Raw genomic sequence first — 57,671 nt, forward strand, 5'->3', positions numbered from 1 at the left:
TAGACCAAAGTATCGATTTTTCCATGCGGAATTGCAGGCTGAACCATGTCAAAGCCTTCTGGAGCGCTGGACACGATCTGCTGAGCAAAACCATCAAAGGCATAAGCACTTAAACTGATAAAAAGCACTGTTATTCTTACGAAGAGGGATTTATTTGTTTTTTTCATATCTGGTTAGGTTAAGGGTATGTTATTATCTGTTTTTTACCGGGCTAACACCGGTAGTGGTTTCTACAATTTTCTGTATGGTGCCATCCTCATTATAGTGCATATCATCTACACAGATAGACCTTCTATAACTGCCACCCGTAGGCAAGGAGCCATTGTGGTAAAAAAAGTAAGATTTGCCCTTAAAATCGATAACACCAGGGTGAGTAGTAAAACTGTTGGGAACATTTCCCTTAATAATACCTTTGTATACCCAAGGTCCCTGTGGCCCCTTAGCCATGCAGTATTCGATCATTTCGGGTTTGGTTCCCGCGCCCGCATAGATTAAATAATAGTTGCCTTTTCTTTTATAAACCCAAGGGCCTTCAATGTAGTTTTTGATGTCAAGCACCTGGATTTCTCCATCCATCTCGATCATATTTTTTTTCAGCTTAACACTTTTACAACTTCCGTTGCCCCAAAACAGATAAGCCTGCCCATCATCATCGATAAAAACAGTAGGATCAATATCATCCCAACCATGTTTTTTATCGGTAGTCATCTCATTGGTTACCAAAGCCTTGCCAATTGCATCTTTAAATGGCCCAACAGGACTATCAGAAACCGCTACGCCGATCGCCATCCCACCTTTACTCTCCTTATTTTTTTGGTGGCCTGTTGATACATACCAATAAAACTTTCCATCCCTGTAAATACACTGGGCGGCGTACGCATCTCCGCCGGCCCATGAAAAGGCCTTTGGCGAAAGCAGCATGCCGTGATCTTCCCAGTCGACCATATTTTTTGATGAGAACACATGCCAGTCGGGCATTTTATAATTGGTATCTTTCACTGTTGCGGTATCATGCCCAACATACAGATAAACTTTATTTTTATATACCAGTGGTGCCGGATCAGCAGTAAACATGTGTTTGATAATTGGGTTTTGCGCCTGCGATTTAAAATGCACCGCAAAAACCAGCGTTGATAACAATAGGAAGAGGGCTTTAAATTTCATTATTATTTTTATTTGGTCAGTAATCAGTTTTGTTTGACGATGATGTTTTCACGCTTCAAAGTGTACTATCTGGCTTTTATTTACCATTCCTCATATATTTGGTTTAGCGAAGCTACCGCATCTGTTGTTTTTTTATAGGAAGATTTGATTATTATAATAGAAAATATGTTCATCGGCTGTATTTTTCACCTACTTTGGGGTTAAATGCATGTTCAACTTTCTTTTACCAAACGATCCTCCACTTTTCTTTTAACGCTAATGTATTCGGAAGGCTGCATATTAAATTTTGCTTTAAATGACTTGGCAAAATAATTAGGCGTAGCAAATCCAACCATGTAAGCAATTTGCGAAACATTCAAATCACTTTTTTCCAATAAAACAGCCGCCTTATCAAGTTTAACCGACCGGATATATTCAATTGGCGAAAGCCCTGTTAATTCGAGTATTTTATGATACAGTGAACCTCTGCTCATACCTACATGTTTGCTTAGGTCTTCTACCGATAGTTTAGGGTTGTTTAAATTATCATCAATATAAACTGCCACTTTCTTGAACAAACGGTCGCTGTGTGATTCGATTGTTACCGCTGTTGCCTCCACCTTGATCTGTTTACTATAAGTGTCTTTGAGTCTTTTGTTGAGGGAAAGCAGGTTTTTAATCTTTGCATTTAAGATCTCGAAGTTGAACGGCTTGGTGAGATAATCGTTTGCACCGGTTTCCAGGCCTTTTATCTGTTCTTCTTCCCCGGTTAAGGCGGTTAGTAATATGATTGGAATGTGATTGGTCCGTTTATCTGATTTAACTTTTTTACATAGTTCTATCCCGCTCATATAAGGCATGTTGATATCACTCACAATTACCTGAGGATGGTTCGACAGCGTTTTTTGCCACCCTTCCTGTCCGTTGCCGGCCTCGTATATCCTATAGAAAGACTGCAGTCCATCTTTAAGATAGGAACGAAAATCCTCATTGTCTTCCACTAGTAAAATAGAAGGGATATCTGTATCCCGATCCGGTCCGGATATGGTGGCGTTCAACTCCGGTCTGCCCTTATCTGCAGCATCCGAAAAATCGATCATCAATTCGGCTGCAGACCGAACATTTGAGAACGGGATTTCGATGGTGAAAACACTTCCCTGACCAACCTTACTCCGTACAGCGATTTTTCCGCCATGTAGTTTCACAAATTCCTGTGCAATTGAAAGACCTATGCCACTTCCCTGATTCAAGATGGGCGCTATTCCACCTGCCTGGAAAAAGCGTTGAAAGATTCTTTCCTGATCCGTTTCTGAAATGCCTATGCCCGAATCGGTAACTGTAATAATCAGCGTTGCTGCATGTGCTGCGCCGGGCAGTGTAACCTTCTCCAGCCCAACTGAAATCTCCCCACCAACCGGGGTAAATTTGAATGCATTGGATAAAAGATTAAACAGCACCCTTTCGATCTTATCATGATCAAAAGGTGCATTAAAATAGCTTAATTGACTTTTGAACACCAACTGTATCTGCTTTCGTTCGCTCAGATCGTTGAATGATTCAAGAACCTCTTTGATGAAAGAAACGATATCTGTTTCAACAGCATTTAAGGTAAGCTCCCGGTCTTCGATTTTTCTGAAATCCAGTATCTGGTTAACCAGGTTTAATAACCGCCTTGTATTGCGCTTGATCATCAATAAGGGATTGGCAATATGCTGATCAGGCTGTTCGGCAATCAGCTTATCTACAGGACCCATAATGAGTGAAAGCGGGGTCCTGAACTCATGGCTGAGATTTGTAAGAAACTTGATTTTGAGTTTATCCAGTGCCCTTAACTGTTCGGCTTCTTTACGATGCTGCGCTAAGCGCTGCTCTGCCTTCATTTTTTCCTGAACAAGGGCAAACTTTCTTTTGAGTTTCTGGATCCCCAGATGCCGTATATAGAAAAGCGTACCGACAATGCTGAGGATATAAAAAATATAAGCATATGTGGTTTTCCAGAACGGAGGGCTAACATCAATGGCGATGGAAGTTTCTGAGGCATTCCAGATGCCATTACTGTTGTTTGCTTTAACATGAAAGACATATTCTCCTGGATCAAGATTGGTATAGGACACCGATTTTGTAGAGCCTGCCTTTATCCAATCCTTGTCAAACCCTTCTAATCTATAAAAATACTGATTATCCTCAGGGACGGTGTAATTGATGCTGACATAGCTGAGCGTGAAACTCTGTTTATACTCCAGGTGAATGCTCTTGGCAATGGATATATGCTCCTGGATCGGGCTGGCCTTGCCTGGCAGCACCGATGAGTTTGAAACCTTGAGATCAGTAAAGATCACCGAGGGAACACTTCTGTTTTTTTTAAAGAATCTCGGGTTAAAATAATTGAAGCCAGCGGCCCCTCCAAAATAGATCTCACCTCCGGCAGTTCGCATCCCTGCACCACGGATAAAATTGTTGTTCTGAACACCATTATAAACCGTGTAGTTCGTAAATACTTTTGTTCTGGGATCAAAACTGCTGATGCCTTTATTGGTACTTACCCAGATCAGCCCCTTTAAGTCTTCTACTATAGCATACACTGTAGCGTTGTTCAATCCATTTTTTTTGGAGAAGTTGATGAACCTGTTCTTATTACGATCATATAGACTTAGCCCCCCACTAAAAGTTCCGACCCATAAATTGCCTGACCGGTCCTTTAATATCGACAGCGTGAGATCATTCGGCAGGTTATTGTTTTTTTTGTTCAGAACCGAAAATTTATGGGTAAACTGATCAAGTATAGATATTCCTGACCCATAAGTGCCTATCCACATATTATTTTGATCATCTTCTTCTATAAACCTGATGAAATTATTCCCCGGGAAATCCACCTCGTTGGGCGCCTGGGGGTTCTTGCAGTATTTCAAAACGACTTTAGCATCCGGGGTCATCAGGTTTACTCCGCCTCCATTGGTTCCTACCCAGATTTTACCTGTCTTGTCTTCTTTTAAGCAAAAAACGTCATTCGAATTCAGCCCGTTGGTTTTGGTGGAGCGTTTAATCTGCAATAGCTTATCCGTTAACAGATCCATAGATACTAAACCGTTTGAATAGGTTCCCATGAGCAGTTTTTTTTCTTTGGTGATGGCCATGGCTATTATGGAAATATTGTTCATTGCACTTCCATCAGGCAATCTGGCATTGAACCTTTTTATCAGCTCGGTACGCGGATTGAAAAGATTTAGTCCGCCACCATCTGTGCCCACAAATATTTCATCCCTGTACTGTGCGAAAGAAGTGATTACAGATGCACTCAAACCATTGGGATCGTAAATATTGCTTTGCTTTAAGTTAAAAAGATTCAGATTGGAATCATATTTACTTATCCCGCCATGAAACGGGCCCAGCCAGTAGATCCCGTCATCAATATAAATACTGCTGATCGATTTGCCCGTGAGCGAATAGAAATCTCTGTAGTTTGGCCTGTAGAATGTAATAGTGGCACTATTGAGATCAATAATTTTCAGTCCATCATCAGTACCTGCCCATAATTGATTGTTTTTATCTATTGCCAGACTGATCACCCTGCTACTGGCAAGTGCATTGAGGTCACCGGCGCTGTAAACAAAAGCACTGAATCCACTCTGGTCAGGCAATTTCCTGCATATTCCCCTCGCGGTACCAAACCAGATATTTCCCGATTTATCCTCACAGATCGTGTTGATCTCGTTACTGATCGGAGTGGACGCATCAGAGGGGCTGTGGCGATAAATCTTGAAAGCCTTTTCTTTCCGGTCATAAAGATACACGCCATTATTTGATCCGATCCACAATCTGTTCTTACTATCTTCTAACAGACAGTTAAAAGATAATTGAGCTGAAGATTTTCTGTTAGGGGTTTGCCTGATGTGATTGGTGATCTTATTTGTTTTTGGATCCAGCTCATCAAGTCCATTATAAGTTGCTACCCAAACATGGCCTAAATGGTCTGTAGTCACAGCATGAATAAGATCGCTGCTAAGCCCGCCCGCTACATTGGCAGGATAGGTGATGAAGGAATTGTTTTTACGGTCAAATAAACTCAAAGACCCCAAAGAGCTCCCAACCCATAGGTTACCCGAACTGTCCTCATGTAAAGCCCTGATATCATTGGACCGCAGGCTTGTCGGATCATTTTCATTAAACTTATAAACGGTGAAGTTGCTGCCGTCGTATTTATTCAGTCCGTCCTCTGTGCCAAACCACATAAAACCAAAGTGGTCTTTTATTATCGCATTAACTGTGTTGGATGATAAGCCATCTTTTATCTGCAGTGATGTGAAATTTATTTTTTGCTGTTGCGCGTAGTCTTTTACTGGGGAAATCAGAAGTGAGACCGCAAAGCACAGGAATATTTTATTAAAAGCAGATTTAAAAATCATGGCTTTATTTTTTGATCTGAGTAGTAATACTGATATCGGGCCTGGACAGGCCCGTTTCCCCTGCCTTCTAGAAAACCAAAATCCCGCGTAACCAAACTGGCTGACCCGCTGCAGCGCATGGCAAACATTTTAACCGGGTGAAGATATGACAACAGGGAAATTTTGATCACCCTGTAAGTAAAGCTATGGCCCATATTATCTATTTGTTTATCAGTTAGGTAGGTAGCACCCAGAGCTGAACATATCTGGTTATTTAATCAGTGCACCTGGTTTTCGCCCAAGATTTCCGAATTCAAGCTAAAATAACCTGATTATCTGATGAGCGTTAAGTCAATTGTGAAAATTACAGCAATAAATGTTCAAGATCCCCCAATGTTCGTCCTAATTCATCAGGTGAAATAAAATTTAAAGGGCCCAAACAACCAGATCGAAACATTTGTCATAGGTTTTTATCCAAATGTACACCTCCCGAAGTCAAACTATTTGGAACTTGCAAAAGTTAAGAAAACCAAATATATGAGACGATTATTCTTTTTAACCATATTTACCACGTTAGCTCTTCTGCACATTACCAGTCCGATTCAGGCACAGGAATATCCATTTGAAGATTACAAATTACCTTTTGATAAAAGGGTTGAAGATCTGGTGTCCAGATTAACACTTGAGGAAAAAGTTTTTCAGATGCTTAATTCAGCACCTGCAATTCCAAGATTAAAAATTCCGGCTTACGATTGGTGGAATGAAACATTGCACGGGGTTGCAAGAACGCCCTTTAAGGTAACCGTATATCCCCAGGCCATTGCTATGGCGGCCATGTTCGATCCTGCAGCGCTGGGTAAAATGGCAGACTACTCTGCTTTGGAAGGGCGGGCAATTTACAACAAGGCGGTTGCGCTTGGCCGTACGAATGAACGCTATCTGGGATTAACCTATTGGACACCCAATATCAATATCTTTAGAGACCCAAGATGGGGACGCGGTCAGGAAACCTATGGAGAGGATCCTTATTTAACCGCTACACTTGGAGATGCATTTGTAAGGGGTTTGCAGGGCGATGACCCAAAGTACCTGAAAGCGGCTGCTTGTGCGAAGCATTATGCTGTTCACAGCGGACCGGAGCCTTTACGCCACGTATTCAATGCAGATGTTAGTGCCTTTGATCTTTGGGACACTTATTTGCCAGCATTTGAAAAACTAGTTACGAAATCGGAAGTTGCCGGAGTGATGTGTGCTTATAACGCATTCCAAGGACAACCATGTTGTGGCAGCGATCTTTTAATGACCGATATTTTAAGAAAGAAATGGGGGTTTAAGGGTTATGTTACTTCAGATTGCTGGGCCATTGATGATTTCTTCAAAAATCACAAAACCCACAAAGACGCAGCAAGTGCTTCGGCTGATGCCGTTTTTCATGGAACGGACCTGGACTGTGGAACTGATGCTTATAAAGCTTTACTAACTGCGGTTAAAAACGGTATTATTACAGAAAAAGATATTGATGTATCGGTAAAAAGACTGTTCATGATCCGGTTCAGACTCGGCATGTTCGATCCGCCTTCGATGGTAAAATACGCCAATACACCAATAACAGTTTTAGAAAACAGTGCCCACAAAGCGCATGCACTTAAAATGGCAAGGGCATCGATGGTTCTGTTAAAAAACGAATCCAACACACTTCCGCTGAAAAAGAATCTAAAGAAACTGGTGGTGCTTGGTCCGAATGCCAATAATGATATTTCGGTGCTTGGAAATTACAATGGTATCCCCTCAACCATTACAACGGTTCTTCAGGGCATAAAAGATAAATTGGGAAATCAAACAGAGGTGATATATGAGCAGGCAATTTCGTTTGCGAGCGATACAATTCTACATTATAGAAATTTAGAGCACCAATTAACCGCAGATGGCCACAAGGGTTTCAAGGCCGAATATTACAAGGGTATAGAACTGCAGGGAGCACCTTTTTTAACGCGGTTCGAAGAATCAATAAACCACAACTGGCAAGAGGGCCAGCAAATCGGCGAAGGTTTGGCTGCAAACCATTTTTCTGCCCGGTTTAGCACGGTGTTTAAAGCTTTAAAGTCAGAAGAAATTACCTTTGAAGTAGATGGGGATGATGGCTACCGTTTAAAGGTAAACGGGCAAAAAGTTTTAGATGCCTGGTCTAAAAACAGGTGGGGCGCTAAAACGTATAAAATTCCTGTTTCAAAAGATTCTACATACAAAATTGAAATGGAATACTGGCAGGGTGAGGGTGGAGCAAAGGTCCGCTTTGCTGGAGGTACCTTTGGCCGCACAGATTTTACTGAGCTGGTTGCACGCCATCGCGATGCAGATGCATTTATATTCGTGGGCGGCATTTCTCCGCAGCTTGAAGGTGAAGAAATGCAAGTAAATGTACCTGGTTTCAATGGTGGCGACAGAACCTCTATCATGCTTCCCCAGGCGCAAACCTCACTAATGAAAGCTTTAAAATCAAGTGGCAAGCCAGTTGTTTTTGTGATGATGACAGGAAGTGCCATCGCTATTCCATGGGAAGCCGAAAATATACCCGCCATTGTTAATGCCTGGTACGGTGGCCAATCGGCGGGAACTGCGGTAGCTGATTTGTTGTTCGGTGATTACAGCCCTTCAGGAAGACTTCCGGTAACCTTTTATAAGAGTGACGGGGATCTGAAAGATTTTAATGATTATAATATGGAGAATCGAACTTATAGGTATTTCAAAGGCACACCTCTTTTCGGATTTGGATATGGATTAAGCTATTCTACATTCTATTATCACAACTTTATCCTACCTTCAAACCTTAAATCAGGCAAAGGAACAAGTTTATCTGTAAAGATCACCAATACCGGTAAAATGCAAAGCGACGAGGTTGCCCAGTTGTATTTGATGCACAACAATCTAAAAATCAAATCAGCTAAAAAAGCCCTTAAGGGATATCAAAGGGTTAGCCTGGCACCAGGTGAAAGCAAACTTGTTCATTTTAAATTATCACCTGATGAACTTAGTTATATTGATGATAAAGGGACAAAAAGACCACTAAAAGGCGAGATCACATTATCGATTGGTGGAAGCCAGCCCGATGAGAAGCTGAAAACAAGCGGTAATATTGTAACCCGAAAACTAATAATCAACTAGATGAAAAAGATTAGCCTGCTATTGATTATCATTACAGCTACTAGCCATTTTCTGAAGGCTGAAGACGGACACCAACTTTGGCTCCGCCATACCGCTACAAAGCAGGTAAAGGTGGTATCACCGAGAAAGTCGCCGGTATTAAGCATTGCTGTACAAGAAATTAAAAACGGGTGGCTGGGAAAAGATGGCGCAGAACTAAAATTTGATTTTGTTAAAGATGGCTCGATTACCGATGATGGATTTCGTTTGGAAGGCAACAAAATTGCCGCTAAAACGGATCTGGGGATCCTCTATGGAAGCTACGAGCTCCTTAGAAGGCAGTATTTAGGAAAGTCTGATCAAAATTATGCATCCAATCCCTCCTATTCAAGAAGAATTCTTAACCATTGGGATAATCTGGATGGTTCTGTAGAACGCGGGTATGCCGGTGGCTCGATATTTTGGAGGCAGGGCGATTCTTCGCTTAAACTTAGTGAGGCAGATATCGCTTTGTACAAAGAATACGCTAGAGCCAATGCCTCAATAGGCATAAATGGCACAGTACTCAACAACGTAAACGCTTCGGCAAAAATCCTCACCACAGCCTATCTTCAAAAGGTTAAGGCTATTGCCACAGTACTGCGCCCGTATGGTTTAAAGGTCTATTTATCGGTCAACTTTTCCTCACCCGTTACGGTTGGAAAACTTAAAACCGCCGATCCTCTTGTTCCTGCCGTTAGGCAATGGTGGGCAACTAAGGCCAAAGAAATTTATTCACTTATTCCTGATTTTGGAGGATTCCTTGTAAAAGCCAATAGCGAAGGGCAACCTGGCCCTCAAAATTTCGGAAGGACACACGTTGATGGTGCCAATATGATGGCTGATGCGCTCTCCCCTTTTGGAGGGATTGTAATGTGGCGTGCCTTTGTATATCAACCAAGTAATGAGGACCGTACCAAACAAGCCTATAATGAGTTTTTAAAATTTGATGGTAAATTCAAGAAAAATGTAATTGTCCAGATCAAAAACGGACCACTTGATTTTCAGCCCCGAGAGCCATTCAGTCCCTTATTCGGGGCTATGATTAAAACCCCTGTGATGCCAGAGTTTCAGATCACGCAGGAGTATCTGGGCTGGTCGAATCACCTGGTTTTCTTGTCTACCCTTTGGGAAGAATGTTTACAAAGCGATACCTACCGAAACGGTAAGGGCAGCACTGTAGCGGCCTGTACAGATGGAACATTGGATAAACGAACCTTCAGTGCAATTGCGGGGGTATCCAATATTGGCCTGGAGCGGAATTGGACCGGGCATATTTTTGCGCAGGCCAATTGGTACGCTTTCGGCAGGCTTGCCTGGGACAATAAACTTAAGAGTGAAGATATTGCGGATGAATGGATTAGGCAAACTTTTTTAAGTCCCATGGAAAAGAAAATGGAGCGAACCCTGGTAAAACCGATAAAAGAGATGATGATGCAGAGCAGAGAAGCGGCTGTGAATTATATGATGCCTTTAGGATTGCACCACATTTTTGCTGAAGGCCACCATTACGGGCCTGCCCCATGGTTCTCGAATAAAGCCATCAGGGCCGACTGGACCTCGGTATATTACCACAATGCAGACCTTTTAGGAGTGGGTTTTAACAGAAGCAGTACAGGCAGCAATGCCGTTGAACAGTACCATGAACCACTCCGATCTACATTTAACAGCCTGGAAAGTTGTCCGGAAGAATATTTGTTGTGGTTTCACCATGTACCATGGACTTATAAACTTAAAAATGGAAACGACCTTTGGGCAGCGCTTTGTTATCGTTACGATTCGGGTTTGCAACGTGTTCGTGCGTTCCAGCGCATTTGGGACAGTACCAAGGGCTTGGTTGATGATGAGCGGTTCAAATCCGTGCAATCCAAACTCAAGATCCAAAGCCGTGATGCACAGGTTTGGAAGGATGCCTGTTTGTTATATTTCCAGCAGTTTAGCAAACGGGAAATTCCTTACGAGTTGGAACGCCCGATATATGAATTGGATACTTTAAAAAAGCTGACCAAAAGTAAGGACTATGAATAGTCTGTTTTATCAAAACAAAACCAAAAAATCCGGTGATGCCGCATCTAGCGCAAGTCTTAGCGCCCCGGCAAAAGCAAAGGCCTGACTTGTGCTTTTCATTAAATCAACAAATCAATATCTATCAATCCTTTTCCTCCTCCATCCCATCTAGCGCAAGTCTTAGTGCCCCGGCACAAGCAAGGGCCTGACTTGTGCTTTTCATTAAATCAACAAATCAATATCTATCAATCCCATCTAGCGCAAGTCTTAGCGCCCTGGCATAAGCAAAGGCCTGACTTGTGCTTTTCATTAAATCAACAAATCAATATCTATCAATCCTTTTCCTCCTCCATAATCTATAGCGCTACTATATAAATAGTCAGCTGCATTTGCCACCAGTCCTGCCTCAACTGGATTATTATGAAGATAATCAATTCGTTCTTCAAACATATTTAGATGTGGATCTAGTTCGATAGGATGGTTATCCTGTCTCCAAACCTGAAAGTTTTTATTATTGCTATTCTGCTGCCCAGCCTTTGAAAACAAGTAGAGCCCCCCAAGCTGGTGCGAGCTTGTAGCTCGTATCCAAATTAAGTTAAATTATATCAATTTCTAACAAACCCCTTTCTCCAGAAAAATCTATTGCACTACTATACTTCCAATGGTAATCTTCTATTACAAAGCCTGCCTCAACCGGATTATTGTGTATCGAAAATTATGAAAGTTAGGATTGCGATTTTCTAAATTTTAGAACTATGGCTTTTTTATATTGGTACGAGTTAAAAACTCGCACCAGCACAAGAGGGGCTTGTTATAGAAGGTCCGTTAGTGGTTAACCATCTTCATTGCGCCTTCACTATAACGCTCGCCAGTTATAGGATATCGCTTAATCAGTTCATCAATCGCTGTCAGGTCATCACCTGTCAGTTCAACTTCAATCGCACCTACATTATCTTCCAGGTATTTTCTCTTTTTCGTGCCTGGAATCGGGATAATATCTTCGCCCTGTGCCAGCACCCATGCCAGGGCAAGCTGTGCAGGTGTACAACCCTTGATACCTGCCAGTGCAGCAAATTCAGCTATGAGCCTATTGTTACCGGTAATATTTTCCTGCTGGTAACGTGGCAGGGTTCTTCTAAAATCATCGTCAGCCAGGATATTTACATCGAGTGTATTGGTAACCAGTCCCCGCGCCAGCGGAGAATAAGGCACAAGTGAAATGCCAAGCTCACGGGTTGTCTGCAATATCCCATTTTCCACATCCCTTGTAAGCAACGAGTACTCACTCTGCAGCGCAGCAATCGGATGCTCAGCATGTGCTTTGCGTAAAGAAGCAACAGAAGCCTCACTCAGTCCAAGATAGCGTACCTTTCCAGCTCTTACCAGATCGGCCATCGCACCAACGGTTTCTTCAATCGGAACGTTCGGGTCAACCCGATGAGCATAGTAGAGATCTATAGTATCAATTTTCAATCGTTTCAGACTCTGTTCAACAGCAACTTTCATCCAGGCGGGAGAACCATCAAAATAGGTTCCCGTTGCACTGCTGGGGCCGGCAATTCCATCTTTAAAACGGAACCCAAATTTAGTTGCAATAAATACCTTGTTGCGGTTAGGTACGAGTACCTTAGAAATGAGTTCTTCATTTGCTCCATTTGCATACATATCGGCCGTATCCCAAAAATTGATCCCAAGATCAAGTGCTTTTTCAAGCGTCGCTAAACTTTCTTTGTCGTCTGTAGGTCCGTACGCAAAACTCATGCCCATGCAGCCTAAGCCAAGTGCAGACAGTTTTTCGCCGGTTGTTCCTAAATTTCTATATTTCATTTTGATCAGATTTTGTTCACTCAAATGTAGACAAGAAAGCAAAACCGCGACTTATAAGCATCAAACAGATCGTTATAATATTCAAACAATCTCTCTCAGTTTAGTAGGTGCTGAACCGGTGTGTTTTTTGAAGAACAGTGTAAAATATGAAGGGTATTCGAAGCCCAGGCTATAGGCCACATCGCCGATATTCCAGTCGGTATGCTGCAAGAGTGCCTTAGCCTCTTTAACGATCCGGGCAGCGATATGAGCAGTTGTAGTCTTACCGGTAACCTCTTTTACAGAACGGTTGAGGTGATTGATGTGTACGGATAAAGCGTCGGCATAATCGGCAGGGTTTTTCAGTTTGAGTGTAAGCGTAGGAGAATCAATTGGAAACTGTCTTTCCAGCAGTTCAAGAAATAAAGCAGAAACCCTTGAAGAGGCATTGGCATAGGTATGAAAATTTGTGGCCGGATTATTTTTCATCGCCTCATGAATCAACAGGTGCAAATAGCTACGCAATACATCGTACTTGTGCGGATAAGTGGAGTGCATTTCTGCCTGCATCTTTTGGAATATAGCCGAAATTTCGCGCAATTGAACTTCATCCGGAAAGAACACCGGATTACAGCCAACCTTAAACAAAGGCGAATCGCGCAGGTTATTTACCCGTTCACTATGCTGAATGAAATCTTCGGTAAAAAGACAATACCAGCCCGACTGCTGATCTGAGTCTGCTTCCCAGGAATAAGGCACAATAGGGTTTGAAAATAGCAGTGCAGGTCGGTCAATCTGTATCCACTTATCTGCATAATAGATTTTTCCCTTACCAATGATAAGTGAAACCTTATAAAAATCGCGACGACTGTATGGGCTTGCCACGGCGCAGTTATCTCTCGTGAATACGTTGATGTGGCCAATGCCGGCATTGTTGAGCGGAACATCTATAGGCGCATGGTCTGGCAGCCTGTTGTAAAAATCGATAACGGTCTCTGCTTGTTTCATACAGTAAATTTATAAAAATCAAACAATATACCTCGCATCAACCAAATTGATTAACTCCGACCGCCAATCCAGAAGGCCCTAAAATAACCTGCTCATCAGCATTAATTAACCATCTGTTTGATGGAAGAGCGATCAATAGATTGTATTTTTCACAACCCATCATCCAAAGCCCTTACTAAACCCAAAGTATCTTCCAACAGTCGGTATTTAACGATCAGCCCCTCCACTATGTTTATTTCTGTGAAAAACAGTGATTTATAAACTTTGTTTGTTTTCACCATCCGCGTTACAAAATTTCCCGAACTGATCACTACATTTCCAACAACGGCTATATGATCAATCATTGCAGAAACGGCTTCTGTATTTTGCCATAATAGTTCAAAAAATTCCCGTACCTGATCACAGGTATTTCGGGCGCCCAGCCAGGGCGCGATTGTTTCGTCGCCAGGAACATACCAATCAAGCTCTTCCGGGAACATTGCTATTATCTTTTCGATGTTACGTTCACCTAATGCAGAATAATAACTCAAGACTACATCGATGGGGCTGTAAGATTCAGTTGCTTTCATCTATTTTAAAGTTTACTTAGAGCCTGTTTAAAAATTAAATAAAATTATTTCGCATATCAGTCTGTCCAAAGGACTCCTGTGGAGAGCGTAGTCGAAGACCATTTCTACGCATTAATAAAGCAATCGACTAGGCTACCATAGAGGTTATTTCATAAACAAGTATTAATCAATATTTTAGCCGATATCGCATTTCCATCCAGCTAGGCCACAGCACCATATCCCCGTTCCACTTAAATCCGGCCTAACAAATTTTTCGGAGCGCACTGCCCAAGCCAACCCACTAGCTTCAAAAGAAAAATTTTCAGCCGGTGTTTTTTGTTTTTTCATGGGGCTTTATGTTTTCAACGGCATTCAAGCTAGCTGCGCTGGTCTTTTTGACACCAAAAAGAAAGAAGCCTGTCCGGCCAGGACGAATAAAACACCCCGTCCTGCGGACACCCCTCTAAAAGAGGGGAATTATATACCGCCTGAAATTTAAACGTCATTTATATTGATTTTTATACAATAAATTATCCCTCAGTGTGACAGCAAAGGCCATAATATTTGTTATAAAAATTTAAACAGGCTCTTAGCTTGTCCAGAAGCCATCCTCCTGCACCTGGTCAGCAGAAAAAATTTCTACATTACAGATTTTACCATGCTCAACCGCGTAAATATCTATATTGTAAACGTCGAGTTTTTCTCCAGAGGGTTTCTCTGCCATCCAATGCAACAGGCATGCAACCCGGTTACCGTTTAAGCTAATTGAATGATAATCATCCAACTGTAATGTGTTACCGGAAATCTCGAACATCTTACCTACCATTTCGAATACCTCCTGCTGTGAACGCTTTAGGCCTGAGATCTCGTTGCTGCCAGGCTGCGACCAATTTACCTCAGGAGACAACAGTTGGCCAATTTTTTCAAGATCGACCGCTTTAACCGAGGTCAAAAATTCTATCACTGTTTGTTTTGATTGATTTTCCATAATATTTTCTTTTTAGTATCTGAACCAAAGTTCGCAGCTTCAACTGAAGTTAAGATTACCATTAAACGACATTAAGCTATCTTTTTCCGTCAAATTATTTTTATTCCTTTCTATATTGATATTTTAGCTTCAAGTATTTATCTACTATGGAAGACCAGATTAAAAATTTCATATCAAAACTGATTGGTTATGCAGTTCAACGAGACATATCGGCAGAAAAATTGCTCCGCGCCTCAAACATTACCATAGACGAACTGACAGCATCAAAAAATCCGCTTACGGCTAAACAGATCGATGATGCCTGGTTTAATGCCGTATCTATGACCAGAGATAACTTGTTCGGTCTTCATTTTGGGGAATCCTTACAGCTACAGGCATTGGGAATTGTCGGAGAAATAATAAAAACGAGCAGAACAGTGGGTGAAGCGGTAACTAATGCTGCTCCGTTGGCCCAAATCATCTCGGCATCGGTAGAACTCAGAATTTTCAGGGATGACCATCATTTTTCGATAACATTTGTAGCGGCCAACCGGGATTGGGCTCAAGATATAACTGAAATACAAACTGTTGACCTTTTAATGGTTCTGGTTATACACGAACTTGACGGGTTATTGTTTAAAAAGCTGTACCCAAGTTCGGTGAGCTTCGCAAGATCGGTGGATAACCTTGTGGAATATGAGCGTGTACTTCGTTGCAGGCCTGAAATAAATGCAAAAACCACCCAAATCTCATTTGATATTGCCTACTGGAATGAAAGAATTATAAGATCAAAACACGAGCATCAGCAAGTTCTGCTTTTGGAAGAGGGCCTCTGGCAAAATACGCATGTATCTGACCAGGCATTAAAAAAGCGCATCTATAATTACATATGGTCAAACTCTTATCTAAAAATGGTCTCCCTGGAAGATATTGCATGTAACTTTAACCTCAGTCCGCGTACGCTCCAGCGTAAATTAAAAAATGAGGAGATCAATTTTCAGCAGCTAGCTGATGAAGCCCGTAAAAACCTTGCTTTAATGTATTTGAAAGATGATTCTCTTCAGATAAAAGAAATATCTACCATGCTTGGCTACAATGAAGTAAGCGCATTTATACGTGCATTTAAACGATGGACAGGGACGGCACCCACTGATTATCAAAAAAAATGCTCCTCTCGCAGTAAAAAAACCTAACCAAAAAGAACCGATCTTTGAAGGCCCAGCCCATGTGATGTGGGTGGTTGGCTGCCCGATGTTATCTTTAGGAGAACAATCTGTGTAAATATGGGTGTAATGGCCAACTGCTGTTGTACCCATATTTTATATTCCTCCCTTTATAATTTTCTGGATATCATCTTTTTTCCATTCCGCTGTGCTCTGGTCGATAAAACAATCGATTTCTATTAAGGAAGGTTAAAAATCTACATGATAATCTTTGGCGAATGGTTTTGCTGCCCAGGCTTTTTTTGATGTCCACGCTGCAGAAGGTGCGGCCCAAAATTCGTCGCTAGCAGGCAAACCCAAAGGAAGGAACGATAATGTAGCCATATACAAACTACCTGTAGAGGTATAATAATCTGCTATTTCCGGATCATGCCCGCAAAAACCAAGCTGTAACCATCCTTTTGAGTCAAAAGTCCCAGGGATCTCGTACATATTCTGTTTTACTTTAGTTAAGGCAGAACGCACTTGAGCAGGCTGAATAGTGGCCGGTAACTTATGCATCAAAGCAATTTGGCTTAAAGCCTGAAAAGCACCTGTTCTATAGGTAATCGAACGCCCAATTGGTGGGTAGGTTCCTTCAGGAGAAATCATTCGCTCTTGCCCTACTACGTAACGCTGCATCCTTTTTACGGCAAGATCATACCGTTCTTTTTTGATTAACTTTTTATCGAGCATAACCGCAAGTGTATCCACCATCATCGGGTGGATTACAAAAGAGTTGTAATAATCAAAAGCCATGTTTATGCCATCACCATACCAACCATCTCCTTTATACCATGCGTTTAAGGTATCTACCCCCTCATTTAAGCGGCTCTCATCGTGTGGTTCGCCAATCGATAATAAAAAGGCTTCGGTGATAGAACCAAATAACAGCCAGTTATTTTTAAAGGGCTTTCTGTTCCTCAACGATTTAAACGAAGCAATAATTTCGTGTTTTGTTTCGGGCTTTAACGGTTCCCATAGGGCTTTAGGTGCTCTTAAAAATGTTTGTGCCAGGTAGGCTGAATCAACAATCGGCTGGTAATCCTTGGTAAAATTTAGTTTATCAGGACTGTTTGTCGCAAAACAGCTATCCAATCCCTGAATGGCCTGTAATTTCAGCTTATTTCTTAAAACACCTTCGGTTGTGGTATCATCAGGCAACGAAAGCCATGGTGCAATTCCGGCATAGGTACGGCCAACAGCTTCCAAATACGATACAGCAGGTGTTCTGGAGTCGAATTTCGGTGCCGTAACCACTGGCATATTTTTAATCAAAGTTCCATTGGCTAAATTAGAAACAACGGGACTGGCAATTTTATACAGCAGTTTATACCAATATTCTCTGTCGTTTTTTGATTGAGGACTTGTACTGTTATTAGTTTTTGCAGCGGATAAAACTTCGTTAGGATTAAACAGCCCAAATACGCCGGTTAACGACAATGCGCCTATAAATTTTCTTCTTTCCATTTTGTGTGTGTTATAAATACCAGTTTTTGTAGCGCATCAGCGCCTCGAGATAGTAATAATCGGCGTAGCTTAGCGGAACGTCGACTTCTGATTTAAGGGGTAAGGCCCCGGTACTGTGCATCAGTAAAAACCCGCCGTTTTCACCCGGCTTTGCAGTATACGCATCAGATGAAAGTGAAATAATCATTTTTTTTGCTTCGCCCACATATAATTTTCGTTCGCTTTTTGTTGCGTATTGTCCTAATTCCAACAAACCAGAGGCAATAACCGCAGCGGCAGAAGCATCACGATAAGTACCTGGAATGTTCGGTGCGTTAAAGTCCCAGTATGGAACCTGATCGGCAGGCATATTTGGATGATTGATGATAAATTTCGCGATGTTTTTTGCCTGATTAAGATAATGTTTGTTCCTGGTAAAGCGGTACATCATGGTATAACCGTATAATCCCCAGCCCTGGCCGCGGCTCCAGGCCGATTCGTCAAATGCGCCCTGGGCCGTACCTCTTTTAAGTACTTTGCCTGTGGTCATGTCGTAATCTACTACATGGTAGGAACTATAGTTTGATCTGAAATGGTTTTTAAGTGAAGTATCGGCATGGTTGATGGCAATTTCTCTGTATTTCGGATCGCCACCATGAGCAGACACCCATGCCAACAACTCCAGGTTCATCATATTGTCAATAATAACAGGGCCTTTCCATTGTTTACTGCTGTTCCATGATTGGATTACTTTAGCAGCCGGGCGGTAGCGCGTGGCAAGCGAAGCTGCAGCTGTATCGATGGTTGGTTTATATCGCGCATTACCTGTAATGCGGTAGGCATTGCCGAAACTACAGAACATCATGAAACCTAAATCGTGGTTTCCGGTATAGTGTTTCTCCTTTTCTAGTGCAGCAAGGCGTTTTTCTGCCTCTTTTAAGGTACCTAAATCTTTGGTGTATTCGTAAATGTAAAGTAGCGAACCTGGATAAAAACCACTGCACCACCATTTGGTATCGCTCGTTTCCAGTTTATTATTTTTTGCATAATAGGTTTTCGGCATGCGGTCTGCCGGTGTGTTTTTGGCCAGTAACTGATACTGTTTCTGTGCAAATTGAAATTGCCTGTTGAGCAGATTTTTCATTGCTTTTTTTTCATCAGCTGCCTCTTGTGCATGAGCAATTACTGCTGTAACCAGAAAACATATGGCGAACAATAATTTCTTCAATAGGTTAGGTAAACTTATATAATTCATTTTGTGTTAAGCCTTAACATAGGCTTTTGATCTTGGTTGCGGCAAATTTGTACTTTTACAAGTTTAAAAGAGGTGAAAATCGGAAATGATAGGGTAGAAAATCGGAAATCAACTGCTTTTTTAAGGTTAATTTTACGACAATCCATTTTACTGACGGTGTTTTAGGCAGTTGACCGTTTCTTTTGAAAAATAATGCCCAATGAGCGGCTATAAGATTTGAAATCTGTAAAAACGACTGCCTCCCATCGGAGAACAGCCTTTTTCATTAGTCTTTGATCAACGGATTATATTGATTGCACTGGATTTCGTTATGCTTATTATTGAAAATCAATTGATTTTCAACTCAGCATAATGTTTAATAAACCAGGTTAATGCGGGGTTTTTATTCGATTCTTTATAAGCCAGTACCACCTCTGTGTTAACCGGAATAGCATCAAATTCAATAAAAGATACTTTCAACTGTGCATATTGCTTTTTTAACGACGATGGCAAAATAGATACCCCCAGGCCTGCTTCTACCAATTGTAATATGGAGTGTACATTATTGGCCTCGTGGGTTATATCGGGACTAAAGCCCATCCGCTGGCAAATTTCCATAAGTTTCTCGTTATACTGAGGCGCAAAATCTTTATTAAAGAATATAAACGGGCTTTTCTTCAAAAAACCGGCAAGTTCGTCCTGACCATTAATTTTTTGATCCGTTAAAGGAATAACCACCACAAATGGATCAAAAAACAAAGATTCTACTTTCAATTTTTCCGATAAAACGGGGGCTCTTAAAATCCCCACATCTAAACCACCATGTTCCAGCTCTTTAATTTGAGCAAGTGTGGGCACTTCGAATAAACTCGTTTTCAGGTAGGGAAATTCCTGGTGCATTAATTTTAAAATTTCTGCCAGGTGCGATTGATAAACCGAACTGATGTAGCCAATCTTTAATTCGCCGCTAACGCCTTCATGAATTTTACGAACCACTTCTTTATTCTCTTCCAGTTTGGCAAACATGGCATCTACTTCAGCCTTAAAATACTTTCCGGCATTTGTTAATGCAACCCGCTTATTACTCCTGGTAAACAATTGTACTTCGAGTTCTTCTTCCAGTTCTTTAATCTGCCTGCTTAAAGGAGGCTGCGAGATAAAAAGTTTGGTTGCTGCTTTAGTAAAATGAAGTTCTTCTGCAACAGTTTTAAAATACAACAAATGTCTGAGCTCCATATTTATAATACTTAATAGGTATCGTTTTATGCTAAAATTGATATTTTACAAATATGATCAACAGCACTAACTTTACAAAAAAAACAAGCAATGGATAAAGATTATTCGCATAAGGCAACAAATGAAGAAATTAAGACAAGGTTTGATCACGATGTAGAACGTTTCTCGAACTTAGAGAGTGGACAACAAACTACCATCGATGCACCGCTTACCATGGAGCTTTGCACCGGAGCGGCCAAATATATTAATCCAAATGCAAAAGAACTGTTGGATATTGGATGTGGTGCGGGGAATTACACATTAAAAATGCTCAGTAAAATCGCAAACCTTAACTGCACACTTAACGATTTGAGTTTACCGATGCTGGAACGCGCAAGAGATAGGGTGTCGGTACAAACTACCGGAACAGTAACCGTTATACAGGACGATATGCGTAACCTTAATTTACCCGATAATCATTTCGATATTATACTTGCTGCTGCAACATTTCATCATTTGCGTACCGATGCCGATTGGGAACTTGTTTTTACTAAAGTTTACAGGGCCTTAAAGCCTGGAGGCAGTATCTGGATTTCAGACCTCATTGCGCACGATTCAGTTTTGATCGATAACCTTTTTCAAGATCAATACGGGGCCTACCTTGAAACACTTGGTGGTACAGCATATAAGCAAAAGGTATTTGATTATATTGAATATGAAGATACCCCACGCTCTTTAAACTATCAACTGGCTTTGTTGCAAAAAGTTGGTTTCAGCGTTACCGAGATCCTGCATAAAAACTCTTATTTTGCAGCTTTTGGAGCAATAAAATAAAACGATTATGCCAGGTTATGCAATCACTACCTGGCATAATCTTCCCTTATTGACCACCTGCCGAATTACTCATCGCCAGGCTTAAAACCCTTACTTAATGTTACTAATTCGTCTTTATTGATCATATTTGGATCTTCGGACTGTCGCTTTAAAAAGTTAACCGGAACATTTACTTTACCGTTTGTGGTGCGCAATATGCAAACTTCTTCATTTGCGGTTGAGGATACATAATGACCGATTTCGGATTCAATTTCAGATAAACGGATCAGCAGTTCGTAATAGATATAGAGCGGAAAATTCACAGTGCAAAGTTAACACTATAAAAAGCTAACATTTAATTATTGTTATGTTAAGATTAACCGATCTTATAATGATAAGTTAACAAAGGAAACCTTTTCTTTTTAGGCTATACGCGATAGATAAGTCCACTTTAAAAATTAATCTCGGGTTAACAATAGTAGCTTTAAGTTTGTTCCTAAATCTAAATTAGGAAAGGCGATGACAAATCCCATAACACACTTAAAAAGAGCAACTTATTACAGCATTTATCTTGTCATTCTATTTTTAGCCATTCTGCCATCCTGCAAAAAAGGCAATAAAAATCCCGATTATCCAATTGGAAGCAACGAGAACATTAACACCTGGATACTCGATAGCCTTAAGCGCTATTATTATTGGAATGAGCAATTGCCCGCCAATCCTAATCTCAGTTCATCGCCAAAAGATTTTTTTAACTCCATCCGCAATTCATCCGATCGCTTCTCCTATATCAGTATCCCTAATGACCCTGGCACCGCTGTACCAAGCAATAGAAATTTTGGTTTTGATTATGCAACAGTAAGCGACCAAAACAGCGCAAAAGTTATCGGAATCATTAAAGTTGTATTAAAAGATTCTCCTGCTTCGAGAGCTGGTTTAAAACGCGGAGATTACATCAGTAAAATTAACGGCAAAACCTTAACTGCTAGTAATGCACAGGCTTTACAAACCGAAATCTTAAACAGCGACCGCTTTTCTTTAGGTTTAGCTGAATTGAATAACAATACCTGGACAGATACCCGCACTGTTGAATTAAGCAAAGGTGTAATACTCGATCAACGGGAGATTAGCAAGGTTATAGAAAGCGATGGCAAAAAAATTGGTTACCTCTATTTTCTGGATTTTAATGGGGGTTTGGCCAATTCGCTCACTCCTGTTTTCAGTAACTTTAAAGCAGCAGGCGTATCCGAACTTATCCTCGATCTCCGTTATAACGCGGGTGGTCAGGTAGCAGAAGCAGCTGGAATATGTGCCATGATCGCTAAAAATGTATCGTTCGATAAACCATTTATTACCTACAGAGGCAATAAAAATGGAGGAGCCAAAACAGAATCTATTGGTACTGCAGCTACTTTTGATGGTACTGTAAATTTTAACACCCTCTTGCAACAAAATCTTGGCCTAAGCCGGGTTTATATTTTATCAACAGCCGCCACGGCATCTGCCTCGGAAGTAATGATCAATAACCTTAAACCTTTTATTCAGATGATATTAATTGGCGAAAAAACAAGGGGAAAAGATGAAGCATCATTCAGGATATTTGATGCCAGAATTCCGAAACAGGTGAACTGGGAAATGCATCCGATTGTCTATAAACTTTTTAATGCAAATGGCAGCGGTGGGTATAGTGCGGGAATCAACCCCGATATCGCAATCAATGAAATGAGTATTTTGCCCTTACTTCAACTGGGTGACCCTGCAGATCCCATGGTAAAAGCAGCAATCGCTGCGATAACAGGCAAAGCCATCAAAACATCGATTGCTATAAATAATGTGGTTTCCGAGCGCTTTCGTGCTGATCATATTTTAATGGATTCGAGGGCGCAGTCTGCTCAACAGAGTATTGTAACCACGCACCGGTTAAGGTGATAGAAAAGGTTTTCATTGTGTTAACATTAACTTTAAACGCGACCGCTAACTTGCCTCCCATAACCGCTACTTATGGAACAGTTGGAAGATTTTAAAAACGCAAAACTCCTGAATGCAGTAAAAACCGGCAATTCAGCTGCTTTTAATGAAATTTACCATCTGTACCGCAAAAAAATATATGGTTATGCCTACCATTTTACAAGAGGCAAAGAAGAAGCTGAAGAACTTACTCAGGATGTTTTTGTAAGGCTTTGGGAGAACAGATCAAAGATCGACCCGCAAAAGAATTTCGATGCCTTTCTTTATACCCTTATCCGCAACAATTTCCTCGCTACACTCCGTAAAAAAGCCAGAGAACAAGCTTACAGTATCGAAAACCTTAAGCATGAGCAGTCTTTTAATGCTATAGAAGACGAACTTAATGCCAAAGAAACTAAACAGATTGCACAGGAAGCAATAGAAAGCCTTTCTCCGCAGGTAAAAAAAATATACCTGATGAGTAGAAATGACCATCATACGCATGAAGAAATATCGCAGTTGATGGGCATCTCGAAAAACACGGTAAACAATCACCTCAAAAAATCATTGGGTATAATGCGGAAATATTTTAGCACTTATTCTCCGGAAACGATCCTGTCTTTTCTATTGGTTTTGTTTTGTTAACCAGCTGGCGTGGAGCGTTAAGATAAGTTCCCTCTCCTATTTTTCATCACCCATTTTCCATCATTAAGGAATTAAGGACATTAAGGTTTTTCTGGCGCAATCCAAGCGGCGCGTCCTCCTGATCCGATAGCTATCTGATTTGTTTTATTAGCTGTGCTTATTGATTTTTAGGCCTAATGGCTACTTCGTGCCAGGATCTATTCTGCTAGTAAGACCCTGAAATAAATTCAGGGTGACGAATCAAGGATTAGCTATTGCTAATTGACCATTTGGTTGTTATTTTCACCCCCGATATCAATATTAATTACCTGTTAAACAGCATCTTACATTTTATTTTAAAAAAATTATTTTTCTGTATAGCTGTATCCATGGTTTCGTGCATATATACAGTAGCGCGCAGCATAAAAGCTTACAAACATTAAAGTGAAAGAAAACATTAAAATACTATTTGAACATTACTTAGCAGGTAAAACCAATCCGGAGCAAGAAAAGATCCTGATGGAGTACCTGGCCGACCCAGCAAACGCCGATTCTGAATTTCACCGTGTAATGGAAAAAGCCTGGACAAAACAAACAGGAGAAACCGATTACTCTTTAGCCGCAGTTCAGGGACTGGCACAGATATGGGATAAAGTTGAGGAACGCCAACCAAAAAGCCGATCACTCTTCCCACTATTAAAATATGCCGCCGCAATTGTGGTCATCATTTCTGCATCACTTGGCTGGTATGCATATAAAAAAGCACAACAACCTGTACAAACAGCCATTGCCTTTTTAAGTAAAACCACTCAAAAAGGCGAGAAAGTAAGGTTGATTTTACCTGATAGTTCTATTGTGTACCTCGGTGCCGGAAGTAAGCTTACCTGGCCATCACATTTTGTGAAGGGCAGTTTAAGAAATATACAGCTTGATGGAGAAGCTTTTTTTGAAGTAAAACGCGATACCACCAGTCCTTTTATTGTACATAGCGGCCAGATGCAGACACAGGTTTTGGGAACCTCGTTTAATATCTATGCTTACCCGAAAGATGGAACCTTTAGTGTTGCCGTGCGTACTGGTAAAGTGAAGGTTTCGGAGAACAGCCAAGGTAAACTAAACGAACTTTCGCTACTTACTCCTGGCATGAAACTATTCTATCATTTAAAGGAACGTAATTATACGGTACATACTGAACGGGTAACAGAAGTAAATGCATGGATAAAAAACAGCTTCGCTTTTAAAGATGTAACGCTACCAAATATGCTCAAATCATTGGAGAGATATTACAATGTACACATTGAGCTAAAGAGCAATAAACTTAATCAATGCAGGTTTAATGCCACCTTTTCTAACAAAAGCATAAGCAACGTAATGGAAGAACTCCATGTGATGAGTGGGAAACACCTGAAATACAAAATAGATACAGGCACTAAAACAATTACCGTATGGGGGGAGGGCTGCCAATGATAGGTTAGCTATACTTTATGGCGCAGCAGGAATGCGCAACATTACCGGATTTATACCTATGAAAAATAAATTAAACCTCTTAATACAAACAAGGAGCCGGATTGCTCGAACAATCCAGCTCCTAAACAAAAGTTTTTAACCCGTGAGAATTAAAAAACATCTTGAACCTATGAAAATAGGATTTTATGAATATATAAAAGAATATATTATCCATTTCGATTACAAGCCAGTGGCGGTGATGTTAATGTTATGTACTTTTTTATTTAACCTGGCTATAGCAAAAAGCTTTGAGCAAACACCAGGAGAAAGCAATGTAAGCATCAAAATAGCCGAAATGAGCATCCCTGATGCACTTTCACTACTTGAAGAAAAAGCAGGCTTATCGATTAATTACAATAGATCGATTTTTAGCCAGAACAGCAAAATAAGCCTCGAGGTAAAAAACATGCCACTTGAACTGACCCTCAAAAAAATACTTTCAGGAACCAGGGTAGCTTACAGGTTTGCTGATACCAATACCATATTGCTTTACAAACTTCCTGATCCGGTAAAACCCGGGCGTATATCGGGAAAAATATTCGACGAAAAAGGTGAAACCCTTCCTGGTGCCTCCATTAAGGTTATCCAAACAGGCAAAGCCACACAAACCGCCAGCGATGGAAGTTACACTTTAAGCGTTGAACCCGGCATTTATACGATAGAGGTAAGCTATATTTCTTTTGTTACCCAGCGCATCAGCGAGGTCAATGTAAAGGCTGACAAAAATACACCATTAGACATTTCGTTAAAACCTGATGCAAAAGGCCTTCAGGAAGTGGTGGTAACGGCCAGTTACAAAAAAGCATCAGTTGAGGGTTTATTGGCCCGGCAGAAAAACGCATCCGAAATCAGCAATGGGATCAGCGCAGAACAAATTAGCAGAACACCCGATAAAAACATCGGTGAAAGTTTGAAACGCATTAGTGGTGTAAGCACTATTGACAATAAGTTTGTTATTGTGCGCGGAATCGGCGAGCGTTACAATTCGGCTCAATTAGATGGGGTTACCCTCCCAAGTACCGAAGCACAAACACGCAACTTCTCTTTCGATCTAATTCCTTCCAATCTGGTTGATAATGTGGTGGTAAGCAAAACAGTTACCCCTGATATGAACACCAGTTTTGGTGGTGGACTCATCCAAATCAACACTAAAGATATACCTACTGAGAACTTCATCAGCTTTACCGCAGGTACTGCTTACAACGATCAAAGTACAGGCAAGGATTTCTTAAGCCACAAAAGGGGCAAGTATGATTATTTCGGCTTTGATGATGGCAGAAGGGATTATCCGGAAGGTTTAGAACACACCGTTAAAACTGTTGCACCTAACAGTGCATTGACTGAAGCAGAATATCAAAAAAAGGTAACTGATCAGAGCAAACGGTTTACGCAGGATAATGTGAGCGTTTATAAATACAAAACTGCTCCATCGCAAAATTATCAGTTCACCATCGGGCGTGCACTAAATTTAGATACAACAAACCACAATAAATTCGGCTTTACGGGCTCGCTGAGTTATCGCAATACACAAAACATCAACCTTATCGAAAACCAGAACAGAAGTGATTGGAATCTGGCATATCCGAATAACAGTGGGGCCTCATATGGTTTTAATACTACGCTTGGTGGAATTCTGAATTTTGGTTTACAGCTCGGCAAAAACAGGTTCAGCTTTCGCAATACCTACACCCACCTATATGATAACACTATGGTAAGGATTATTGGTTTCCATAAAGATGAAACTAATTTTAATCTTCCGCCAAACCGTATCCAGGAAAATGAAGATCCTACCTATACTGATTTGCTTCAAAATAAATTGAATGGGCAGCATCAGTTAGGAAAGGTAAAGATAGAATGGGATCTTGCCCGTATTAATATCCACCGCAAGGAAAAAGATCTGGTAATTGCCTCAAGTAGTCCTAAACTGATCGGAAGTGAATATCAATACTTTTACAATTATAACCTATCTACACAAATAGAAGTGGTACCCATGTCGCGTCATCATTATCAAAATGAAGAAGGGCATTACTCATGGAACCTTTCGGCAACAATCCCTTTTAAGTTTAAAGAAATCCGCAGTAGTTTAAAAACAGGCTATTTTGGCAACCGCAAGAAAGCTGATTTCAGTTGGCAGATTGCCTCTTTTTCAGGAAGTAACACACTTGCTGACAGTTTAAAATATATTCCTGTTAGTGAAATGATAAATCCCGAAAACATTGCTTTTGATAAGTATTTCTATTCTGTTAATCCATACTTTTTAGATAATTACGAAGGCAAAAGTAATACGCATGCCGGATACATCATGTTGGATAACCGTTTACTATCTAACCTACGTCTGGTTTGGGGGGTACGGGCAGAGTATTACCAATACACAGAAATCAAAAATGGTTACAGCAATGCTCAGTCGCAAACGGCTTTCGAACTTAAACCTGACCGTAAATGGCAATGGCTACCTTCTGCAAATATTACCTATAATCCGGTTGATGCCCTGAATATAAGAGCTGCTGTTTCAAGCAGTGTCATCCGCCCAGAATTATTGGATAACAGTCGTTTTTTTAGATACAGTCCCTATTTAGACGGACAGTTTGGCAATCAAGGATTATATAGTACACGTATTGATAGCTATGATTTTAAAACTGAATGGTTTCCAGGTCTTGGCGAGATTATTTCGATAGGTGGGTATTATAAATATTTTGATAAACCTGCTGAAATTACGGTTAGTTCGGCCAGTGGTAATTCTACGTATTACACCAAAAGCTCTGATTGGGCTAAAGTTTACGGATTGGAATTCGAATTCCGTAAAAGCCTGGGCTTTATTACCGATCTGCAACTTTTATCCAGATTAACTGCCTATGGTAATTTTACCCTTCAACGGTCGATAGTTAGGAGCACCTATCGCACCAAAAATCCTGCAGATCCAACTGGTCCAGATATCCTGATGCCAATCAATCAAAAACGGGCGATGTATGGCCAAGCACCTTATCAGCTCAATGCAGGGCTTCAATATACAGATAAGCATTTTAGTTTCAACATCGCCTACAACAAATCGGCATATAAAACCTATATCGTAAGCGACAAACCGGTTGATATTGAGTATGAACGGGCCCGCGACCAGATAGATATCCAGATTGCCTATAAATTTTTAAATAACAAAATCGAGATCAAATTAAATGCGGGCAACCTGTTAAACAGGGCTTCAGTTTTTTACCGTAATACGGCCAGTTATGAAGCTAATCCAGAATATGTGGCGGGAAAAAGTGATGAAAGTGATTTTATGCGGTTAAAACCAGGTTTTAGTAATAAATACGACGAAGGAGACCAGATAACATTTAAACAAAAATTCGGTCGCACTTATAGTACCTCTATTACCTATAATTTTTAAAACTACTATGAAAAACAATATAAATGAGCGTATACCATTAAAAAGGAAAGGAGGAACAACGTTTCCTGCATAGCCATAAAAAAAACGAAAGGTTGTATCAGAACCCTTCGTTTAAACCGATCATTTCTAGTGGAACGGCCAATCCAGGATAAACCTGAAATATTTTAAAAACCTAAGTTGAAAGCCAAGGGCAGCCAACAGATCTGCTTAGTTATCGATAAGAAATACTAAGATATAAAAAACATCCTATTTAGTGATATGTAGGCTTTTATTTCCATAAAAAAGAAGGAATTATCTGCCCTTACCTCTAAATAATCAAAAAAATCAACCTAAAAACATGGATCCTACCTATAAGATCCTATGAAAAACAAAAAACGAAAATGAAAAATTTCAAAAATTTAATTGGTCTTTTATCAATTGTTGCTGTTTCTTTTACAGCTTGTAAAAAAAATGAAGGTGGATCAGCTTCATTCAACAACCGCAGCACTTCAGCAGCAGATTATTCACAATCATCATTGCCAGTTGTGGCAGTTAGCGGAGACATTACCAGCTCTGTAACCTGGACAGCAGGAAACGTATACGAATTAAGTGGTGTAGTAACGGTTAGAAGTGGGGCAACCTTAACCATCCAACCAGGTACTTACATCAAATCATCTGCAAATACTCCAGGCGTAAAAAATGGTGTATTGGTTATTGCAAAAGACGGTACCATCAACGCTGTTGGTACAGCTGCTGATCCAATTGTATTTACCAGCCGTAACCTTTTAGATGGTAACGCTGGTACAACTGGTACCCCTGGCGATTTTGGTGGCGTAATCATTTTAGGTAATGCAACGATCAACGTTGGTGATAAACTGATTGAAGGTTTAGATAACGAAGCTAAATTCCACTACGGAGGTTCTAACGATGCCGATAACCGTGGTACTTTCCAATATGTACGTATTGAGTATGCTGGTTTCCAATTGGCTGCAAACGTTGAGGTTAATGGTTTAACTTTAGGTGGTGTTGGTAACGGTACTACTATCGATCACGTGCAGGTTTCTTACGGTCTTGATGATGGATTCGAATTTTTTGGTGGTACAGTTAATGCAAGCAATTTAATTGCTTTAGCTTCTGATGATGATCAATTTGATTTCGATAATGGTTTTACAGGTACACTAAGTGATGCAGTAGCCATTGCTGATAAAAATGCTACACACAGTACAAGTGGTGGTAACAGCGATTCTAATGGTATCGAATCTGACAACAATGCATCTATTGAAGATGCAACCTTTAGCCTAACGCCTAAAACACACCCAACTTTAATTAATGTAAGCATCTTCGGAACCGAAAACACCGGCGGTATTGCAGGTTTAGGTTACCGTAACGGTATCCGCGAGCGTAGAGGTTCGGAAGTTGATTTGATCGATGTAATTGTATCTGGCTACAATACCGGTATTGCATTTGATGCAGATGCTCCAGCCGGTGTTTCAAGTATCAGTACTACATCTGTTCATGGTTTCGTTAACGCAATCACTACAGCATCTGGCACTTACGTTGATGGTGGTGGTAACTCATTAGTTATTAACCCAACCAACGCAAGTTATTTTGGTGTAAGCCAACCATGGTACAACACGCCAGGTTCTCCAGCTACGGTTACTTTACCAACCTGGTCAGCTGGCTGGTCTAAACTAGTATTCTAATTTTTTCTCTCTTAACTAAAGGAGGCCGTACCCCAAAGGGTACGGCTCCTTTATTACAAAAACAGATAGCTGTTTTTAAATGTAATGACCCTTTATATGAAACTAAAAATTTTTACCCTTTTCCTTCTTTCTGCTGTTGTAACCTTAAGTTTATCTTGTCGCAAAGCAGCACTTCTTCAACCAGAACCAGCTAAAATTATCCAGCTAAGCATTAGTGGAACAACCAGTGTTGAGCTCGAATACCTATATAAAGACAGTATAATAGCTACTCCGCCCGCAGGTGGCATCAGTTTAAAAACCTTGCTTGCCGTAAAAGACCAGAATGCCGTTTTAAAAATCAGAAATAAAGGTACTTCCGAAATATTGCTTACCAGAACCATTATGGCTACTCCATTCGATCAGAATATTAGCCTGTTTTATGATGGGACCAAAATATATAACAACGCCATTTCATTAAGACTTAAAGGCTATGCACTATCCGGCGAACTCGAATTCCTGTTGGATGGGACTGTATTTTCATCAGGTAACGGCGCCATAGATAAATTATCTTCCGTCCTGATCGATAAAGGTACCACAAGAGAAATCACCGTCCGCAAAAAAGGAGAAACTGCTATTCTCCTAACCAAGACAATCGAATCGGCCACGGCACAACAAAATATTGGTTTCTTTTTTGATGGCATTAAAATAGTCGATAATGTAAAAGTTGATCCCCCTATTAATCCTGCTAACATGATGCTGACGGCTAAATTTGAAACTACATTTCCAAATCAATTTAAAAATGTTGATGTAGACCTTGTTTTTTATACCAGGCTTAAAACTGCATCGAATACAACGGCCGGAACCAAAGTAACACCCGAACTTAGATTTACCTTACCTAAAAGCGGGTCTTTTAATTCGATAGAACTACCTCCTTTACCCGGGCCAAATTATATTTACAGTTTTGATATTGTTGAAAAAGGAACCAATACCGAGCCTTACACCCCTGGAACTCCTTTAGTGCTTAATGGTTATACGTTAAAGCCTAATGAGGGTAGAATCACTGCAGCCTTTGCTGAAAACGGGATAAATTTTGAGGCAGGAAAATCAAAGTTATTTGTAATTGCAGATGCCAGAACAGCTGTTACCACACCAACCAGATCTATTTATGTATCAGGTGGAAGATTAACAGATCTTTCTCAGTATTTTCAGTAGAATTTATATTATAGTATAGAAAATGGGGAAAACCAAAGCAAATTGCAATGGGTATTCCCTTTTTCTTTTATTACAATTTGCTAACTCTCCTATTGACCATCATCATGCAACCTCAATACGATTAAACCAGCTACTCATTCTTGTATTTGAGATACTGAACAAATCAGCAAAAGCAATCCTGGTATTACATGAATAGATTTTTATCGGCTGATTTGATGCGATTTTTTTCCAAGTATCCAGCGGTTACGCATGCAACGGTAACACCTATAACGTTTCATAGGTAACCAGAATAACAGGGTTTTCATCAAAAATGTCCGTGGGATTCTTTCCATATCTGATTTATCACCCTTACCACATGGGCATACACCTTGAAAATGACCATTGCCAATTGATTCGATTGCTGCTGTCATGACACAAAAAATTGAAAACTTATACTAAACATATAGATTACCAAAAATATAGCGCTAATGTTAATATAAAATAACCTGTTCAATACCAAACAGGTTGCACTTACAATATCATGGAAATCTTGTAATTATTTCCTGATCTTTCTGTAAAGCCTGGCTATTTTTTTAGCATCTTTTTTAAACGTTTCCAGATAATCATCTATTTCTTTCTTTGATAATGTTTCGATCTTGGCTTTAACCGCATGTTTGAAACTACCTACTGCAAGTAACTGATTTTTACCATCGCGAAATTTCACATTCGGAAAAAGCTCTGTAATATGACGTTTATTTCTTTCCCTGATTTCGCTCAGTTTAGTAAAAGATTTTGAGTTTGTATCGATATTTAAATCTGTGAGCGAATCATAATAATCATAATCATTAATGTAATTGATCACGCTGAGGGTAACCATGTTCAAATCCATATTTACTTTTGTTTCAGCTAAATATAACAGTTTGTGTTTAAAATACACAGTGCTGTTTAAAATATGTGACGCAGCAAACAAATCTAGTTCAGCAATTATTTAGGCTGCAAAAATCTAAACCAAAGCGATTTTTTGCCCGCTGATTCCTATAGATGTAATCACATTATTTCATAGCTTTACTAGCAAACAATACAACATGATGAATTTAGTGATGTCAATTATCGGGTGGTCTGGGGTGCTATTTTGTACAATGGGTTATCTTTTTTTAAGCATGAAATTGATCCGTGCCGATTCACTCGCATTTCAGGCCCTCAACATATTGGGTGGTTTGTGTTTGGCCATCACCGCGTTAGACACCCACGATCTACCAAATGCCGCAGCAAATGTGCTCTGGATGTCTATTGGTTTGTATGCTTTAAGCAGGCAGTTTAGCAAACGGGAGCAGAAACAGCCTTAAGGGGTGATATAGAAAGGGCATCATATGCCTTTTGTTTGTAATAAGCTAAACGATCTAAATAAGCTTTTTTATCGCTTTCCATTGAAAGGTAAAAATAAGCACCATCTACCAGTACAAAAATAAAATCAGCCGTAACCTGAGGATTTTCAACATTTGTGATATGCTGTTCATTGCACTGTTCAATCATCAGGGCAAGACCATTACGAAGCGCATCTAAAATAAATTTATACTTTAACTTAATCTTTTTCTCCCTGAATGCCAAAGCGTAAAAGGTGTAGAACAATCCATCATCAAAAAGCAGGTTCCATTTTTTAGAAAACAGCATTTCAATAGTGCCTTGCAAATCGTCCAGTTTTGCTTTCCCTTTGTTTTTTATCGTATAAATTAATAAATACCGATCGAGTATATGATCGATCAGTTCGTAAGTAAGTCCTTCTTTGGTTTCAAAATAATGAATAATCAGGCTTGGGTTAATATCCATCACCTTTGCAATCTTCGCAATAGAGGTATTTTCGTAACCCTCTTTCTTGGCCACCTGGTAAAATACCTTAATAATTTCCAGTCGTCTTGTCTCTTTTAGGCTTTTGCGTCCCATCGTGCAGTTAATTTAATTAGGCAAACTAATCAAAAGTAGTTGTATTCTGCAAATTTATTTTCTTAATAGATTGAATGAACATTCAATTAATATATTAATTTAGTCTTAACTTAACTTTAATATGATATGCTCAATTTAGCGCCGCTGAAATTGCGCATCATTCCAAATCAAACAACTAAATATTAAGAAAAATGAAAAAAAAGCTATTCTGGATGTTCACACTGTTGATCCTCTCCGCTAGCGGCTTTGCTCAAGGGATTGCCATTAAGGGCACAGTCTCTGATTCAAAGACGGGGGAAACAATCCCCGCGGTAAACATTACGGTAAAAGGGACAAACCTGCACATCGCAACCAACAGCAGCGGTGTTTACGCCTTAAGCAGTGTAAAACCTGATGCCATCCTTATTTTTTCCTACATCGGCTACAAGCAACAGGAAATTGCCGTTAATGGCAGAACAAAAATCGATGTTTCGCTGTCCCCGGACTTTGCCAACCTTGATGAGGTAATGGTGGTTGGATTTGGGACCAAGAAAAAAATCAATGTTGCCGGTGCAATTGATCAGATCTCTGGCAAGCAGCTCGAATCGAGACCGGTAACCAATGTATTACAGGGTTTGCAGGGCATTAGCCCCGGGCTGAATATCACTTATGCGGGTGGTGCGCCGGGCAGTGTACCTAACATCAACATCAGGGGCTATACTTCTATTAACGGTGGCTCGCCATTAATTGTTATTGATGGTATCCCTGCTACCAGCAATGACGATATGTTACGGTTAACCCCGTCTGATATCACTTCGTTTACAGTATTACGGGATGCAGCATCGGCTGCCATTTATGGTGCACGTGCAGCATTTGGGGTAATCCTGATCACCACTAAGCAAGGTGTGGCAGGTAACAATGTAATTAGTTACAATACCTTCCAATCGTGGGCAAAACCAACGCTGCTGCCTAAACCGGTAACAGATCCGTATATTTTTTCCAGGGTTTTAGAAACCTCTACTGATAATACCCCATGGGATTATGTAAATTATTCGGATGAGTACTATCGATGGGCAAAAGAAAGATCAGACAATCCATCCATAGCCGATACCCGGTTAAACCCAACCGATCCTACCAAATGGGCCTATATGGGCAGCAACGATTGGTATAATTATTTTTTTAATAACTCAAGTTTATCCAAAAGTCATACCCTTACCTTCTCTGGAGGAGCTACGGTAAACGAAAAACCTTTAACCTATTATCTTTCTGCAGATTACTCAAGAGATAATGGCTTAAATAAACTTACCGCCGATTATTGGGACCGTTATGGACTAAGGTCAAAAGTGGGCTTTTCGCCACTTTCATGGCTTAAAGTTGATAATAATCTGAATATTTATGAAACTAAAAGGGCACTTCCCAACGGAAATATTACCGATCTGTATTACCTCATGCCTACCGATGTGGCTAAAAATCCTGATGGTACCTGGGCAAATACTGCTGCAGGCAAACTGGCTGCAAAACTTGTTGATGGCGGAAACAACCTTCAGAATATGTTCGGTTTCCAGAATATTACCAGTGCTACCGCTTTATTTTTAAAGGGTGATCTTCAGGTAAATGCCGATGCATCTTTTAAACGCGAGCTTTGGAAAACACATAACGATAGCAAAAAATACAAAATCGGCTATGGTCCGAATGATATCCGCGAAGAAGGTGGAAACGGTTCAGTAACCGAGAACAATGGTTACTTGTATAATAATACCTTTAACTTGTACACTACCTATAAAAAGACTATTGGCGACCATTTTTTCAGTGCAATGGTGGGTTTTAATAGCGAAGATTACAGCTATTCGACCGTAAATGCAAGCAGAGACATGCTGATTTCTTCTTCCTTACCTTATCTATTCCTTACCAATGGTGCAGCAGGGGTTGATGCAAACTATTCGGCTTATGCAACCAACAGTGTCTTTTCGCGATTAAACTATACTTATAAAAACAGGTACATCCTTGAAGCAACCGGAAGGTACGATGGTTCATCTCGGTTTCCTGTGGATAGGCGTTGGGGATTTTTCCCTTCTGCTTCTGCTGCCTGGATAGTAAGTGGTGAAGATTTCTTTAAAACACTCTCACCTACGGTATCTACTTTTAAACTTCGTGCCTCATACGGAGATCTTGGAAATCAGGGTGCGCTTGGAAACGATAATTTAGCCAACTTCGGTTATATCCAATCGCTTAGACCAGGTACTTCAGGTTATCTGATCGGGGGTAACGGCCAAAACCAGATTATTACTGGTGCCCCTGGACTAAATGTTGATCCTCAGACTTATACATGGGAAAGGGTATCAACCTTGAATATGGGTACCGATATCGGACTATTGAGCGATAAACTCTCTTTCACTTTCGATTATTATATCCGTGATACCAAAGGTATGCTTACTGCCGGACAGGAATTGCCTGGTGTATTGGGTACTGCTGTTCCACGTCAAAACGCCGCGGATCTGCGTACTAAAGGATGGGAACTTTCGGTAACCTATAGAGACAGGTTTGATCTCGGCTCGAAACCTTTCAGCTTTGATGCCAAGGTATTCCTGGCCGATTCTAAAGCCAAAATTACCAGGTTCAAAAATGACCAGAACCTATTTTCAAATTATCGCGAAGGACAGGTTCTTGGAGAGATCTGGGGATTACAGAATGATGGCGTTTTCCGTAGTAAAGCAGAGATTGCTGCTTTAGATGAATCTGCACTTATACCTTGGGGAGCCCTGTCTATTGTTGAGGGGTGGCCAAAATATGTAGATCTTGATGGAAACAAAAAAATAGAAAAAGGACTGAGCTCAAACGATCCTAAAGATTTAAAGATCATTGGAAACAGTTCTGACCGTTATACCATTGGTGCCAACCTAAATATGGATTGGGGTGGTTTTGACCTTTCTGTATTTTTACAGGGAGTACTAAAAAGAGACTTTTATCCTCACCATTATCTTTTCTGGGGGCCTTATCAACAGCCATATGCCAACGTTTACCCCTGGAACCTTGATTTTTACCGTGGAGCAGCCGATTCGCCAGAACAAAGGGCTAAACACTCCGCTTCCTATATCGCTGCCGGACTTGCTGATGCCAATACCGATTCGCAATACCCGGTATTACAATCATGGCTTGCTGATGCCAACTATGGATCGGGTTTAGATATTCCCCAAACCAAATACCTGCTCAATGGTGCTTACCTGAGGATTAAAAATGTATCCTTAGGCTACACCCTACCAGGCAAATGGACCAAGAAGTTTCATGTAAACCGTCTTCGCGTATTTGTTACCGGAGAAAACCTGTACGAGTTTTCTTCAATCAAAAAATTTATCGATCCAGAAGCGGTTAACCAGGGACCAAGTGCCTGGGCATATCCTTATCAACGCAGGTATGCTTTCGGTTTAAACCTCGATTTTTAACCTAAGCTTTCACATTCAAATCATTTTAAAAATGAAAAAGTATCTATATATCCTATTTATTGCTGCTGTGGGTATGCTCGCAGCCTGTAAAAAAGCTGGGCTGGATCGTTTTCCACAAACCTCCATTTCCCCTAACCTATTCTTTAATACCGAAAGTGATCTTTCGCTTTACGTAAACGGCTTACTCTCCCAACCAGACCGCAATACTTATCTTAATGATCAGAGTACGGATAACGTAGCCACCACCGCAGCCGTTGAAGTAAAAAATGTTATGACCGGCAACGCAAATGCCCAGAACATTACCACTGGCTGGAGCTGGAGCAGGTTAAGAAACATTAATTATTTTCTGGAAAACTATGGAAAAGCACAGGTTTCGGCCGTCGTTAAAAATCACTATGCAGGTTTGGCCAGGTATTACCGTGCAGAATTCTATCTCGATAAAGTAAAGCGTTTCTCTGATGTTCCATGGTACTCAGGCACATTGGAACCAGGCGATGAAGAACTTTACAAAGCTCGTGATCCACGGACATTGATTGCAGACAGTATAATGGCTGACCTGGATTTTGCCTATAAAAATGTAAGGGAAAGTGTTCCGGTGGGTACCCCGGGAAAGTGGGCAGTAGCCACCTTATATGCACGCGCGGCACTTTACGAAGGCACTTACCGTAAATACCACAATGAGCTAAATTTAAACAGCTCAGCAAACACCTTTTTAGAAACCGCAGCAAGGATTTCAGGAGAGATTATCGCTACCAAAAAGTTTACCATCTACAATACCGGAAAACCTGAACAGGATTATGGAACATTATTCTCCAGTCAGGACCTAACAGGTAACAGTGAGGCTATCCTTGTTAACATCTTTGACATGAGTAAGAGCAAAAGCCAGAATGTGAATTCGACTGTATTCGGCGATTATGAGCAAGCACCAGCCAAGGACCTGTTGCAAACGTACTTAATGAAAGATGGAAGTAGGTTTACTGATGTAGCAAATTATGCACAATTGGGTTTTGTGGCAGAATTTAAAAACCGTGATCCGCGGATGTCTCAGACCATCGTTTATCCGGGATGGATCAGGGTACCCGATCCTACGCCATATATTCAGAGTTTAAATAAAAACTTTACGGGTTACCACCAGCTGAAAGGATATGTAAACAGTACCGATAACGCGATCTTAAACGGTGTAGATTTTCCGGTATACCGTTACGCAGAAGTGCTGCTAACCTATGCTGAAGCGCTTGCCGAATTAGGTACATTAACTCAGTCTCAGCTGGACCAATCTATAAACCTGCTACGCAAAAGAGCTGGTCTGCCCGATCTTAACCTTGCAACAGCAAATGCCAATCCAGATCCAGCGCTACAATTGCAATATCCAAATGTTACCGGTAATGGAGGGGTGATATTTGAAATCAGAAGGGAACGCAGGGTAGAGTATGCTTTCGAAAATACGAGATTTGACGATCTGATGCGATGGAAGGTAGGCAAGCTCCTCACAAAAAGCCCCGAAGGCATGTACTTTGGTGGGCTGGGCAAGTACGACCTTACAGGTGATGGCGTTGATGATATTATCCTGATTGACAGAACTGTAACTATTCCAGGCGAACAGCAAAAAGAAAAGAACTCACTTGGAGTAAAACTCAATTATTTCCGCGCAGGATTAATCGGGACCGACGCAACAGTTTACTTAAAGAATGGAAATGCCGGAGGTAATATCGTAACCGAAAATGTAACCAGAACCTTTGAGGAACCAAAATTCTATTATCGCCCTATCCCGCAGCAACAGGTAATCCTTAACCCAAAACTTAAACAAATTTTTGGTTGGTAATGATGGCAGAAATAAAAAGAAGGTCCCTATTAAAGGCCATAGGGCTATCCGCAGGTGCTGCGTTTTCTGGAACGTTACCAGCACTGGCATCAGAAAGCATTCTCGAGAAATCAAAAGGTAAAAAACTGGTGCTTACCGTGCCACACATTACCGATGTACACATACGTTCAGGAGAAAATGCTCCGGATCGATTTAAAGCATGTTTAAAACAGATTATCAGCAAACATAAAGTTGATTTCTTCTTAAACGGGGGAGATTCGATTAACGATGCTTCTTACGATAATGTAGTACGTAATCAGGTAACCGAACAATGGGGTATTTGGGATGATTGCATTAAAACAATTGATAAATACGAGATACACAGTTGTATTGGCAACCACGATACCTGGTGGAAGGCGCCTACAAAAGACGACGAAATGTATGGGAAGAACTATGTGGTGAAACGGCTGAAAATTCCTGGCCGTTATTATAGTTTCTCAAAAAAGAACTGGCATTTCATTATCCTTGATGGAAATAACAGCAAGATTTCGCTTGATGAGGAACAGTTTAGTTGGCTTGAACAGGAATTAAAAAACCTGCCTGCTGGTACACCTACCCTGCTCATGTCGCATTATCCAATCCTGGGCACCACCCAGGTATTGGTTGGTGGCGGACATTCGGATTGTAAAAAACTGAAAGATCTTTTTTACAAACACCGCGATAAGGTAAAAATATGCCTGAGTGGCCATAATCATCTTTCTGATCAAACCGCTTACAATGGTGTTAAATACTGCTGTAATGGAGCTATGAGTGGTTTTTGGTGGGGCAAGGGCGATGCAGAATCGGCAGGCCCAGGTTATTATCTGGAAACGCCACCCGGATATGCAATACTTAAAATGTACGATGATGGAACAGTTGAAAATGAATATTTTCCACACACTTTCTAATACTAGAACTATGTTATTAAAGACAACTATTTTCGCTTGTTGTATTTCTTTATCCCTGTCGGGCCTTGCTCAAAATGGGCCTCGTAAAGTGGTTTATGTAATAGCCGACGGCATCCCTGCCGATGTAATGGAACGTTTGGAGTTACCTAATTTCAAAAAGATCATCTCAGCAGGATCCTACTCGCGTATGCACGTGGGTGGCGATAAAGCAAGTTACAATGAAACACCAACCATATCTGCCGTTGGTTATAATAGTTTACTTACGGGAACATGGGTAAACAAACACAATGTACCAGATAACGACATTAAAGCGCCCAATTACCATTATCAACACATTTTCAGGTTGTTTAAAAATCAATACCCTGAGAAAAAAACAGGAATCTTCTCCAGCTGGACAGATAACCGGACCAAGTTGCTTGGCGACGGGCTTCCTGAAACAGGAAACTTTAAGCCCGATTTTGTAGCAGATGGTTTTGAGTTGGATACTATTCGTTTTAAACATGATAAAAATTCTGCCTACATGCACCTTATTGACGAGGAGGTAGTTAAACAGGCTGCAAACACCATTCATGATAAAGCGCCTGATCTTTCCTGGGTATACCTGGAATATACGGATGATATGGGACATCGATATGGTGATAGTCCAGCGTTTTATAATGCTGTTGAGATGCTGGATAAACAAATGGGCCAGATTTGGGATGCCATTACTTACCGTCAACAGAAATTTAAAGAAGATTGGCTGATTGTAATTACAACCGATCATGGACGTGATGAAAAAACTGGCCGCGGACATGGTGGACAATCTGAGCGTCAACGTTCTACCTGGATGGTGAGCAATTATAAAAACCCGAATATTTACGCTCAATACTTCGATCTTGGTGTAGTAGATATCATGCCTTCCATTGCCGACTATCTTAACGTAAAACTGCCAAAAAGTGTAGAACAGGAAATTGACGGTACATCATTCATTGGCCCGGTTTCCATATCAGCACTAAAAGCAAATTATGTACAAAACCACCTCGACATTAGCTGGAAAGCACTGGAAAAGAAGGGAAAAGTAAAAATTTGGCTGGCAACGACCAACGCGTTTAAAACAGGAGGAAAAGATGACTATCATTTATTGGGAGAGGTTGACGTTAGTCAGCAACATTATTTTGCAAATCTTAAAAACTACCCATCCGCTTTCTATAAACTCTTGTTAGAAGCACCAGATAACATGCTCAACAAATGGATAAGCGTTAAATAATTAGTTTCATTCCTAATTCCAATAAATTATCTTTCTAAGCCCAATCGCTGATCGTTCAAGATCAACCATTGGGCTTTTTAATTACTCATGGCACTTATCATATTTCCTGCAGGCTGTTTTAACTTGGTATCAGGTTACTCACAGAAAATACCCACAATAAGCTTATTCATAATGTTCATCTTAAAATAATCCGAACTTTTTTAACTCATTTGATGTTAGATATTTAGCTATAGCAATCAAATTAACGGGACTAATAATTTATAAACCTTAATCCCATATAATATGAAATTATTTCGATGCACGCTAATTCTATCACTTATACTGGTTTTCCAACAGCTAAGAGCACAAAACGACAGCAGTTTTGTTAGTCTTTTGAATAAAAAATCGGTTCAGTTAAATGTGGGTACACAAGGTATTGGCGCCGAATTTATTTACGGGGTACTGCCAGAACTTGTTGTAAGAGGAGGCCTTAACTTCATCCCAATTAAAGCAAATGATGTATTCAAAATTTCAGGGTTTAATTCCACATCCAATGTTGCAGCCGATTTTTACAATATTCATGCCTTTGCAGATTATGTACCATTTAAAAATGCTGCGTGGTTTCGTATGGTTGGCGGCTTTTCTTACTTTTTTAAAGCAAAAGGGAACCTAAGGGTAATTCCATCTGATGATTATAAATATGGCGACCTGGTACTCACAGAAGACCAAATCGGTTATGTAGACCTTTCAGTTGATTGGAAAGGCCTTGCACCTTACCTCGGCGTAGCTTTTGCGCACACCTTCCCCCGCAAAAAATTTAACATTAATGTAGATGTAGGCACTCATTACCTCAGCAAGCCACAGGTAAAAATAGTAGGTACAGGTTTATTGGAAGGCAATTCATCTCAAACCTCTCAACTACAAAACAACATAAAAGATTATCGCTGGCTCCCAACTGTTCAAATCAATTTTAATTTTAAACTGTAAAATTTAAGATCATGTTTAGAATAAATACAATGTGTATGGTACTGATAATGTGTATCCTTTCCGCCTGCAAAAAGCCTACTGAAAATATAAAAATTGTAATCGATACTGACGTCATCAAGTATACAGCAATGATAAATGTTACAGATGGGCAAGATGGGAACCCCGCTCCTGCAAATTCAACCATCACCATATCCGGCAATGACGCCAGCAATATTTATGAACTTTCAGGCAAAAAGAATATCCAGTTAAGTGCCGGCATGGTTACGATAGGCCTGCACCCGAGTATTGCTCCCGCAGCAGATCAGCCGATTAGTATTATTGCTGAAATTAATGCTCCAGGATATAACAAAGAATCCAGACAGATCACCTTCACGGCGGAAAAGAAACAACAGGTGGTTAACATCCAATTAACCCGAACAGGCTCGACTGCGCCGCCAGTAGTTACGCCACCACCTCCTGTTTATAATAATGTTTCTTTAACGTTTACCGGCCGATGCCCAAACCGAACCGATGTAGAGATCAGGCCAAGCGTTTATGTTTACTTTCGCACTTCAGGCAGCAATGCAGCCTTTCAATACCTGGGCTATATGGATAAAGGAAATATTAGTACAAATTTGCTGGCACAAAATGCAAGCTATGATTTCCAGATCGTTTTTGGCGGCGAAACCTATAGGATAAATCAAAAAATAGATCAAACGGCTTATAATTTAACCATAGATATGCCTGCAGCCTGTAATTTCTAAATGCAGAAGCGCTTAGCTTAATTGAATAACATAGACAAAAACTATATTTTTAAACTTCGTAATATTCGTACTTTTTAACCAATTTTTAGGACTTACAGACCTTTTTTAGCAATAGTTCTTGAGCGAAATTTGTAGTCTAATTTATCGGCAGAATCATGTTTATTGATTTTTCTAGCTGATGACAAATGCAAATTCAATAAAAAATGGTCAGTCCCACTATCTCATCAAGCCCCAACGGTTTAAAAACTGCTATTATCCGATTTCTTATTTATGGTTCAATAATGGTTTTATTGTCTGAATTTCTAAAGTGGAATGTGCAGCATGAAGCAGGAAGTAATAAATTCAATGAACAATCAATTGTAGAATATGTGCAGAGCTTGCTACTACTATTAAGTGCCCTTACTTACCTTTATATTTCATTTAAACATAAATCATCATTCCCACTTGCTTTTGCGCTATTTAGCTTCACAATGGCGTCTCTCATCAGAGAGCAAGACGCTTTTCTTGATGAACATGTTTATGATGGAGCATGGCAAACCGGCGCTTTTAGTCTGCTTTTTCTTGCAGTTATTATTGTATACAGAAATAAAGGACTCTTTTTTTCTAACCTAAATGGTTTTGTAAACAAATTTTCTTTTGGGATTCTGTTATCAGGAATTTTAACGACTTATATTTTCGCACGTTTATATGGCAGAAAAGTATTTTGGATGGCCGTTATGGAAAGTCAATATACCCGTGATGTGAAGAATGTATCAGAAGAATCGCTCGAACTTTTTGGCTATACACTCATCCTAATTGCTAGCGTAGAGTTTTACCTGCTTGCGAAAGCAAAAAGTAATAAGCAAGCATTAACAATGCGCAGCAGCCAAACACCATTTAACCTTTCGGCATAATATACTGAAAGTAGCATTAAACCTATCAATGCCTAATTACTAATGGCATTGATCAGGTTTTTCACAAAGTGCTTCAAACCTGTATTGCGCATTAAATAATTGAAAGAAATAATACCCAATATGGCGCAGCTTAATCCGGCCAACACATCAATCGTATAATGATGGCTGGTATAAATAGCTGAAAACCAGATACCTAGCATAACGGCGGCAAAAAAAATATTGATCTTGCCCAACCTGTTTTTTAAACCATAATAAACAACAATGACAGGATACGATGAATGTAGAGATGGCATAGCAGCAAATACATTAGAGCCTTTGCTATATATACCATGAAAAAGTGTAATGTTAAAATAATGGTCAAACCGGGCCAATCCAGCAGTATTACCAGCTGTTTTCGCGATAAACTCGAAACCATGTTCCTGCACATACCATGGAGGTGCGGCCGGGAAAGCATAGTACAACACAAAGCCTAACAAATTTACCCAAACAAAGGTGAGCGAAAACCGGACAAACTGTTCCTTATTCTTAAAGAAAAGATAAGTAGCAAATGCCAGCGGAACTGGTACCCACATCAGGTAGAAAAACCCTGTTAATACATCTAAAAATGCAGTACTGTTAATTTTCCAATATTCGTTGGGTGTAAGTATTAAGCCATGGTAATTAATGCCGAAAGTATTTTTTTCCAAGTCATATAAATCTTCAATATGTACCGCATTAAAAAGATAGTTTGGAAAGGCTTTCATATAATCGAACAGTATCCAGTAGACAATAAAGATTGAAAAGCCTAGGATAAATTGCCTGGTTCCCTTCGAGATAAAAAACAAAGCATTAAAAATAAAAATCAGCACCAGCTGATCGGTCTTAAAGCCAACCAGTAGTACTGATAACAATAGATATCCAACAGATATAGCAACTGTTAGATAAATATTCCGAAGATTATAAAAACTGTTTTTAAGCAATACTTCTTGCTGCATGTTATTTTTTATCAAAATTAGATCTAAAAATATGATCCCAAAAAGTCCAGCTTACCCCATAACCCTTGGTCGAATCGGAATAATGATGAAGCATGTGGTGCTGTTTTAACTGTTTCCAGAAACCGCTTTTAAAATTGGCATGGTGAAGCGCATAATGCACCATATCGTAAAATAGATAACCGATCATAAAACCAGAGAAAAATGGGTAAACCACTGTATCGGGCAATAACCAATCGAAAAGAAAATAAAAACCCAAAGCCATAGGGATACTGGCCGAAGGTGGCATAACCAACCTTTTGGCATCGTTGGGGTAATCGTGGTGTACACCATGAAAAATAAAATGGATTTTCTTGCCCCATTCCATATCTGGCTCGAAATGAAACACATAACGGTGCAAGACATATTCAGTGATGGTCCAAATGCCAAGGCCAAGCAAAAACCATCCTGCAAAGTTCAAAGCAGGCATTTCGATTTCCCAAAGCGCTTTCCAAAAAAGGTAGGCAATCACTGGAATATAAACAATTAAAGGCACATAAAACCTAACTTTTGATAGGCTTTCTAAAAAGTCGTTTTTAAACATCCTGATGGATGCTGTCGAATTTGAAACAAAATTCTTTTTCATTGGTAATATTTTTAACTGGTCTTCGACTACCCTCACATTTAATCGTCATCCTGAACTTGTTTCAGGATCTTCTCTTCAAACAATTTATCATGCTCAACGTAGGGGTCTTCGACTCCGCTCAGACTGACAAATCGCTGTCATTCTGAACGCAGTGAAGAATCTCTAATCTATATACATTGAACTCAATATCATATCAAAAGATTCTTCGTTGCACTCAGAATGACAATTAACGCCCTCCGCTAAACCTTAATCCTTTCAACTAACACCTTTGAAGGTTCTGAAGCGTCCACCCCTTTTATTTCTACATATTTTACATTCGGAAACCAAAAGGTACCGCCCTCAATCCGAAGGAATATCCGTTCTAACTGCATTTTTTTATTGTTAATGGTTGCAAAAACATGGTATTTTTTATCTGCACCAGATTTATTTAAATACATCGGCAGTTTTTTATGCGAGGTAAACCGAAGTTCGAACTGTCCGTTACCCAGATTTTTGCTGATAATGCCATAGGCAAATTTCCGTTGGATATAACTCAGCTCTTTCTTTTCGCCTTTATCTCCGTAGCGCATCCAAAATACATTTACGGGCTGTTCTTTATTTACTTCGCCATGTTTGTCAACATTTAACTGGCAGATAATGGTATTGGTATTCGGATCGCGCTGTAAATAAAATAGCTGATTATTGATATCTTTTGGCGTTGGAAAAGTAATTGGAGAAGGATCTGACCCCTGCGCATTTGCGTTAAAAGAAAACATTCCGGTTAAACTTCCCATCAATACCAAACCCGCAATTAATGCAGCTTTGTTATTTCCTTTTCGCTCATTAAATTCTTGCGCTTCGAGTCCTTTTTTGGCCTCTTGTAAACGTTTAATAGCCGTAATATTGGTCAATACCGCCATTAGCGTAATGGGCATGGTAAAAATCGACATCGCTTCAAAAACATGGAATGAAATGCCTGGTATGTAAACTTTGTAATTGCCACCAATAAAATGACCTGCAATACCACAGGCTATGGCAAAAACGCCAATGGTTACTACCCTTTCGGGCCTTTGCATTAAACCGCCCTTACATTCTACCCCCAAACCTTCGGCCCGTGCCCGCGTATAACTCACCATCATCGAGCCGATCAATGCGATAAACGCAAACAAAGAACTTAAAAAATAATGATGTGCAACCAGGTAATAACAGATCCCTAAAAACATGATCATTTCGCTATAGCGATCGAGCACCGAATCGTACAAAGCACCAAACTTCGAACTCATGTTTCCCAATCGCGCTACCTGACCGTCGAGCATATCGAACAGGCCTGCAAAAAGCACCAGTGCCCCTCCCCAACCAATGTATGACATATCGCCTCGGTTCGATTTTTCGGCACCGAGCACAAAAATTACGGCCACACCGATATTCAGGATCAGGCCAATGGTGGTTACCGCATTAGGTGTTAAACCTATTTTTATCAGTCCCTTTACAAAAGGGTTAATCACCTTGTATATGCCCTGTTGCAGGCTGTCCCTTAGATTTTTTTCCATAGCTTTTTTCTTAAAAATCAAATTTTACCCTTGCCCTTATTCCCCATTCCGAAACTTCTGGATTATTGAGGTAGTTGAACCTTTTCACCACGTCGACCCTCAATAGTTTAAAGATATTGCCTACACCAACACTGCCTTCCATGTACGGCTCGTTACCCAATGCATAAGTTCTTTGTGCGCCATTTTCGTAAACCGGAAACTGGTACAATCCCGATTGGAAATTTGGGTTATTTTCATTTCTCAATCCACCATATAAGGCTTTGAATGATACCACTTCTCTCAACTTTAATTTTTTGATCAATGGTACTTTATTAAAAAAGAAGCCATTAAAATTATGATCGATATTGATGCTTACATAATGATCGCTCACAAACTCGAGGAAGTTCATCAGGTTATAAGAGTTAAGCTGATAAGCATAAGTTTGGTTGGCCCGGTGTATGGCCAATAAAGGGAACGGCACTTTTCCGGCGATATAACCACCTTCGAAAGTTACATCGCTATAGCCTAACTGCGATAAATAGAAACGTTTATCGATGCTGCCCATTAAGTTATGGTAATTGTATTCGCCACCGAAAACGCCCTTTAAACCTGCAGTATAACGTAAATTAAATACCGGATAACGATCGGCAATGGGCACACGGTAGATCTTGCCCTGATAAAACTTTTCATTTGGTGCATACCTTAATTGCAAAGAAATTTCGCTGGTACTTAATCGATTAACCGACTGATTTGCGCCGTTTAGGTAATTTAGTCCGCCGGCAGGCGTTTGGCTCCACTTTTTAAAGCCGAGATTATAAGAAAAGTGGTTTTCAAACTCTTTAACATAATCCAAACGATAAAAATCGTTGTACAACAGCATATCGTTTACCCCACGTTTAAACGACAGTAAGAAATTATCTTCCTGCACAAACTGGAGTTCTTGTCCGGGAATTTTAGTGTCGCGCTGAAAACTGGCCCTAACATAGTTTTGAGGGAATTCGTAGATCGATTTGTTATTCAGCGAATAAGTTCCGGAAAGGAAAAACTTCCATTTCTCATCTTTAATACCGTAAGCCAGATAGTTTTCGAAATAATAACGTTTACTCAGTTCAGGCGTTGTTCGGCCACCTACCCGCAGCCTTAAACCTTCTACATTGTTAAAGCTATAAAATGTATTTACCGGGCCAATTTCGTAAGGACCGAGATTCTGATACCCTGCAAATAAAAGTGTCACGATTTTCATCGTCCGTTTAAAAGATGGCAGATTTTGCAGGGTATCTATATTGCCATAAATCTTCAGCTGGTTCTTCGAAATGGTATCCAGCCTGTTTTGCTCCCAGAATTTATCGTCTTTTTTTGCTGCATCGGCCCGCACAACGGTACTTTTCCCTTGAAAAATAGTATCGGGCAGAACCGTATCAAACTGGTAATTCTTATAGGTAACGGTACGCTCGCCGGTAAAACCTATGCCTTTGGTTTTGCCAATACCGAAATCGGCCAACAGATTACTTTTGCTCAAACTGTATTTACCTTTGTTGTTGGCTTCAAAATCGAGATCAACTTTTAACGCACGTACAAAATTGAGGTTAATGTTTTTATTTACCCCAAATGAAGCTCCGGTAACGGCGTAATGGCTATCGTTCGTTACATAAATCTTTCCTTCGAACAGCATATCGTTTGTATTGCGTGGCGTAAAAGACAGCTCGATGACCTCAGGCTTTTGATTTTTTAACGTATCGGTAATAAAAAACTTATAAAAAGCAGGTGCCCCATCCGAAATCGGACTTAAAAACTCATTACTGATTACAGAGATATTGTTTTTATAGATATCGATGTCCTGATACATCCTATCGAAATAGGTTTTCATTCCTTTATTATCGATGTACCTGCTATCGAAGTTTACCTGTTTCTCGGCAATAACAACAGTTTTATTTCTTTCCGGATCTTTACTAAGGTAACTATCGGCTAGTTGCTCCTGAATATACACCGGTAAGAGGTTTTTTCCGCCAATTAAGGTCGAATCCTGTTCCTGAAATAAAAACTGGTAATTTCTGAACATCTTTTTGTTCTTAAACTTTTCCGAAACATTGCTCAACGAAAACAACATCTTCTCATACTGCCTAAAAGACACCGTATTGTAACTCTTAATCCGGTTTTCATCTTTATGGGCAATTACCTGGCGGATCAATTCGACCGCCGGATTATCTTTATTGCGGTATCTCACCTTTTTTCCACCAACAATGACCACTTCATCCAATGCTTTTGAATCAGGAACCAATGTAATATCGAGTTCCTGCGTTGCAGATGGCATAACATTTTTAAAAACTGCACGATAACCTACATAGTTAAAAGTGATTTCGCTTTGTGGATCGGGAGAAACCAATGTATACTTTCCGTTCACATCGGTCTGTATCCCTATTTTAGTGTCTTTAAAAAAGACGGAAACATTCGGCAGTGTTTCTTTGGTTACGGCATCGCGCACCGTTCCCGACACTGCGGTTCTTTGGGCAAAAGCATTTACCTGTAAAATAAAACTGAGCACCACGAATAGAAAAAATGAATAGATCGGTTTCATTTAACTTGAAAAAATAAACTGCTTTTGCATGATATAATTGTAGCTTACCCCGGTTAAAACTGAGCTAAGCACTTTAGCGAGAACATAATTAAGATTAAAAAAATGGGTGAGCACAAACACACCCGCGGTTACAATAATGAGATTGCCTGTCCATACCAAAATGTATTTCAAGATCTGCCATTTAATCGCTGTAGATTCACTTTCGAAAACCCATTTCCGGTTCACATAAAAATTAACAGCACCACCTGTAACCGTACCGGTAATACTTGCTGCCAGATACCACCAGCCAAAAAGATTTGCGGCAATAATGGTCACACCAAAATCTGTTGCCGAGGCCACTAATGATGATGCCTGTGCTTTTAGATAAGTGAACATCATGGTTAAAACAGTGCTAAAACAACAACCAGTTGCAGTATAACATTTGCATAAATCCCGGCCAATACATCATCAGCCATTACACCCCAGCCACCTGGCAATTCTTCGAGTTTTCGGATATAAAGCGGCTTGAGGATATCAAAAAACCTAAAAAGAATAAGTCCTATAAGGGTGTATTCCCATTTTAAAGGCACAAACAATAGGGTGATGCACATTCCGGCCACTTCATCAATCACCACCCTACCGTGGTCTTTCCCCCAAATCTCTTCCACCCGATCGGCACTCATTACGCCCAACATCACGATGAGCATAGTAAAGAGCACTGGCCATAAATAAGGGTTGGTAAAAGGGCTCTGGAAAAGATGCCAGCATAGGCAGGTTGCTATTGCAGCATAAGTACCTGCGCCCTTGCCGATATACCCGATCCCCAGAGCCGTTGAAAGAAATTTGTGGATAAACACTATACTGTTTCTATCAATTCTTCTTCGTAATCCTGACCTAAATGGGTGATCAATTCTTCGCCCATGATGTAACGTAAGGTGTTCTGAAGTTTCATTAACTGTTTAAAAATGTCGTTTTCTGCAGGTACACCCGGAATCGTTTGTGGCGATTTCAGATAGAATGATAACCATTCCTGAATGCCCGAAAGGTTTGCACGTTTAGCCAGATCGATAAACAAAGCAAGATCTAATACAATAGGTGCGGCTAAAATTGAATCGCGGCAAAGGAAATTGATTTTGATCTGCATTTTATAACCCAACCAACCGAAAATATCGATATTATCCCAGCTTTCTTTGTTATCACCGTGAGGCGGATAATAGTTGATCCTGATTTTGTGGTACATATCGCCATACAAATCAGGGTTAACCTCTGGTTTAAAGATATCTTCCAATACACCCAGTTTAGATACTTCTTTAGTTTTAAAGTTATCAGGATCATCTAACACCAAACCATCGCGGTTACCTAAAATATTATCAGAAAACCAACCGTTTACACCCAACGAACGTGCTGCCAAACCAGGTGCCAAAATGGTTTTCATTAAAGTTTGACCGGTTTTAAAATCTTTACCAGCAATTGGGGTATCGGTTTCTTTAGCCAGTTCGATTAAGGCTGGAATATCAACTGTTAAGTTTGGTGCTCCATTAGCGAAAGGAATTCCTAATTTTAATGCGGCATAAGCATAGATCATACTTGGCGCAATACGCAAGTCGTTATCTCTTAAACCCTGCTCAAATGCAGCCAGCGATTCATGAACTTCTGATGGTTCGAAATAAATTTCGGTAGAACCACACCAAACCAGTACAATACGGTCGCAATTGTTTTCTGCTTTGAAGTTTTTAATATCTTCCATTACGGCTAAAGCCAGTTCGTAACGGTTATCAAGATCTTTTACATATTTACCATCCAGGTTTTTTACATAATTTCTATCGAAAGCAGCACGCATTGGTTTAATGGCCTGTAATTCCTCACGTACATCGCGTAAAAGGTTAGCGTCTAATACGCGGGCATTCATTGCCGCTTCGTAAACATTATCTTCATAAACATCCCAGCCACCGAAAACTAAGTCTTCAAGACCAGCCAGAGGCACAAAATCTTTAATTTTTGGTTCTCTCTTTTCTGTTCTTTTGCCCAAACGTATAGTACCCATCTGTGTTAACGAACCGATAGGTTTTGATATCCCTTTTTTAATTGCCGCAACTCCGGCAATCATGGTTGTTGCTACAGCGCCTAATCCTGGCATTAATATTCCCAGCTTGCCTTCAGCTGCTTTTACTTGTTGTTTCATTCTATTTTATTTAAAATCTTATAACCAATTGTTTTTACGGTACCAGTTTATGGTTTCATTAAGCCCTTGTTCGAGTCCGAATTGGGGCACAAAACCAAAGTCGTTCTGAATATTTTTAATATCGCAGCCCCAATTGAGGGCGGTGAGTTCTTTTATCTTATCCACATTTAAGGCTGGAATCTTATTAAATACGCCATACAAACGTTCCATCGACCAGGCAAGACCTTTAATCAATTGCACAGGCACATTCACGGTCAACGTTTTTTTGTTTAAGGTTTTACGCACATGGCTAGCTAGTGCAGAACGGCTATAAACTGCCCCATCAGAAATGTTATAACTTTTGCCAACTACATCAGATGCAAGTGCTTTTATAATGATATTGGCCAAATCGGTGGCATACACAAAGCTCAGTTCCTGTTCCTGTTTGCCGATATACAGCTCCAGTCCTGCTTTAATGGTTTTAATCAATATAAAAATGTCTTTCTCCCGTGGACCATAAACTGCCGTTGGTCTGAATATGATTAATGGCAGATTCGGAATCTGAGCCAAGTATGTCTCGGCAAGCGCTTTGCTGATTCCATAATTGGTTACCGGATTTGATACCCCCATATCGGTCAGTTTTTCATTCTTTCGATTTAAAGGTCCCAGCGCAGCCAAACTGCTGATAAATACAAATTTCTTTATGTTATGTGCCGATTTTGAAGCCGCCAAAGCCAGGTTCCGGGTATAAATGGCGTTTACCTGATTGTAATCATCGAGTTTTTTGGCTTTGGTTACCGCAGCTGCATGCACGATGTAATCGTATCTTTTTTCCTCTATATTTTCCTTCAACAGGTATATGGAAGAAAGATCAAGGTCAACATAGTTGATCGGAAAATCTTTAAGATGTGCTGCAGTAGCCGATTGACGTACATTTGCATACACTTCGAGATCATTCGCCAAAGCAGATTTTATCAGGTGATACCCTACAAATCCTGTCGCTCCTGTAATCAACACCCGCTTTTTCATATCGCTTTCTCTAAAATCCTGTATTTACGATATAGTTTACCACCAATATCTTCAATAGGTTTATTGATCAGATCGTTATGATCCAGAGTCCAGCTGGCCTCCGCATATTTCATGTTTTTAGCCTTGAAATGTTTAATGATACGACCATAAAGACAAGCTTCAATCCCCATTTTACGGTAACCATCTACCACACCAAGCAACAAAATACGGATGCCATCAATTTTCTTTTTATTGGCCAAAAGTTTGATTAAACCTGTTGGGAACAACCTACCACGTTTAATTTTGATCAGGATCTGATTAATATCGGGAATGGCCAATGCAAAACCCACAATCTTGCCATGCTGCTCGGCCAGGATACAAAACTCCGGATCGAGGATCAGTTTTAAGTCATTTGCTGTATAGTCGAATTCTTTGTCCGTCATCGGTACAAAACCAAGGTTTTTATCCCATGCTTTGTTGTATACCTCTCTCACGGCGTTACACTCCTCCTTGAATTTTTTCATGTTGATTTTACGCAGCACGATATCGTTACGGAGGAGCCGTTCTTCTATCCTATCCAGTAGTTTAACAGATCTTTCACTATAATTGCCCGCGGTGTAGCGGTAGGCTCTTAAATCAACATTTTTCTGAAAGCCGGTTTGCTCTAAAAGCGACAGATAATATGGCGCATTATATGGCATCATGGCTACAGGTGGCCCATCGAAACCTTCAATCAGTAATCCGCATACTTCGTTGGTTGAAAAATTTACTGGTCCTAAAACTTTTGTCAGCCCTCTTTCCGATAGCCAATCCTGTGCTGCATTTAAAAGTTGCGAGGCAACTTCCGCATCATTTATACAATCGAAAAAACCGAAGAAACCATCATGTCCGCCATAGACCTTATTGTGATTTTTATTGTTAATTGCCGCAATGCGCCCAACTACTTTACCTTCGTCGTACAGCAAAAAAAGCTGTATTTCCGAATGTTCGTAAAAAGGATGTTTGCCGGGAGTAAGTAAATCGCGTTGGGCAATAAAAAGTTCAGGAACATAGTTTACATCGGCCGCATACAATTGATGCGGAAAATCTACAAAGGCCTTTAATGCTTTTTTACCAGAAACCCTTACCAGTTCTCTCATGATTGGCTTCCTACTAATTCTACGTTAACAGCTTTAAAAGCAGCGCTTAGTTTTGTTATGGCTGATTCGATCTGATCGAAAGTATGTGTAGCCATTAAAGAAAACCTGATCAAAGAAGAATCTGAAGGCACTGCTGGTGAAACTACCGGGTTTACAAATACCCCATTTTGTTGAAGGATATTCGTAATCATAAAGGTTTTGGTATTATCTCGAATATAAATGGGAATAATCGGACTATTGCTGTGCCCGATGTCGAAACCGGCTTCGAGCAAAAGTTTTTTCGCATATTCTGTATTGGCCCAGAGTTTATCAATCCTTTCAGGTTCAGATTCGATGATATCCAATGCAGCAATTACACTTGCTACGGCAGAAGGCGGCATACTTGCACTGAACATCAGTGAGCGGGCACGGTGCTTGATATATTCGATGGTTTCGGTATTGCCGGCGATAAAACCACCCAATGAGGCCAGCGATTTGCTAAAAGTGCCCATAATCAGGTCAACATCCTCCGTAAGGTTAAAATGTGATGCCGTTCCCGATCCATTAAAACCGATTACCCCTAAACTGTGCGCATCATCCATCATAATATTGGCGCCAAATTCATTGGCAATATTTACCATTTCAGGAAGATTAACCAAATCGCCTTCCATGCTGAAAATGCCATCAGAAACAATCAGTTTAGCGGCATCTTCAGGTAACCTGCTTAGTTTTCGGCGCAGGTCCTGCATATCGTTATGCGCATATTTAATGGTGCGCGAAAATGCCAAACGGCTTCCGTCAATAATTGAGGCATGATCGTACTCATCCAACAACAGGTAATCGTTACGATCTAACAAACAGGATATTACCCCTAAGTTGACCTGAAAACCAGTACTAAAAAGCACTGCTGCTTCTTTGCCCACATATTCGGCCAAACGGTTTTCCAATTCGAGGTGAATATCGAGCGAACCGTTCAAAAACCGCGATCCTGCACAGCCAGTCCCATATTTCTCAATGGCCGCTTTTGCGGCTTCTTTTATTTTAGGATGATTGGTTAACCCTAAATAGGAATTTGAACCAAACATGAGTACCTTTTTTCCATTGATAACCACCTCGGTATCCTGGCCTGATTCTATCGACCTGAAATAAGGATATAATCCCTTTTCTTTTATCACCGCTGCATCCTTAAAAGAGGCAATTCTATCTTGTAATTTTTTACGCATGCTGAACTTATATTCTTCAGTTTTTAAAACCCTGTTCTGAAAATTTGGCCTGTACCTGAATGCTACATGTAGAGATCAAAATCACTAGGTAGATTAAGACCGCATTAACCAAACGATTTGATAACACAATTTTAACGCGGAATTGAACCCAAAAAAAGGTTCAAATGTGGGATATATTGGTCAAAAAGTTGGATCGATGAAATGTGACATTCAGATGAATTGACCAATTGACATTCTGACTTTTATTATAAAATAGTAAAAAGATTAAAAACAGGTACAAAACCACTAAAAACAAGATAAATACCTGTAATTAAACAGGTTAAAATACGTAAAATTCTTAATCAAAAACACAAAAATCAATCAGAAATTAGTCATTTTAAAAAAATGTTCTTGCAAAACTCATTGTGAACATTACATTTGCCATAGCAAAATCCGACAGATAAAGGGCGAAAAACTATCCATAAAAGGGTGGCTAAAATTGTAGTGCAAAAGATGATGGAATCTGTTAAGAAATTATTAATAAACGCTGAACGATTTTATGCAACAAGAGTTACTCAATAAAACTTTTTCAGAAAAAAACCATGAGGATGCGCTTTCTTTAAATGATGGATTGATGGCAAAAATCCACCATAGTAGTGATCCGCATTATTGCAGTTCGGAACCTTTCCGGGTATCGAGTTATGCCTTAATTCTGATCACAAAGGGAAAGATGAACCTTCGGATAAATTTTGTAGATCATGTATTAAATCAAAGAGACATTCTACTTATTTTTCCACATGCCGTTTATGAAATTAAGAACAACAGTGATGTTTCTTTCATCAGCATCCATTTTAACAAAACTTATTTAAAAAACAAAGGTATATTCTTTAATAGCGGAGAAGCTTACAGAATGTTCCAGAACGATCCTACTCATAAATTTTCATTATCAAAAGAAGAATATACATTCATTTATTATGATATGCTTGCCCTGCACAAAAAGCTGAATGTACCTAAAGATACCCCACAGATTAAAAATATTGTGCACAATAGCTTCCTGGAGCTTTTGTACGACCTCTTTTTGTTAAAGAATAAACAGAAAAATCCAATACCTCTTGCTCATGATAGTAAGACAGAACTCACCAATCGGTTTTTATCATTGGTATCAGAAAACTTTAAGAAGGAAAAACGTGTAATTTATTATGCCAACTGTTTACGCATTACGCCAAGGCATTTATCGCAGGTTGTTAAACAGGTAACCGATAGAACAGCTGGAGAAGTTATTGACGAAATGGTGATCAGGGAGGCGAAACTACTGTTAACCAGCCATGTTATGAATATCTCGGAGGTAGCTATGGAACTGCGCTTTAGCAACTCTTCTTTTTTCGGCAAGTTTTTCAAAAAACAGACCGGAATTACGCCGTCTGAGTATAAATTATCGAATAATATTGCGGTATAGATCAATCTCATCAGACTGCTAATTGCCTTCGGGAGCTCGCTTAAAGCTCGGTTTACTTCGTAGCTTTCCGTTTCACTACAGGTCATGGTGACGACCGCAACCGGGGATAACGCTGCCGGTCACTCGCCTGCAACGGGGAGGGTTTTATTATGTCAATAAGTTAAGTATTCGCCATAAACCAAAATAATTTAACCACAGATAGCAAGGATGCACACAGACATGGAAATCCGTATTTATCTGTGTGCATCTGTGGTTAAAACTTCTTAACTTAACGACATTGTCATCTGTGGGGTAGCGGTTTATTATACCCGTAATAGTAGCACTATTTCTGCCTCCTAAACCTGATCGAAGCGAGATGCCGATTTCCTTCAAATTGGCAGAAGCGGGAGCAGGACTGAACCGCCCTAAATGCTCCTGCAATTGCTTTCCAAAAAACAAATGTTAATGTTATGGATGTACACTAATCAATTTTTTACCTGCTATATCTTCCCATCTATAAAAATGAAAGGTTTTATCATCGCTCATAGCCACCAACAAACCGTGTTTAAAATCGGCGTTTAATGGGACTGAAACCACATCAATGCCATCGGTTTGATTGGCTGAATATTTAATGGTGGTTAACAGTGGGTGTGGATGAGCAGTATTCGTTTTAGCCACCCGATCGTACACTTTTAACTGCTTAGCCCCCTGATCGGACACAAGGATATACCCTTTATTCCCTGAAGTTTTATAAATAGCAATCCCTTCATTGTCGACAGCAAAATCGCCCTGTCCAAACAGTGCCAGTTCTTCATTCCCTTTGGCCGGGTCTGCATAATACTTGCGTACGCCAACCTGCTCATCGCAATAATAAACATAGCCCAACTCATTATCAACGGCAATGGCCTCTATTTCCTTCTTACCACTATACTGACCAAATTTTCGAACCAAATCTGCTTTAACATTGCCTTTTCCATCATCGGTTAACAGGTATTGCCAAAGATAACCTCCGTTTTTAGGCCCCGTTTTACGACCAACAATGGCATAAATTTTTCCGCTTGGGTCGGTATACATCGAAATCCCCATCAAATCGCGGTACTCTGCTTCTGTTTCGCCAACAAAAACAGGAATTCCGCCATTATCAATGGCTTTCATATCAGGAAGAGAAAATATCCGCAGTTTATGCGTGTAACGTTCTGTGGTTACTGCAATATCTCTTTTTTTTCCAGCCAGTAACAAACCATAAGCAATATCAACATTGTTTGGGCGCTTTAGGCCTTTTACTGTCTTCGACTTGATGATTTTACCTTTCAAATCGAAAACATATAAGCCACCACTGCTATCTTTATCGGTACCGATTACCAAAGACTGCGCCGGATCGTTCGGGTTTACCCAGATCGCAGGATCATCGGTATCAAAATCGACAGGATCAGATACATATAAAGGTTTTACCACTGTACTACTTCCGTTTTGCGAGCCTCCATTACAAGAAATGGTCAGGCTTAAAACCGCAAACGCGGCAAGTTTTAATATATTATTATGTTTCATTTTATATTTTAGTTCCGTAGGCACCAACAAATGTTGATGGTGAAGGTGAGCTATAGGTGATACCATTTTTCATTGTAATTCCGGCCTGGTGATGGCGGGTAAAGTTGGTGATGCCTTTACCCAAAGCCGGTGAGTTACCTTGCAGGTGAAAATCCCATGCGGTATTAAAATCGGCATTGGTAACCGCTGTGTTTAGAGGATAGTTCACAAATTTAGGATCATTAGCCCCGGCAACATTGCTGATCACATCGTTTTTACCGCCTACAATATCGCCAGTTGGCTGAAACTGATTTACAGTCGCCTGATCGAAACCATAATAC

At 40.2% G+C, this 57,671-nt stretch carries 46 protein-coding genes (2 of these 46 cut by a window edge); 19 read left to right on the top strand and 27 right to left on the bottom strand.

Features of this window, described 5'->3' with window-relative positions; genetic code table 11:
- The 3 genes from ACTJKN_RS24775 to ACTJKN_RS24785 form a co-directional block, all read right to left on the bottom strand.
- Positions 1-167, bottom strand: partial view of an alpha/beta hydrolase-fold protein gene (locus ACTJKN_RS24775; protein ID WP_440828327.1) — the 5' portion only. Its footprint begins 1,777 nt before the window's first position; only the first 167 of its 1,944 coding nucleotides appear in the window; the start codon lies at positions 165-167; its stop codon lies beyond the left edge, outside the window.
- 25 nt (positions 168-192) lie between these two features.
- On the bottom strand, positions 193-1,164 hold the full coding sequence (locus ACTJKN_RS24780) for a glycoside hydrolase family 43 protein (RefSeq protein ID WP_440828328.1): 972 nt from the start codon (positions 1,162-1,164) through the stop codon (positions 193-195).
- 212 nt (positions 1,165-1,376) lie between these two features.
- Positions 1,377-5,546, bottom strand: coding sequence for a hybrid sensor histidine kinase/response regulator transcription factor (locus ACTJKN_RS24785; protein ID WP_440828329.1), 4,170 nt, complete (start codon positions 5,544-5,546; stop codon positions 1,377-1,379).
- A gap of 516 nt (positions 5,547-6,062) precedes the next feature.
- On the opposite strand from ACTJKN_RS24785, the gene ACTJKN_RS24790 reads away from it, so the two are divergent.
- Both ACTJKN_RS24790 and ACTJKN_RS24795 read left to right on the top strand, forming a co-directional pair.
- Positions 6,063-8,687, top strand: a complete 2,625-nt coding sequence (locus ACTJKN_RS24790) for a glycoside hydrolase family 3 C-terminal domain-containing protein (protein WP_440828330.1) — start codon at positions 6,063-6,065, stop codon at positions 8,685-8,687.
- Entirely contained in the window at positions 8,688-10,733 is a 2,046-nt protein-coding gene (locus ACTJKN_RS24795; protein WP_440828331.1) for an alpha-glucuronidase, read from the top strand.
- Between the two features lie 288 nt (positions 10,734-11,021).
- Here ACTJKN_RS24795 and ACTJKN_RS24800 read toward each other — a convergent pair whose 3' ends face one another.
- From ACTJKN_RS24800 to ACTJKN_RS24825, 6 genes are all read right to left on the bottom strand, one after another.
- Positions 11,022-11,162, bottom strand: a complete 141-nt coding sequence (locus ACTJKN_RS24800; protein WP_440828332.1) for a hypothetical protein — start codon at positions 11,160-11,162, stop codon at positions 11,022-11,024.
- Positions 11,163-11,537: 375 nt separating this feature from the next.
- Complete coding sequence (locus tag ACTJKN_RS24805; protein ID WP_440828333.1) at positions 11,538-12,539, bottom strand: aldo/keto reductase; 1,002 nt, start codon at positions 12,537-12,539, stop codon at positions 11,538-11,540.
- An 81-nt stretch (positions 12,540-12,620) separates the two neighbouring features.
- A complete protein-coding gene (locus tag ACTJKN_RS24810; protein ID WP_440828334.1) occupies positions 12,621-13,526 on the bottom strand; it encodes a helix-turn-helix domain-containing protein in 906 nt (301 codons plus the stop codon).
- A 149-nt stretch (positions 13,527-13,675) separates the two neighbouring features.
- Positions 13,676-14,095 carry a nuclear transport factor 2 family protein gene (locus ACTJKN_RS24815; protein ID WP_440828335.1) on the bottom strand — a complete coding sequence of 140 codons (420 nt, stop codon included), beginning with the start codon at positions 14,093-14,095 and terminating at the stop codon, positions 13,676-13,678.
- A gap of 174 nt (positions 14,096-14,269) precedes the next feature.
- The gene (locus tag ACTJKN_RS24820; RefSeq protein WP_440828336.1) at positions 14,270-14,422 is read right to left on the bottom strand and encodes a hypothetical protein; all 153 of its coding nucleotides are present in this window, start codon (positions 14,420-14,422) and stop codon (positions 14,270-14,272) included.
- Between the two features lie 241 nt (positions 14,423-14,663).
- Entirely contained in the window at positions 14,664-15,062 is a 399-nt protein-coding gene (locus ACTJKN_RS24825) for a nuclear transport factor 2 family protein (protein WP_440828337.1), read from the bottom strand.
- 146 nt (positions 15,063-15,208) lie between these two features.
- On the opposite strand from ACTJKN_RS24825, the gene ACTJKN_RS24830 reads away from it, so the two are divergent.
- Positions 15,209-16,234, top strand: coding sequence for an AraC family transcriptional regulator ligand-binding domain-containing protein (locus ACTJKN_RS24830; protein ID WP_440828338.1), 1,026 nt, complete (start codon positions 15,209-15,211; stop codon positions 16,232-16,234).
- Positions 16,235-16,453: 219 nt separating this feature from the next.
- On the opposite strand, the gene ACTJKN_RS24835 is transcribed toward ACTJKN_RS24830, so the two are convergent.
- From ACTJKN_RS24835 to ACTJKN_RS24845, 3 genes are all read right to left on the bottom strand, one after another.
- Entirely contained in the window at positions 16,454-17,713 is a 1,260-nt protein-coding gene (locus ACTJKN_RS24835) for a DUF2264 domain-containing protein (protein WP_440828339.1), read from the bottom strand.
- Positions 17,714-17,723: 10 nt separating this feature from the next.
- Positions 17,724-18,947: a glycoside hydrolase family 88 protein gene (locus ACTJKN_RS24840; RefSeq protein ID WP_440828340.1), complete on the bottom strand. Its 1,224-nt coding sequence runs from the start codon at positions 18,945-18,947 to the stop codon at positions 17,724-17,726.
- Between the two features lie 327 nt (positions 18,948-19,274).
- A complete protein-coding gene (locus ACTJKN_RS24845; RefSeq protein WP_440828341.1) occupies positions 19,275-20,162 on the bottom strand; it encodes a LysR family transcriptional regulator in 888 nt (295 codons plus the stop codon).
- A 90-nt stretch (positions 20,163-20,252) separates the two neighbouring features.
- Between ACTJKN_RS24845 and ACTJKN_RS24850 the strand changes: the two genes are divergently transcribed.
- Positions 20,253-20,975 carry a class I SAM-dependent methyltransferase gene (locus ACTJKN_RS24850; protein ID WP_440828342.1) on the top strand — a complete coding sequence of 241 codons (723 nt, stop codon included), beginning with the start codon at positions 20,253-20,255 and terminating at the stop codon, positions 20,973-20,975.
- Positions 20,976-21,040: 65 nt separating this feature from the next.
- On the opposite strand, the gene ACTJKN_RS24855 is transcribed toward ACTJKN_RS24850, so the two are convergent.
- Positions 21,041-21,277, bottom strand: a complete 237-nt coding sequence (locus ACTJKN_RS24855) for a hypothetical protein (RefSeq protein ID WP_440828343.1) — start codon at positions 21,275-21,277, stop codon at positions 21,041-21,043.
- A 196-nt stretch (positions 21,278-21,473) separates the two neighbouring features.
- Between ACTJKN_RS24855 and ACTJKN_RS24860 the strand changes: the two genes are divergently transcribed.
- The 6 genes from ACTJKN_RS24860 to ACTJKN_RS24885 all read left to right on the top strand — a co-directional run bounded on the left by ACTJKN_RS24860 (position 21,474) and on the right by ACTJKN_RS24885 (position 31,286).
- Positions 21,474-22,883 (top strand): S41 family peptidase, encoded by a 1,410-nt coding sequence (locus ACTJKN_RS24860; RefSeq protein ID WP_440828344.1) that lies wholly within the window; start codon positions 21,474-21,476, stop codon positions 22,881-22,883.
- Between the two features lie 72 nt (positions 22,884-22,955).
- On the top strand, positions 22,956-23,546 hold the full coding sequence (locus tag ACTJKN_RS24865) for an RNA polymerase sigma-70 factor (protein ID WP_440828345.1): 591 nt from the start codon (positions 22,956-22,958) through the stop codon (positions 23,544-23,546).
- A 423-nt stretch (positions 23,547-23,969) separates the two neighbouring features.
- On the top strand, positions 23,970-24,992 hold the full coding sequence (locus tag ACTJKN_RS24870; protein ID WP_440828346.1) for a FecR family protein: 1,023 nt from the start codon (positions 23,970-23,972) through the stop codon (positions 24,990-24,992).
- 169 nt (positions 24,993-25,161) lie between these two features.
- The gene (locus tag ACTJKN_RS24875) at positions 25,162-28,413 is read left to right on the top strand and encodes a TonB-dependent receptor domain-containing protein (RefSeq protein ID WP_440828347.1); all 3,252 of its coding nucleotides are present in this window, start codon (positions 25,162-25,164) and stop codon (positions 28,411-28,413) included.
- A 380-nt stretch (positions 28,414-28,793) separates the two neighbouring features.
- On the top strand, positions 28,794-30,095 hold the full coding sequence (locus ACTJKN_RS24880; protein ID WP_440828348.1) for a hypothetical protein: 1,302 nt from the start codon (positions 28,794-28,796) through the stop codon (positions 30,093-30,095).
- A gap of 96 nt (positions 30,096-30,191) precedes the next feature.
- Positions 30,192-31,286 (top strand): hypothetical protein, encoded by a 1,095-nt coding sequence (locus ACTJKN_RS24885; RefSeq protein WP_440828349.1) that lies wholly within the window; start codon positions 30,192-30,194, stop codon positions 31,284-31,286.
- Between the two features lie 535 nt (positions 31,287-31,821).
- On the opposite strand, the gene ACTJKN_RS24890 is transcribed toward ACTJKN_RS24885, so the two are convergent.
- A complete protein-coding gene (locus tag ACTJKN_RS24890) occupies positions 31,822-32,154 on the bottom strand; it encodes a hypothetical protein (RefSeq protein ID WP_440828350.1) in 333 nt (110 codons plus the stop codon).
- Between the two features lie 196 nt (positions 32,155-32,350).
- Here ACTJKN_RS24890 and ACTJKN_RS24895 point away from each other — a divergent pair, with 196 nt between their 5' ends.
- The gene (locus tag ACTJKN_RS24895; RefSeq protein WP_440828351.1) at positions 32,351-32,611 is read left to right on the top strand and encodes a CBU_0592 family membrane protein; all 261 of its coding nucleotides are present in this window, start codon (positions 32,351-32,353) and stop codon (positions 32,609-32,611) included.
- Here the strand turns inward: ACTJKN_RS24895 and ACTJKN_RS24900 are convergent.
- Positions 32,583-33,206 (bottom strand): TetR family transcriptional regulator, encoded by a 624-nt coding sequence (locus tag ACTJKN_RS24900; RefSeq protein WP_440828352.1) that lies wholly within the window; start codon positions 33,204-33,206, stop codon positions 32,583-32,585. The genes ACTJKN_RS24895 and ACTJKN_RS24900 overlap by 29 nt on opposite strands.
- Positions 33,207-33,397: 191 nt before the next feature.
- On the opposite strand from ACTJKN_RS24900, the gene ACTJKN_RS24905 reads away from it, so the two are divergent.
- The 7 genes from ACTJKN_RS24905 (at position 33,398) to ACTJKN_RS24935 (ending at position 43,221) form a co-directional block, all read left to right on the top strand.
- Entirely contained in the window at positions 33,398-36,625 is a 3,228-nt protein-coding gene (locus tag ACTJKN_RS24905; protein WP_440828353.1) for a SusC/RagA family TonB-linked outer membrane protein, read from the top strand.
- An 865-nt stretch (positions 36,626-37,490) separates the two neighbouring features.
- Entirely contained in the window at positions 37,491-38,447 is a 957-nt protein-coding gene (locus ACTJKN_RS24910) for a RagB/SusD family nutrient uptake outer membrane protein (RefSeq protein WP_440828383.1), read from the top strand.
- A complete protein-coding gene (locus ACTJKN_RS24915; RefSeq protein WP_440828354.1) occupies positions 38,447-39,373 on the top strand; it encodes a metallophosphoesterase family protein in 927 nt (308 codons plus the stop codon). The genes ACTJKN_RS24910 and ACTJKN_RS24915 overlap by 1 nt, the downstream gene beginning before the upstream one ends.
- A 10-nt stretch (positions 39,374-39,383) precedes the next feature.
- Complete coding sequence (locus ACTJKN_RS24920) at positions 39,384-40,619, top strand: alkaline phosphatase family protein (RefSeq protein ID WP_440828355.1); 1,236 nt, start codon at positions 39,384-39,386, stop codon at positions 40,617-40,619.
- A gap of 282 nt (positions 40,620-40,901) precedes the next feature.
- On the top strand, positions 40,902-41,585 hold the full coding sequence (locus ACTJKN_RS24925; RefSeq protein ID WP_440828356.1) for a hypothetical protein: 684 nt from the start codon (positions 40,902-40,904) through the stop codon (positions 41,583-41,585).
- A gap of 35 nt (positions 41,586-41,620) precedes the next feature.
- Positions 41,621-42,328: a hypothetical protein gene (locus ACTJKN_RS24930; protein WP_440828357.1), complete on the top strand. Its 708-nt coding sequence runs from the start codon at positions 41,621-41,623 to the stop codon at positions 42,326-42,328.
- A 290-nt stretch (positions 42,329-42,618) separates the two neighbouring features.
- Entirely contained in the window at positions 42,619-43,221 is a 603-nt protein-coding gene (locus tag ACTJKN_RS24935) for a hypothetical protein (protein WP_440828358.1), read from the top strand.
- 32 nt (positions 43,222-43,253) lie between these two features.
- Here ACTJKN_RS24935 and ACTJKN_RS24940 read toward each other — a convergent pair whose 3' ends face one another.
- The 10 genes from ACTJKN_RS24940 to spt form a co-directional block, all read right to left on the bottom strand.
- Positions 43,254-44,195 carry a phosphatase PAP2 family protein gene (locus ACTJKN_RS24940; RefSeq protein ID WP_440828359.1) on the bottom strand — a complete coding sequence of 314 codons (942 nt, stop codon included), beginning with the start codon at positions 44,193-44,195 and terminating at the stop codon, positions 43,254-43,256.
- Position 44,196: 1 nt separating this feature from the next.
- On the bottom strand, positions 44,197-44,817 hold the full coding sequence (locus ACTJKN_RS24945) for a sterol desaturase family protein (RefSeq protein WP_440828360.1): 621 nt from the start codon (positions 44,815-44,817) through the stop codon (positions 44,197-44,199).
- Between the two features lie 239 nt (positions 44,818-45,056).
- Complete coding sequence (locus ACTJKN_RS24950) at positions 45,057-46,346, bottom strand: DUF4833 domain-containing protein (protein ID WP_440828361.1); 1,290 nt, start codon at positions 46,344-46,346, stop codon at positions 45,057-45,059.
- A gap of 10 nt (positions 46,347-46,356) precedes the next feature.
- Positions 46,357-48,900 carry a DUF5686 family protein gene (locus ACTJKN_RS24955; protein ID WP_440828362.1) on the bottom strand — a complete coding sequence of 848 codons (2,544 nt, stop codon included), beginning with the start codon at positions 48,898-48,900 and terminating at the stop codon, positions 46,357-46,359.
- On the bottom strand, positions 48,901-49,278 hold the full coding sequence (locus tag ACTJKN_RS24960) for a GtrA family protein (RefSeq protein ID WP_230144964.1): 378 nt from the start codon (positions 49,276-49,278) through the stop codon (positions 48,901-48,903).
- Between the two features lie 2 nt (positions 49,279-49,280).
- A complete protein-coding gene (locus ACTJKN_RS24965) occupies positions 49,281-49,736 on the bottom strand; it encodes a phosphatidylglycerophosphatase A family protein (RefSeq protein ID WP_440828363.1) in 456 nt (151 codons plus the stop codon).
- A complete protein-coding gene (locus tag ACTJKN_RS24970; protein ID WP_057933740.1) occupies positions 49,736-51,061 on the bottom strand; it encodes an inositol-3-phosphate synthase in 1,326 nt (441 codons plus the stop codon). The genes ACTJKN_RS24965 and ACTJKN_RS24970 overlap by 1 nt, the downstream gene beginning before the upstream one ends.
- Before the next feature lie 18 nt (positions 51,062-51,079).
- Positions 51,080-52,069, bottom strand: coding sequence for an NAD-dependent epimerase/dehydratase family protein (locus ACTJKN_RS24975; protein ID WP_440828364.1), 990 nt, complete (start codon positions 52,067-52,069; stop codon positions 51,080-51,082).
- Positions 52,066-53,187, bottom strand: coding sequence for a hypothetical protein (locus tag ACTJKN_RS24980; protein WP_440828365.1), 1,122 nt, complete (start codon positions 53,185-53,187; stop codon positions 52,066-52,068). Before ACTJKN_RS24980 ends, ACTJKN_RS24975 begins: the two co-directional genes overlap by 4 nt.
- A complete protein-coding gene (gene spt, locus ACTJKN_RS24985; protein WP_440828366.1) occupies positions 53,184-54,389 on the bottom strand; it encodes a serine palmitoyltransferase in 1,206 nt (401 codons plus the stop codon). Before spt ends, ACTJKN_RS24980 begins: the two co-directional genes overlap by 4 nt.
- A gap of 538 nt (positions 54,390-54,927) precedes the next feature.
- Here spt and ACTJKN_RS24990 point away from each other — a divergent pair.
- The gene (locus ACTJKN_RS24990; protein ID WP_440828367.1) at positions 54,928-55,824 is read left to right on the top strand and encodes a helix-turn-helix domain-containing protein; all 897 of its coding nucleotides are present in this window, start codon (positions 54,928-54,930) and stop codon (positions 55,822-55,824) included.
- 447 nt (positions 55,825-56,271) lie between these two features.
- On the opposite strand, the gene ACTJKN_RS24995 is transcribed toward ACTJKN_RS24990, so the two are convergent.
- Positions 56,272-57,351 carry a phytase gene (locus tag ACTJKN_RS24995; protein WP_440828368.1) on the bottom strand — a complete coding sequence of 360 codons (1,080 nt, stop codon included), beginning with the start codon at positions 57,349-57,351 and terminating at the stop codon, positions 56,272-56,274.
- 1 nt (position 57,352) lies between these two features.
- A protein-coding gene (locus tag ACTJKN_RS25000) for a right-handed parallel beta-helix repeat-containing protein (RefSeq protein ID WP_440828369.1) crosses the window boundary here: on the bottom strand, positions 57,353-57,671 show its final stretch. The gene runs 941 nt beyond the window's last position; only the last 319 of its 1,260 coding nucleotides appear in the window; the start codon falls outside the window, past its right edge; the stop codon is at positions 57,353-57,355.

Source organism: Pedobacter sp. 22163, assembly GCF_052045595.1.
Lineage (GTDB): Bacteria > Bacteroidota > Bacteroidia > Sphingobacteriales > Sphingobacteriaceae > Pedobacter.

What these genes read in the sequence shown, in the direction of transcription:
- ACTJKN_RS24820 (WP_440828336.1), bottom strand. Translation starts at nt 14,422, where the DNA reads ATGAAAAAACAAAAAACACCGGCTGAAAATTTTTCTTTTGAAGCTAGT.
- ACTJKN_RS24785 (WP_440828329.1), bottom strand. Translation starts at nt 5,546, where the DNA reads ATGATTTTTAAATCTGCTTTTAATAAAATATTCCTGTGCTTTGCGGTC.
- ACTJKN_RS24895 (WP_440828351.1), top strand. Translation starts at nt 32,351, where the DNA reads ATGATGAATTTAGTGATGTCAATTATCGGGTGGTCTGGGGTGCTATTT.
- ACTJKN_RS24800 (WP_440828332.1), bottom strand. Translation starts at nt 11,162, where the DNA reads ATGTTTGAAGAACGAATTGATTATCTTCATAATAATCCAGTTGAGGCA.
- ACTJKN_RS24925 (WP_440828356.1), top strand. Translation starts at nt 40,902, where the DNA reads ATGAAATTATTTCGATGCACGCTAATTCTATCACTTATACTGGTTTTC.
- ACTJKN_RS24865 (WP_440828345.1), top strand. Translation starts at nt 22,956, where the DNA reads ATGGAACAGTTGGAAGATTTTAAAAACGCAAAACTCCTGAATGCAGTA.
- ACTJKN_RS24955 (WP_440828362.1), bottom strand. Translation starts at nt 48,900, where the DNA reads ATGAAACCGATCTATTCATTTTTTCTATTCGTGGTGCTCAGTTTTATT.
- ACTJKN_RS24850 (WP_440828342.1), top strand. Translation starts at nt 20,253, where the DNA reads ATGGATAAAGATTATTCGCATAAGGCAACAAATGAAGAAATTAAGACA.
- ACTJKN_RS24940 (WP_440828359.1), bottom strand. Translation starts at nt 44,195, where the DNA reads ATGCAGCAAGAAGTATTGCTTAAAAACAGTTTTTATAATCTTCGGAAT.
- ACTJKN_RS24970 (WP_057933740.1), bottom strand. Translation starts at nt 51,061, where the DNA reads ATGAAACAACAAGTAAAAGCAGCTGAAGGCAAGCTGGGAATATTAATG.
- ACTJKN_RS24990 (WP_440828367.1), top strand. Translation starts at nt 54,928, where the DNA reads ATGCAACAAGAGTTACTCAATAAAACTTTTTCAGAAAAAAACCATGAG.
- ACTJKN_RS24900 (WP_440828352.1), bottom strand. Translation starts at nt 33,206, where the DNA reads ATGGGACGCAAAAGCCTAAAAGAGACAAGACGACTGGAAATTATTAAG.
- ACTJKN_RS24830 (WP_440828338.1), top strand. Translation starts at nt 15,209, where the DNA reads ATGGAAGACCAGATTAAAAATTTCATATCAAAACTGATTGGTTATGCA.
- ACTJKN_RS24975 (WP_440828364.1), bottom strand. Translation starts at nt 52,069, where the DNA reads ATGAAAAAGCGGGTGTTGATTACAGGAGCGACAGGATTTGTAGGGTAT.
- ACTJKN_RS24950 (WP_440828361.1), bottom strand. Translation starts at nt 46,346, where the DNA reads ATGGAAAAAAATCTAAGGGACAGCCTGCAACAGGGCATATACAAGGTG.
- ACTJKN_RS24915 (WP_440828354.1), top strand. Translation starts at nt 38,447, where the DNA reads ATGATGGCAGAAATAAAAAGAAGGTCCCTATTAAAGGCCATAGGGCTA.
- ACTJKN_RS24825 (WP_440828337.1), bottom strand. Translation starts at nt 15,062, where the DNA reads ATGGAAAATCAATCAAAACAAACAGTGATAGAATTTTTGACCTCGGTT.
- ACTJKN_RS24880 (WP_440828348.1), top strand. Translation starts at nt 28,794, where the DNA reads ATGAAAAATTTCAAAAATTTAATTGGTCTTTTATCAATTGTTGCTGTT.
- ACTJKN_RS24930 (WP_440828357.1), top strand. Translation starts at nt 41,621, where the DNA reads ATGGTACTGATAATGTGTATCCTTTCCGCCTGCAAAAAGCCTACTGAA.
- ACTJKN_RS24910 (WP_440828383.1), top strand. Translation starts at nt 37,491, where the DNA reads ATGAGTAAGAGCAAAAGCCAGAATGTGAATTCGACTGTATTCGGCGAT.
- ACTJKN_RS24790 (WP_440828330.1), top strand. Translation starts at nt 6,063, where the DNA reads ATGAGACGATTATTCTTTTTAACCATATTTACCACGTTAGCTCTTCTG.
- ACTJKN_RS24980 (WP_440828365.1), bottom strand. Translation starts at nt 53,187, where the DNA reads ATGAGAGAACTGGTAAGGGTTTCTGGTAAAAAAGCATTAAAGGCCTTT.
- spt (WP_440828366.1), bottom strand. Translation starts at nt 54,389, where the DNA reads ATGCGTAAAAAATTACAAGATAGAATTGCCTCTTTTAAGGATGCAGCG.
- ACTJKN_RS24795 (WP_440828331.1), top strand. Translation starts at nt 8,688, where the DNA reads ATGAAAAAGATTAGCCTGCTATTGATTATCATTACAGCTACTAGCCAT.
- ACTJKN_RS24995 (WP_440828368.1), bottom strand. Translation starts at nt 57,351, where the DNA reads ATGAAACATAATAATATATTAAAACTTGCCGCGTTTGCGGTTTTAAGC.
- ACTJKN_RS24810 (WP_440828334.1), bottom strand. Translation starts at nt 13,526, where the DNA reads ATGAAACAAGCAGAGACCGTTATCGATTTTTACAACAGGCTGCCAGAC.
- ACTJKN_RS24890 (WP_440828350.1), bottom strand. Translation starts at nt 32,154, where the DNA reads ATGGATTTGAACATGGTTACCCTCAGCGTGATCAATTACATTAATGAT.
- ACTJKN_RS24840 (WP_440828340.1), bottom strand. Translation starts at nt 18,947, where the DNA reads ATGAATTATATAAGTTTACCTAACCTATTGAAGAAATTATTGTTCGCC.
- ACTJKN_RS24920 (WP_440828355.1), top strand. Translation starts at nt 39,384, where the DNA reads ATGTTATTAAAGACAACTATTTTCGCTTGTTGTATTTCTTTATCCCTG.
- ACTJKN_RS24835 (WP_440828339.1), bottom strand. Translation starts at nt 17,713, where the DNA reads ATGGAAAGAAGAAAATTTATAGGCGCATTGTCGTTAACCGGCGTATTT.
- ACTJKN_RS24945 (WP_440828360.1), bottom strand. Translation starts at nt 44,817, where the DNA reads ATGAAAAAGAATTTTGTTTCAAATTCGACAGCATCCATCAGGATGTTT.
- ACTJKN_RS24805 (WP_440828333.1), bottom strand. Translation starts at nt 12,539, where the DNA reads ATGAAATATAGAAATTTAGGAACAACCGGCGAAAAACTGTCTGCACTT.
- ACTJKN_RS24885 (WP_440828349.1), top strand. Translation starts at nt 30,192, where the DNA reads ATGAAACTAAAAATTTTTACCCTTTTCCTTCTTTCTGCTGTTGTAACC.
- ACTJKN_RS24780 (WP_440828328.1), bottom strand. Translation starts at nt 1,164, where the DNA reads ATGAAATTTAAAGCCCTCTTCCTATTGTTATCAACGCTGGTTTTTGCG.
- ACTJKN_RS24845 (WP_440828341.1), bottom strand. Translation starts at nt 20,162, where the DNA reads ATGGAGCTCAGACATTTGTTGTATTTTAAAACTGTTGCAGAAGAACTT.
- ACTJKN_RS24875 (WP_440828347.1), top strand. Translation starts at nt 25,162, where the DNA reads ATGAAAATAGGATTTTATGAATATATAAAAGAATATATTATCCATTTC.
- ACTJKN_RS24960 (WP_230144964.1), bottom strand. Translation starts at nt 49,278, where the DNA reads ATGATGTTCACTTATCTAAAAGCACAGGCATCATCATTAGTGGCCTCG.
- ACTJKN_RS24815 (WP_440828335.1), bottom strand. Translation starts at nt 14,095, where the DNA reads ATGAAAGCAACTGAATCTTACAGCCCCATCGATGTAGTCTTGAGTTAT.
- ACTJKN_RS24905 (WP_440828353.1), top strand. Translation starts at nt 33,398, where the DNA reads ATGAAAAAAAAGCTATTCTGGATGTTCACACTGTTGATCCTCTCCGCT.
- ACTJKN_RS24860 (WP_440828344.1), top strand. Translation starts at nt 21,474, where the DNA reads ATGACAAATCCCATAACACACTTAAAAAGAGCAACTTATTACAGCATT.